Origin of the sequence: Corynebacterium sp. KPL3927 (assembly GCF_040225835.1) — a bacterium.
Classification (GTDB): Bacteria; Actinomycetota; Actinomycetes; order Mycobacteriales; family Mycobacteriaceae; genus Corynebacterium.
In genome coordinates, this window is the sequence record NZ_JBEHGD010000004.1 from 57451 (window position 1) to 114656 (window position 57206).

At 62.2% G+C, this 57206-nt stretch carries 50 protein-coding genes, 1 tRNA gene and 2 pseudogenes (2 of these 53 only partly in view); 26 read left to right on the forward strand and 27 right to left on the reverse strand.

The features are described 5' to 3' along the window. The 5 genes in view from ABRP86_RS03365 to ABRP86_RS03385 are tightly spaced (at most 5 nt apart) and all read left to right on the forward strand, a layout consistent with a single transcriptional unit that may run on beyond the window. Positions 1–363, forward strand: partial view of a DUF3180 domain-containing protein gene (locus ABRP86_RS03365; protein WP_023023950.1) — the 3' portion only. Its footprint begins 111 nt before the window's first position; 363 of the gene's 474 nt are visible here — the last part of the coding sequence; its start codon lies beyond the left edge, outside the window; it ends in the stop codon at positions 361–363. 5 nt (positions 364–368) lie between these two features. Next, positions 369–1469: a DUF6779 domain-containing protein gene (locus ABRP86_RS03370; protein WP_349862478.1), complete on the forward strand. Its 1101-nt coding sequence runs from the start codon at positions 369–371 to the stop codon at positions 1467–1469. Next, on the forward strand, positions 1470–2144 hold the full coding sequence (locus ABRP86_RS03375; RefSeq protein ID WP_349862480.1) for a Rossmann-fold NAD(P)-binding domain-containing protein: 675 nt from the start codon (positions 1470–1472) through the stop codon (positions 2142–2144). After that, the gene (locus ABRP86_RS03380) at positions 2141–3028 is read left to right on the forward strand and encodes a pantoate--beta-alanine ligase (RefSeq protein WP_349862483.1); all 888 of its coding nucleotides are present in this window, start codon (positions 2141–2143) and stop codon (positions 3026–3028) included. The genes ABRP86_RS03375 and ABRP86_RS03380 overlap by 4 nt, the downstream gene beginning before the upstream one ends. Beyond that, positions 3028–3639 carry a GNAT family N-acetyltransferase gene (locus ABRP86_RS03385; RefSeq protein WP_349862485.1) on the forward strand — a complete coding sequence of 204 codons (612 nt, stop codon included), beginning with the start codon at positions 3028–3030 and terminating at the stop codon, positions 3637–3639. The genes ABRP86_RS03380 and ABRP86_RS03385 overlap by 1 nt, the downstream gene beginning before the upstream one ends. 126 nt (positions 3640–3765) lie before the next feature. Here the strand turns inward: ABRP86_RS03385 and ABRP86_RS03390 are convergent, their stop codons facing one another. From ABRP86_RS03390 to ABRP86_RS11610, 8 genes and pseudogenes are all read right to left on the reverse strand, one after another. Further along, a complete protein-coding gene (locus tag ABRP86_RS03390) occupies positions 3766–5067 on the reverse strand; it encodes a C1 family peptidase (protein WP_349862487.1) in 1302 nt (433 codons plus the stop codon). 13 nt (positions 5068–5080) lie between these two features. After that, positions 5081–6400 carry a C1 family peptidase gene (locus tag ABRP86_RS03395; protein ID WP_349862489.1) on the reverse strand — a complete coding sequence of 440 codons (1320 nt, stop codon included), beginning with the start codon at positions 6398–6400 and terminating at the stop codon, positions 5081–5083. Positions 6401–6477: 77 nt separating this feature from the next. Next, positions 6478–7419, reverse strand: a complete 942-nt coding sequence (locus tag ABRP86_RS03400; RefSeq protein ID WP_349853259.1) for an ArsA family ATPase — start codon at positions 7417–7419, stop codon at positions 6478–6480. After that, on the reverse strand, positions 7410–7667 hold the full coding sequence (locus ABRP86_RS03405; RefSeq protein WP_023029243.1) for a cory-CC-star protein: 258 nt from the start codon (positions 7665–7667) through the stop codon (positions 7410–7412). The genes ABRP86_RS03400 and ABRP86_RS03405 overlap by 10 nt, the downstream gene beginning before the upstream one ends. After that, entirely contained in the window at positions 7651–9363 is a 1713-nt protein-coding gene (locus ABRP86_RS03410; protein WP_349853257.1) for a carbon starvation CstA family protein, read from the reverse strand. The genes ABRP86_RS03405 and ABRP86_RS03410 overlap by 17 nt, the downstream gene beginning before the upstream one ends. A gap of 433 nt (positions 9364–9796) precedes the next feature. Beyond that, positions 9797–10507, reverse strand: a complete 711-nt coding sequence (locus ABRP86_RS03415; protein ID WP_349837739.1) for an ASCH domain-containing protein — start codon at positions 10505–10507, stop codon at positions 9797–9799. 1242 nt (positions 10508–11749) lie between these two features. Further along, positions 11750–11885, reverse strand: a pseudogene (locus tag ABRP86_RS11605) (IS1249 family transposase); the annotation flags it as partial. 37 nt (positions 11886–11922) lie between these two features. Beyond that, a pseudogene (locus ABRP86_RS11610) lies at positions 11923–12044 on the reverse strand (transposase-like zinc-binding domain-containing protein); the annotation flags it as partial. A gap of 304 nt (positions 12045–12348) precedes the next feature. Here ABRP86_RS11610 and lysS point away from each other — a divergent pair. Both lysS and ABRP86_RS03425 read left to right on the forward strand, forming a co-directional pair. Then, positions 12349–13926, forward strand: a complete 1578-nt coding sequence (gene lysS / locus ABRP86_RS03420; protein ID WP_284869449.1) for a lysine--tRNA ligase — start codon at positions 12349–12351, stop codon at positions 13924–13926. Positions 13927–14371: 445 nt separating this feature from the next. Then, positions 14372–15295, forward strand: a complete 924-nt coding sequence (locus tag ABRP86_RS03425) for a hypothetical protein (protein ID WP_349862491.1) — start codon at positions 14372–14374, stop codon at positions 15293–15295. A 6-nt stretch (positions 15296–15301) separates the two neighbouring features. Here ABRP86_RS03425 and crtI read toward each other — a convergent pair whose 3' ends face one another. Genes crtI through ABRP86_RS03440 form a run of 3 tightly spaced genes read right to left on the reverse strand, consistent with a single transcriptional unit; the run spans position 15302 to position 19260 of the window. Next, a complete protein-coding gene (gene crtI / locus ABRP86_RS03430) occupies positions 15302–16876 on the reverse strand; it encodes a phytoene desaturase family protein (RefSeq protein WP_349862493.1) in 1575 nt (524 codons plus the stop codon). Between the two features lie 55 nt (positions 16877–16931). Continuing rightward, the gene (locus tag ABRP86_RS03435; RefSeq protein WP_349862495.1) at positions 16932–17792 is read right to left on the reverse strand and encodes a phytoene/squalene synthase family protein; all 861 of its coding nucleotides are present in this window, start codon (positions 17790–17792) and stop codon (positions 16932–16934) included. 31 nt (positions 17793–17823) lie between these two features. Beyond that, on the reverse strand, positions 17824–19260 hold the full coding sequence (locus ABRP86_RS03440; protein ID WP_284631597.1) for a GuaB1 family IMP dehydrogenase-related protein: 1437 nt from the start codon (positions 19258–19260) through the stop codon (positions 17824–17826). A gap of 97 nt (positions 19261–19357) precedes the next feature. Between ABRP86_RS03440 and ABRP86_RS03445 the strand changes: the two genes are divergently transcribed. Then, positions 19358–20779 carry an MDR family MFS transporter gene (locus tag ABRP86_RS03445; RefSeq protein ID WP_349862497.1) on the forward strand — a complete coding sequence of 474 codons (1422 nt, stop codon included), beginning with the start codon at positions 19358–19360 and terminating at the stop codon, positions 20777–20779. Between the two features lie 82 nt (positions 20780–20861). Here the strand turns inward: ABRP86_RS03445 and ABRP86_RS03450 are convergent, their stop codons facing one another. Continuing rightward, the gene (locus ABRP86_RS03450) at positions 20862–22187 is read right to left on the reverse strand and encodes a serine/threonine protein kinase (protein WP_349862499.1); all 1326 of its coding nucleotides are present in this window, start codon (positions 22185–22187) and stop codon (positions 20862–20864) included. A gap of 216 nt (positions 22188–22403) precedes the next feature. On the opposite strand from ABRP86_RS03450, the gene ABRP86_RS03455 reads away from it, so the two are divergent. Together ABRP86_RS03455 and ABRP86_RS03460 are read left to right on the forward strand one after the other, a co-directional pair. Next, positions 22404–25283 carry an ATP-dependent Clp protease ATP-binding subunit gene (locus tag ABRP86_RS03455; protein ID WP_239268416.1) on the forward strand — a complete coding sequence of 960 codons (2880 nt, stop codon included), beginning with the start codon at positions 22404–22406 and terminating at the stop codon, positions 25281–25283. A gap of 213 nt (positions 25284–25496) precedes the next feature. Then, positions 25497–25667: a DUF4236 domain-containing protein gene (locus tag ABRP86_RS03460; protein WP_081443674.1), complete on the forward strand. Its 171-nt coding sequence runs from the start codon at positions 25497–25499 to the stop codon at positions 25665–25667. 40 nt (positions 25668–25707) lie between these two features. Here ABRP86_RS03460 and ABRP86_RS03465 read toward each other — a convergent pair whose 3' ends face one another. After that, positions 25708–26562, reverse strand: coding sequence for an HhH-GPD family protein (locus tag ABRP86_RS03465; protein ID WP_349862501.1), 855 nt, complete (start codon positions 26560–26562; stop codon positions 25708–25710). A 35-nt stretch (positions 26563–26597) separates the two neighbouring features. On the opposite strand from ABRP86_RS03465, the gene ABRP86_RS03470 reads away from it, so the two are divergent. Continuing rightward, on the forward strand, positions 26598–27257 hold the full coding sequence (locus tag ABRP86_RS03470; protein ID WP_349862502.1) for a carbonic anhydrase: 660 nt from the start codon (positions 26598–26600) through the stop codon (positions 27255–27257). 10 nt (positions 27258–27267) lie between these two features. Continuing rightward, complete coding sequence (locus ABRP86_RS03475; RefSeq protein WP_349862504.1) at positions 27268–27978, forward strand: hypothetical protein; 711 nt, start codon at positions 27268–27270, stop codon at positions 27976–27978. Between the two features lie 249 nt (positions 27979–28227). On the opposite strand, the gene radA is transcribed toward ABRP86_RS03475, so the two are convergent. After that, on the reverse strand, positions 28228–29592 hold the full coding sequence (gene radA, locus ABRP86_RS03480; protein WP_349862506.1) for a DNA repair protein RadA: 1365 nt from the start codon (positions 29590–29592) through the stop codon (positions 28228–28230). 80 nt (positions 29593–29672) lie between these two features. Beyond that, positions 29673–30272, reverse strand: coding sequence for a hypothetical protein (locus ABRP86_RS03485; RefSeq protein WP_349862508.1), 600 nt, complete (start codon positions 30270–30272; stop codon positions 29673–29675). A 192-nt stretch (positions 30273–30464) separates the two neighbouring features. On the opposite strand from ABRP86_RS03485, the gene ABRP86_RS03490 reads away from it, so the two are divergent. The 5 genes from ABRP86_RS03490 to rlmB are packed head-to-tail and all read left to right on the forward strand — an operon-like array spanning position 30465 to position 34676. Further along, a complete protein-coding gene (locus ABRP86_RS03490) occupies positions 30465–31049 on the forward strand; it encodes a CarD family transcriptional regulator (protein ID WP_005279544.1) in 585 nt (194 codons plus the stop codon). Then, positions 31021–31746 carry a 2-C-methyl-D-erythritol 4-phosphate cytidylyltransferase gene (gene ispD / locus ABRP86_RS03495; RefSeq protein WP_349862510.1) on the forward strand — a complete coding sequence of 242 codons (726 nt, stop codon included), beginning with the start codon at positions 31021–31023 and terminating at the stop codon, positions 31744–31746. Before ABRP86_RS03490 ends, ispD begins: the two co-directional genes overlap by 29 nt. Next, complete coding sequence (gene ispF, locus ABRP86_RS03500; RefSeq protein WP_005284757.1) at positions 31739–32227, forward strand: 2-C-methyl-D-erythritol 2,4-cyclodiphosphate synthase; 489 nt, start codon at positions 31739–31741, stop codon at positions 32225–32227. The genes ispD and ispF overlap by 8 nt, the downstream gene beginning before the upstream one ends. A gap of 31 nt (positions 32228–32258) precedes the next feature. Beyond that, positions 32259–33665 (forward strand): cysteine--tRNA ligase, encoded by a 1407-nt coding sequence (gene cysS, locus ABRP86_RS03505; RefSeq protein WP_005279550.1) that lies wholly within the window; start codon positions 32259–32261, stop codon positions 33663–33665. Between the two features lie 60 nt (positions 33666–33725). Further along, complete coding sequence (rlmB, locus tag ABRP86_RS03510; protein WP_237792359.1) at positions 33726–34676, forward strand: 23S rRNA (guanosine(2251)-2'-O)-methyltransferase RlmB; 951 nt, start codon at positions 33726–33728, stop codon at positions 34674–34676. A gap of 187 nt (positions 34677–34863) precedes the next feature. Here the strand turns inward: rlmB and ABRP86_RS03515 are convergent, their stop codons facing one another. From ABRP86_RS03515 to ABRP86_RS03535, 5 genes are all read right to left on the reverse strand, one after another. Next, positions 34864–35946 carry an HNH endonuclease signature motif containing protein gene (locus tag ABRP86_RS03515; RefSeq protein WP_349862513.1) on the reverse strand — a complete coding sequence of 361 codons (1083 nt, stop codon included), beginning with the start codon at positions 35944–35946 and terminating at the stop codon, positions 34864–34866. Positions 35947–36009: 63 nt separating this feature from the next. Continuing rightward, a complete protein-coding gene (locus ABRP86_RS03520) occupies positions 36010–36846 on the reverse strand; it encodes a CE1 family esterase (protein ID WP_349862515.1) in 837 nt (278 codons plus the stop codon). Between the two features lie 11 nt (positions 36847–36857). Further along, the gene (locus ABRP86_RS03525) at positions 36858–37757 is read right to left on the reverse strand and encodes a metal ABC transporter permease (RefSeq protein ID WP_349862517.1); all 900 of its coding nucleotides are present in this window, start codon (positions 37755–37757) and stop codon (positions 36858–36860) included. Then, on the reverse strand, positions 37750–38451 hold the full coding sequence (locus tag ABRP86_RS03530; RefSeq protein WP_349862519.1) for a metal ABC transporter ATP-binding protein: 702 nt from the start codon (positions 38449–38451) through the stop codon (positions 37750–37752). Before ABRP86_RS03530 ends, ABRP86_RS03525 begins: the two co-directional genes overlap by 8 nt. Next, positions 38451–39473, reverse strand: a complete 1023-nt coding sequence (locus ABRP86_RS03535) for a metal ABC transporter solute-binding protein, Zn/Mn family (protein WP_349862521.1) — start codon at positions 39471–39473, stop codon at positions 38451–38453. Before ABRP86_RS03535 ends, ABRP86_RS03530 begins: the two co-directional genes overlap by 1 nt. Before the next feature lie 39 nt (positions 39474–39512). On the opposite strand from ABRP86_RS03535, the gene ABRP86_RS03540 reads away from it, so the two are divergent. Next, positions 39513–40658: a LacI family DNA-binding transcriptional regulator gene (locus ABRP86_RS03540; protein ID WP_349862523.1), complete on the forward strand. Its 1146-nt coding sequence runs from the start codon at positions 39513–39515 to the stop codon at positions 40656–40658. On the opposite strand, the gene otsB is transcribed toward ABRP86_RS03540, so the two are convergent. From otsB to thrE, 5 genes are all read right to left on the reverse strand, one after another. Beyond that, positions 40630–41388, reverse strand: coding sequence for a trehalose-phosphatase (gene otsB, locus ABRP86_RS03545; RefSeq protein WP_349862525.1), 759 nt, complete (start codon positions 41386–41388; stop codon positions 40630–40632). The two genes, ABRP86_RS03540 and otsB, sit on opposite strands and share 29 nt — an antisense overlap. An 11-nt stretch (positions 41389–41399) precedes the next feature. Beyond that, the gene (locus tag ABRP86_RS03550; protein WP_349862526.1) at positions 41400–41918 is read right to left on the reverse strand and encodes an META domain-containing protein; all 519 of its coding nucleotides are present in this window, start codon (positions 41916–41918) and stop codon (positions 41400–41402) included. After that, positions 41918–43387, reverse strand: coding sequence for an alpha,alpha-trehalose-phosphate synthase (UDP-forming) (locus ABRP86_RS03555; RefSeq protein ID WP_349862528.1), 1470 nt, complete (start codon positions 43385–43387; stop codon positions 41918–41920). Before ABRP86_RS03555 ends, ABRP86_RS03550 begins: the two co-directional genes overlap by 1 nt. 14 nt (positions 43388–43401) lie before the next feature. Then, a complete protein-coding gene (locus ABRP86_RS03560; RefSeq protein WP_023017948.1) occupies positions 43402–43758 on the reverse strand; it encodes a hypothetical protein in 357 nt (118 codons plus the stop codon). A gap of 62 nt (positions 43759–43820) precedes the next feature. Continuing rightward, positions 43821–45551, reverse strand: coding sequence for a threonine/serine exporter ThrE (thrE, locus tag ABRP86_RS03565; RefSeq protein ID WP_349862530.1), 1731 nt, complete (start codon positions 45549–45551; stop codon positions 43821–43823). Positions 45552–45703: 152 nt separating this feature from the next. On the opposite strand from thrE, the gene ABRP86_RS03570 reads away from it, so the two are divergent. Further along, positions 45704–45776, forward strand: a tRNA-Thr gene (locus ABRP86_RS03570). Between the two features lie 68 nt (positions 45777–45844). Here ABRP86_RS03570 and ABRP86_RS03575 read toward each other — a convergent pair. After that, positions 45845–47371 carry an MFS transporter gene (locus tag ABRP86_RS03575; RefSeq protein WP_349862532.1) on the reverse strand — a complete coding sequence of 509 codons (1527 nt, stop codon included), beginning with the start codon at positions 47369–47371 and terminating at the stop codon, positions 45845–45847. Between the two features lie 159 nt (positions 47372–47530). On the opposite strand from ABRP86_RS03575, the gene ABRP86_RS03580 reads away from it, so the two are divergent. From ABRP86_RS03580 to ABRP86_RS03590, 3 genes are all read left to right on the forward strand, one after another. Then, the gene (locus ABRP86_RS03580; RefSeq protein ID WP_005284727.1) at positions 47531–49276 is read left to right on the forward strand and encodes a pyruvate dehydrogenase; all 1746 of its coding nucleotides are present in this window, start codon (positions 47531–47533) and stop codon (positions 49274–49276) included. Between the two features lie 214 nt (positions 49277–49490). Next, complete coding sequence (locus ABRP86_RS03585) at positions 49491–50195, forward strand: response regulator transcription factor (RefSeq protein ID WP_005279568.1); 705 nt, start codon at positions 49491–49493, stop codon at positions 50193–50195. A 14-nt stretch (positions 50196–50209) separates the two neighbouring features. Next, complete coding sequence (locus ABRP86_RS03590) at positions 50210–51736, forward strand: sensor histidine kinase (RefSeq protein WP_349862533.1); 1527 nt, start codon at positions 50210–50212, stop codon at positions 51734–51736. Here the strand turns inward: ABRP86_RS03590 and ABRP86_RS03595 are convergent. Then, positions 51733–52161, reverse strand: coding sequence for an HIT family protein (locus tag ABRP86_RS03595; RefSeq protein WP_349862535.1), 429 nt, complete (start codon positions 52159–52161; stop codon positions 51733–51735). The two genes, ABRP86_RS03590 and ABRP86_RS03595, sit on opposite strands and share 4 nt — an antisense overlap. 34 nt (positions 52162–52195) lie before the next feature. Here ABRP86_RS03595 and purD point away from each other — a divergent pair, with 34 nt between their 5' ends. The 4 genes from purD to ABRP86_RS03615 form a co-directional block, all read left to right on the forward strand. After that, the gene (purD, locus tag ABRP86_RS03600; RefSeq protein ID WP_349862537.1) at positions 52196–53470 is read left to right on the forward strand and encodes a phosphoribosylamine--glycine ligase; all 1275 of its coding nucleotides are present in this window, start codon (positions 52196–52198) and stop codon (positions 53468–53470) included. 33 nt (positions 53471–53503) lie between these two features. After that, complete coding sequence (gene purB, locus ABRP86_RS03605; protein WP_349862539.1) at positions 53504–54943, forward strand: adenylosuccinate lyase; 1440 nt, start codon at positions 53504–53506, stop codon at positions 54941–54943. A 53-nt stretch (positions 54944–54996) separates the two neighbouring features. Continuing rightward, positions 54997–55890, forward strand: coding sequence for a phosphoribosylaminoimidazolesuccinocarboxamide synthase (locus tag ABRP86_RS03610; protein ID WP_284850204.1), 894 nt, complete (start codon positions 54997–54999; stop codon positions 55888–55890). Between the two features lie 119 nt (positions 55891–56009). Further along, a protein-coding gene (locus ABRP86_RS03615; protein WP_349862540.1) for a S9 family peptidase crosses the window boundary here: on the forward strand, positions 56010–57206 show its 5' portion. The gene runs 927 nt beyond the window's last position; only the first 1197 of its 2124 coding nucleotides appear in the window; its start codon is at positions 56010–56012; its stop codon lies beyond the right edge, outside the window.

Sequence of the window (57206 nt, forward strand, 5' to 3'; positions counted from 1 at the left end):
GTATCTGCCACGCTATGGCTCATGGTGGTGGTGTGCTTGGGGCTTACCTGGAAGGTGGATAAGGCCACCGATGAGGACCACGGCATCGGGCTAGATAATTCGCAGCTTAATCCCATGACCATCGCGCAGTTCATGCTGGTGGGTAAGGCTTCGGCGTGGACGGGCGCGATCGTCGGTGGGCTCTATGCAGGGGTGGCGGTGTATGTCATCCCGAATGCGGGCACCCTTGTCGCGGCTTCCGATGATCTGGTGGGAGTGCTTGCATCCGCGATTGGCGGCATCGCCATGTCTGCGGCTGGCCTGCGATTGGAGCGACACTGTGAGACCCCGCCGCCACCGGACGGGCTTCAAGCGGTACATTAGGGAACATGACTCAGCCGCGCTCTTCTTCCAAAAACTCGTCGTCCTCGCCGGATTGGGGACAAATTGGGATTATCGCCCTCGTCATCTTGGCCGTTATCGCCAGCATCGTCATGCTCATTTCCGGCTCCGCAGCGGCGCTCAAGATTGCGCTGATTGCCGCCCTGTGGGCCGCAGTGGTGGGCTTTTTCTTGGTGATGCGCTACCGCCGCCAGGCCGAGGAATCCGTGACCAAGCTGGAGCTGCAGGAGCGCGCCCACCGCGCGGAGCTCAAGCAGGCCCGCGCAGCCGAAGGCAAGGAGCTGCCGGATCAGCAAATCCTCGATGAGATCCGCACCGAGCTGGCCTCTATCCGGAAGCAGATCGAGGATTTGTCCGGCCACGATTTCACCTACGAGCCAGCCGCCTTGCACGCGGAGGCGCGCCGCATCATGGAGCTGGAGGCGCAGACCGCCGCGGCGTCCCACCACAGGGAAGAAAACGTCGACTTTGAGCAAACGTCTACCGGCGCGCCGTCTGCCGATGCCATCGCTGGCCGCCTGGGCAATCAACCCTCCGGCGCGCACGCGGACTCTAACCCGCTCAATGACATCATCAGCGAAAACACCCGCGCGCAGCGCAGCTCTTCCCGGACCGATAATGCCGCTAAGCCCGCCCACTCCGAGCAGCTTGCCGATGCCCCCAAGCCCGCCACGTCCAGCGAGGCCGCGGGGGCGAAGGAACCGAAGGACGTTTCCTTCGATACCGGCAGCTTCCAGGCCGTGCGCTGGGATTCGGGTGGGGACTCCAATATCAAGCGCCAAGGCTCTCGGCAGTCGGGCTCTGGCAACGCAGCTCACTCTGGCGCACGAGGTAGCCACCGCAAGCCAGAGGCTGATACCGCAGCCGAGCCCGCTTCCGATGCGGTGACCCAGAACATCCCGCAGCAAACCACAGGCAAGGATGCGCGCGAGGAATACAAGGGCTCGGGACACCACGTGGCCGCCGAGCAGAAGCAATCGGCCTCGCGCCGCCAGCAGCAGACCCGCGGCCGCCGCCGCAGCGATGAACAGCGCGATGGTTCCGTGTCCGTTTCGGAGCTATTGGCACAGATGAAGAAGGATAAATAAATGCGTCCACCGCGCATGCGCGTTGCTCTTTTTGGGCGCAGCCTCGCCGGGATCTCCCTGGCCACTGCCATGGAGCGCGCCGGCCATACCGTGGAGATGCTTGATGATCCGGCCGAGCTTGGCTCCTTCCAGGCGCTGATTCTCGCCGTGGGCGAGGCACGGTTGGATGCTGCAGTCGAGCTTGTCGAGGACCACGTGCACAAGGGTCTGATCGCTTTCCACACCTGCCTGTCGCGAGGCGTGCAATGCCTCGATCCGCTGGAGACTCATGGTTGCATCGTGGCGGCAATCGCACCCATGGCAGGCGGGCGTTGGGCAGTATCTTCGCTGGATGAGCTGGGCGAGAACATTGCTGACTTCGTATTGAGCGAATTCCGGGCGCACGCAGTGCCGCTTTCCGATGCCGAGCGTCCCGCCTTCGCCGCCCGCTCCTACTACATAGAAATGCTCAGCCGCCTGCACCTAGCAGCTGCCGTAGAAGCCAATTTCTTTGCCGAGTTTGATGAAATCCCACCGTCCGAATTCGACATCGATTCCGAGGACATCATCGCGGCCTATCGCGGCGCCACGGATCCGGGAATGCGCCGCCATTACCTCGAAACCGCTCGGCGCTTAGGCGAAGTAGAAGATCGCACCGAATTAGAAATGTGGGCCTTGCAGGAGGAATCGCGATGAGCTTGCAGATGGGACAAGCCACCGTTGTCAGCGAGGTCGACCGCATCCGCATGGTGGGAAGCGCCCTGCGCAAGACCGGTCGACCCGTGGCCTTTGTACCGCTGACTACCGGCGTGCATGCCGGGCACATTGCGCTGGTACGCGCAGCCCGCCGTATTCGTGGCGCGGTGACCGTCGTGGCTCTCCAAGAACCTCGCGCCAAAGATGTAGACCTCCTGCGCGCCGAGGGCGTGGATGTCATCTGGGATTACACCCCCGAGAAGCTCTGGCCGCATGGCCGCCGGATTACAATCTCGCCTCGCGACGCCGCAGACTTCCCAGCAGGCTTAGAACCAGACCTATCCGGCGAACTCACCCTTTATCTCACGCTGATGATGGCGCTCTCGCCCACCGATGTGCTTATCGGTGAGAAAGACTACGAGCTGCTCTTGGCCATTCACCACGCGGTGCAGGACTGGCACCTCGGGGTTCGCGTGCAGGGCGTTCCCGCCGTGCGCATGCCCGATGGTGTGGTGATGAGCCTGCGCAATACGCGCGTGCCCGAAGATAAGCGCGAAGACGTAGCCGCCCTGTCCGCCGCACTCACCGCTGGTGCACACGCCGCAGAGGCAGGCGCGGAAAAGGTCCGCGAAGTTGCCGCAGGTGTCCTAGAAGCCGCCGGAGTAGAACCGGAATACCTAGAAGTGCGCGGCCGCGATCTGGGAGAACCGCCTGCCGAGGGCGATGCCCGCCTGCTGGTCGCTGCCACCATTGGCGGGGTCAGAGTAATTGACAACGTTGGCCTGCCGTTGGGGATTGGTTTCACTAATATTGAAGAGCACGAGGCTAAGGCCGAGCTCGAGCGCGAAAAGCAGCGCGAACAAGACCAATCCCCGGAGGACTAATGACCGAAATCCACATCCGCGACCTCGACCCGCGCGATGAGCCCAAGGCGATTGAGTTTGCCATCGAAGGCATGCACCTGCACTGGTTTGTAAAGAACCCGCGCTTCGAGCATGCCTACGGCCGCTACTTTTGGGATTTAGAGCGCGCCCAGGCCACCGATATTTTGGCAGCCTATGCCGATGATGGGCGTTTCCTCGGCGTGATTCTGGCATCGATTAAAGGCGAACCAGCGCTGCCGTATCCGTGGTGGCGCAAGGCCTATGTCAAGGCCGTGGATCTCTTCAACAGCCTGCGCCCTGGCGGCCACCGTGAGGACTACGATGCCGCGAACGAGGACATGTTGTTAAGCTACCTGGCTGAGAACACCGTGGACGGTGAAATCGGCTTCCTCGTCGCGGACCCAAACTCGGGTGTGAAGGGCGTGGGCACGGCGCTCATTGAGGCCTTTGAGGAGCGCCACCCCGGCAAGGATATTTACCTCTACACCGACGATGGCTGCACCTATCAGTTCTACGATTCCCGCGGTTTTGAGCGGGTGGGGGAGAAGGAAATCTCCATCGATAAGGACCGCGACCTTACCTGCATGCTGTACGTCCGCCACGTAGCGTGAGGCTACCGCGTCACGCCACGCAAACGAGCGCAGCTTCACGCTACGCAAACGAACGCCGCGTCACGCCGCGCAAATGAGCACGGCTTCACGTGGCGCGGGTCTCCCCGCGCCACCCGCACCGCCGCGCTAGTTCGCCAGCGCGCCCATCGGATCCCACGCCGGCAGGGTGGTGATTTCGGTGGACTTCAGCGCCTCTTGGTACTGCTCAGGCAGGCGGGATGGGTGGACGGCGATTTCGAAGACGTACTCGTCAAACCAGTCATCGGCCATGGTCCAAAAGCCCTTATCGCCCTTCTCGGTGCCCCAGGAGTTCTCCACGCGCCAGCGGGTGACTTCTCCGCCCTCGGCAATGTCAGCGCCGGTAAAGACCATCGCGTGCGTCATCAGGGACTCGTGCAGGCGGAGGCGGTCCGGCTTTTCGATGCCCATTTCCACCCCATACAGCCCCTCATAATCGTGCAATTGCTTGGCCCAGACGCCGCTATCGGCATCGGATTGCTGGCTGGTATCACAGCCGAACCAGACGGGCTGGCCATCCTCGATGGCAGAGCGGGTGGCATCGCGCAATACCTCAACCGGGGCGTTGAGATAGGTGACCTTTTCACCGGCAACGTTGCCTAGGTAGTCCACGGTGTAGAGCTCACCGTAGGAATTGCGCGGGTCATTGACCACGCAGACGTACTCGCCCAAGTCCTTCGGGAGGTATTCGCGGGCGAAGTCCTGCGGGGTATAGGTGCCCTCGCGGTGGAAGTTATCGTCCTTATCGCGGTACTGCCACTGGAACTCTGTGGGCGGGAGGCCGAGGTTGGCGGTGAGGATGCGGTAGACATCGGCAAGCGCCTGCTCCTGTGCCCCAGACTTGCCCGCGCGGATCTGGTGGGCGGCGCGGCGCAGGACGGTCTCCAGGTTCCGGTTGAGCATGGCGCTGGCCTCGGAGGACGCGGTCTCCGGCATGGCGTACTTGGGCACCACGCCGTACTTTTCCACCAGGGAGACGAACATGGACCACTGGCCGCCATCGCCGATGGGGTCATCCATGAGCTTGGTCAAGGTGCGGTCCGTAATATCGCGGTCCTTGAGCTCATCTACCGCGGTGAGGAACCAATTGGCCTTTTCCAGCTTGTCGTAGAAGTACAGGTAGGTCTGCGAAAGCTCGAAATCCTTGATGTTGGTGCGGTCCATGATGCCACCGCGCAGAGAATTCAGGCCCGCAAAAATCCAGCAGCGGCCAGAGGCCTTCTGGTTGGCCGCGCCCCACTTATCGAGCTTGTGGCTGGTCGCCGTGGTGAGCTCGCGCACGAGGTCGCGGTCGACGCTCAGCTTATCGATGCCCTCCTGCGCCACCGCATTCCGCGCCGCCTTGATGGCCGGCTCGCTGGCAAGCGTGGCGTTGGTGGTGTGAACTTCCTGTGGATTGATCTCATTCATTTTTCGATGCTCCTTAGTTCATCCGGTCCCAGAAGGGAAGCTCGATGGGCTCGGTCTCTAGCGCTTGCTGCTGCTGGGGAGTGAGGAATTCCTTGCGCACGGCGATGTGGAAGACGTTTTCGCCGAACCATTTATCCGACATCGTGGCAAAGCCCTTGCCGGGTACCTCGTCGGCGTCGTCCTTGCGCGGCGGCTTGGTGCCCCAGGAGTTCTCCACGCGCCATGCCCGCGGCGCACCATCAACTCCGGTCAGCGCCATCGCGTGGGTGGGCGCAGATTCGCCGGAGGTAAAGCGCTCCTCCTTGCTCATGGTGGAATCGATGCCGTAGAGGCCATCGGTATCGACGAGGCCGTCGTCCCACACGGCGTTCTGGAAGGAGAACTGGCGGGAGACATCGCAGCTAAACCACACCGGTTCGCCGGCCTCGATGCTGGCGCGCGCGGCGGAGCGCAGCTCGTCCACATCCACGTTGAGGTAGCCGGCGGGCGCGCCGCCAGCGACGTTGTTCACGCCGGCGCTGGTGTAGAGGCGGTGCTTGTCGTTGGTGGTACGGGGGTCATCGGCAAGCACGACGTATTCGTCCAATTTCGGCAGGTACTTATCCGCAAACTCGCGCGGGGTGGAGTGCACACGGAAGAATTGATCGTCCTTGGTGCGGTAGCTCCACGTAAATTCCTCGGGCGGGGTGCCCAGGTGAATGGCGAGCACGCGTTGGATATCGGTGCGGGCTTGCTTGACGATGTCCCCTCGATCCCCCTCGCCTTCCACCGCACGGTGCGCAGCACGGCGGATGATCGTGGCGATATCGCGGTTCATCTGCGCGGTGTGGCCGGACGAGTGCACCTCCGGCATGACCTCGGCCGGGACAACGCCATACTTGTCCACGAGGTTGGTGAAAAATGACCACCAGCCGCCGTCGTCGCCTGTGAGCTCGAGGGAAGTAGCCACGTCGCGGTCATCCCAGTCGGTGCCGTCTTCGGTGAGATCCAGCAGCTGGTTGAGTGCGAAGTTGGCGCGCTCGAGTTTGTCGAAGTACTGCAGGTAGGTAAAGGAAAACTCAAAGTCATCGATGTTGAGCTCCTTGGCCGCGCGGTGGCGGAACACGTTGAGCGCGGCAAACATCCAGCAGCGCCCGGAGCGCATCTGGTCGGTGACCCCGAGGCTGTCGAGCTTTACCTCGGTGATGGGGTAGAGCGCGGTAATGCGGTCGCGGTCAAGGGCCGCCTTGGCCACCCCTACGCTGGTAATGGCATTGCGCGCGACGCGCAGCTGGGAGTCCGCCGCGGCCTCCTCGCGCAATTGGGACAGGAAGTCATTGGTGAGCAAAGTCATACTCACCGTTTTAGCAGACGGCGATCTCACGCGAGGCCGCTGGGGCTGGATGGGCCGTTAGAGATCGCTACAGATCGCTATAGATGCCGCGCGAGCCGCGCCACGGCTTCGGGGCTTCCCACTTCTTCTGGGAGCCAGGGGATTTCGTGGACCGGGGTATCGGGAAGCTTATCGTGCAAGAGCGCCAGAGCCTCGTCCTCGGCGGCGCGCCGAGAGGCCAAGAACTCGCCTTGGTCCGCCGGGGTGCGGCGGTTGACCAGCATGGAGCCCACCCGCACGCCATTGCCGGTGAGATCCGCGTGGAACTCGGAGGACTCTAGGACGGGCAGGCGCTCGGCGGTAAGCACGATATGAAACACGGTGCGCTGAGAGGTCAGCGCAGCGCGCAGGTGCTCGAAGCGCTCGCGGCGCTGGAAGAGCGTGGCGCGGATTTCCTGATTGCGCCGGTCCACCGGGTCATTATCGGCGCCGGACTCCGCGGACATCCCGCGCACCAGCGAGCCGAATTTATCGGACTTTTCGCGCCGGGCAAGCAGCCCATCGGTATAGGCCGCCATGATTTCCGGCAGGGCCATCAGCCGGGAGGTGTGGCCGGACGGCGCGGTATCGAAGATGAGGTAGTCATACTCGTCCGCGGCGGCGACCAGGGCGGCCATGCGTTCTAAGAGCGCCGCCTCCTGCGTGCCGGGGGATTGGCGGGCCAAATCCAGGTGCTTTTTTACCTCGCCGTGCAGGTGCTCCGGCATGAAACGGCGCATCGAGGCGCCTACGGTCGCAAGGTGTTCCTCGGTGGCTTGGGCCGGATCGAGCTCGATGGCGGAGAGGGAGGGGGTGAGGTGAGTGGGGGCATCGGAAAGCGTGGCATCAAAGATATGCCCCAGGTTGTGCGCCGGATCCGTGGAGACCAACAGCACGTTGTGGTCCTGAGAAAGAGACAGGGCCGTGGCGGTGGCGAGGGTGGTCTTGCCTACGCCGCCCTTGCCGCCAAAGAACATGATGGGCGCGGTTTCTAGCAGCATTGAATATTCTCCAGGGGTGATTTATCCATGCCCATGCGCGTGTGCCAGGCGTGGAAATCTTCGTAGACCAGCGGCAATAGCTCCAGCGTGTAGTAGCTGGCGGGGTTGGGGATGCCGAGCGCCTCCGAGGCCACCAGCATCATAAATAGGTCATCTTCTTGCTGCTGGGCCTTGGCAAATACGGCGCGGTACGGGGCTTGGTAGAACTCATTGAGCCCCGCGCCGAAGGCCTTAAGCTTGTCGAGCATGCTGGGGAAGGGGAGCGTCGGTATCGTCATCGGTCCACTCCAGCGGCGGTTCCTTGCGCGCGTTGGAGATGGCGCCGATCGACTCCACGATGACCCAGATGGAGGCGATGACGATGACGACGTCCATGCCGAAGAGCAGCCAGTTCTGATCTGTAAACAGGGATTTCAGCTGTAGCAGCGCTGCCCACAGCGACATGATGGTGACAAAGATGAGCGGGATGATAACCGGCAGGGTGGGCCGACGCAGGTGGGTGAGGATGACCACGACGATGGCCAAGGACAGGCTGGCCATGAGCTGGTTGGTGGTACCGAAGAGCGGCCAGATGGTCATGCCGCCGGACCCGTCCGCGCCCGCCGAGAAGGTCAGCCCGAAGGCCAGGCCCACCGCGATGATGGTGGAAACCAGCGCCGTGATGCGGATGCCCATGATCTCGCCGATTTCCTGGACCACGATGCGCTGCAGGCGCACGCCGGAGTCCATCGTGGTGGCGGCGAAGAGCACGGCCATGGTTGCCAGGATGGTGGCAGACAGCGAGGTGGGAATGCCCAGGCCCTCGTTCATCAGCGCACCGCCGCCCTGCACGAAGGCGTCGACGCCGCCGGCGTTCCACTCGGCGTAGATTTCCTCCCAATTCGCCAGAGTCTTAAAGCCGGCGGTCGTGGCGATGATGGTGCCGAGCGCCAGCAGGCCCTCGCCCACAGCGCCGAAGTAACCCACGAAGCGAACGTCGGTTTCCTTATCAATCTGCTTGGACGAGGTACCCGAGGCCACGATGCCGTGGAAACCAGAGATGGCGCCGCAGGCGATGGTGACAAAAAGCAGCGGGAAAATCCCGGGGGTGCCCTCAGGAACATTCTCGCGCACGGCAGGGGCGGCGAGTTCCGGACGGGTGATGAGGAAGGAGCCGTACAAGATGATAAGACCTACGAAAAGCTGCAGGCCATTGATGTAATCGCGCGGCTGGAGCAGCACCCACACCGGCAGCAGCGAAGCAATGAAGGCGTAGATAAATAGCAGGATGATCCACACGCCGTTGGCGGGAATGCCCAGGACCGTCTCTGGCAGCACGACCGGGAAGCGGTCACCCAGAACCATCAGCGAATACAGCGCCACCACGCCCACCAGGGACACCAGCGGCAGGTTCCAGTTCAGGCGGTAGATGGCCTGGCCAATCAGCAGCGCGACGGCGATTGCACCCCACGTGGGAATGACCGCCGAGGGCGTGGAAATAAGCAGGTTCGAAATCACCACTGCGAACGCAGCATTGACCATGAGCAGCAGCAAGAAGATCACGATGAGGAAGAGGTTGCGCCCGCGCTTGCCGATGTAGCGCCCCGACAACGTACCAATCGACTGACCCTTGTGCCGCTGCGAGGCCCACAGCGCACCGAGGTCGTGCATGCCGGCGATGAAAACAGTGCCGAACGTGACCCACAAGAATGCCGGGAGCCAGCCCCAAATGACGGCTACTGCCGGGCCGATAATCGGTGCCGCACCCGCCACGGAGGTGAAGTGGTGGCCCCACAGCACGTATTTATTGGTGGGAACGTAATCCACGCCGTCTTTGAGGCGGTGCGCCGGGGTGGTGTAGTTCTCTGATAGCCGGAAGATGCTCTTGCCCAGGAATTTGGAATAGAGCAGGTAGCCGGCCAGCATCATCGCCACGCCGATGATGACAAGGATGAGAGAGTTCATGGCTGTGTCTCCTTGCGCGTCGAAGGTGAGGTGTTGTGTATCACAGGTCTGAACAGTATGTCACGGTTCACACAAATTCTTGCAGTGCGGGTAAATTAAGGGGGTGGTGTTCCACTATGTGGACGCGCGGGAGTGGATCACAGGGGCTTATGCGTGCTCGACGCCGCTTGGGAGACATGGCTGGGTCAAATCGCGGGTAGCGGCCGGGATTAAAGGACTCTGCTGGCGCGGCATGGAGCCAGTCGTGCCGAAGTACCGTGGTTAACGGCGAAAGCTCAATCGACTGGACTTATGGAGGAGTCGTTAGCTCGCTTCCTACAGTTGGGAGCCCTTTGGTGGCGGCACTTGTAAATCTTGACGAAATATCTCAAAAATTTCCGAACAGCAGCTTTTTGGTTAGGTAGCGAATGATCCGATTTTCGGTCTGGATAGTCTACTGGAGCTCGAATTCTACAACGTCAACTTCGTCTGTATCCGCTAATCCGGGGTAGTGGGTATCTAAAGCTTCGTGAAGCTCGGATAGAGAATTGAACCCGTCATTTTTAGCTTGCTTTTCCGACAGTAGCCCGCGCTGGGTAGATACAACGGCTGTGACCTGTGCGGGTAGCGTGACAACTTCTCCGGTTTCCTTCTCAAAGACTATTTGGGCTTTTCCTTCATAGAAGGGATCATCTACTCGGATTGTTTGTTGCTTTTCTCCGCTCCGAATGGAATCCTCGTAGCCTTCCCACATGTAGATACGCTGCTCTTTTTCCATATCTCGCCAGTTAAACGCGAATGGAAGAAGCTCTTCCACGGTGAGCGCTTCAAGGCCGTTGCTTCCGCGCACAATACACTGGATGGATGGATCGACATCAAAAAGTACCTGGCGGCATTTACCACAGGGTGAAATTACTTGTCCGGTAGGTCCATATACGGCGACCATTGCTTGGATGGGATCCTCTGGGTAACTAGCGGCATGGTTTGCTAAAGCAGAGACTTCACCGCAGGGGCCACCAAGGAAATGGTGTGCGTTTAAACCGAGAACCTGTTTTCCTGATTTGGTCAGGAGGGCTGCGGCGACGGTGTGGTCGCCTCCGTCTTGGAAACGCTGCGCATGGGCGGTTGCTTTGGCTGTTAATTCCCGAAGTTCGTTAGTAATCACGCTTCAATGGTAGTAACTACTAGCAGCATCGATCTATTTAAAGACAGGGGCCAATCAAATCTGGATTTCCTGGGTTTGCTTGATCGCAGGAAACCTTAGCTCCGAGGCGGCACTTGGTTTATTCTTCTTTGGCTGAGCAGAGTGCAATTAAAGTGGCCCGATATAAGTACCTCGAAACCGATGCTCAAAGGCTGGGTCGCAGAAAATGCTAGGCAAGCCCAGGGCATTCAGGCATGTCACTCGCCCTTGGATTTATTGGCTTCTTCATAGAGTATGGGGCTTGGCCTTAATAACGGTCGGAAGAGTAGCTTGGCCTGCAATGATCTGTGCAAAATCAGTATCCATAGACCTAAGTAAGCGTATCGCGTAGCGATGCGTAGACCAGAGACGATTAATATCAAGCATTGGCCGTAGATGAGCAGCTCGGTTTCTCATCCACCGTAGTTCATGGGCATAGCGATATACCGCTTCATGTCGAACGCCGTGAAATCCTGATGACAGTGCTGAGTTCCATATTTCGACTCGTTTGTTTCGAGGACCAGCATTCGGGGAAGGAAGAATGCTAGTCCATGAACCGAAGTTCAAACTCGCCACCAAATCATCGTGAGTTGGTGGAACGGACCTCACAGAACGGCTACCGGGATGGGGCTTAGCATAATTATCCAGTGCCTTCTTCTCCCACCACCTTGGATATAGGTCTGAATCATTTCGGGGCTGCCATGAAGCGGGGACATTGGGACGAACTAGATGTTGCAAAATCGTTGGAGCCGGATTCACAATCCAATCTTCATGACCTCCGAGAGTAGCATTCCATTGACGGAGACGCATATCGATTGTGTCACGAAGCAAGACTTCAACTATCCCCGTCAGCTCGGTAACCGCGCTGGAGGCTTGTATATTCCATAGATAAAGCTGAGCTGCCTCAACAAGCCTTACCGTGGCTTGCTTATATGTCTGGAAGCGCGCAGGAGGGATAGCCCGTTCTATTTGCCTAGCCGCACGATATGTCAGTTTAGGCATCACACACTTGTCTTTCTTTTAGAATAGGTATAATATCTTAGCTATAAAGCGGGACAGTACCCGCAGCTACAGAATACCGGCGCTGAGAAACTATCTCAGGGCCGGATTCTTTTTATAGGTGGGGAAGCGCAGGCTTAAACGATATTTTGGGTTAAACGACAAAATGTGTTGTTTTCTGGCGTGTCGGGGTAAACGACATTTTGTGTTGGTGGACTGCGTGGTTTAGGGCATGTGGCCTTTGCGTATTCCCATAGAGTGGTTGTAGGCAACTGTCGAAAGTTGCTGGTCGGCCGTATTCACGGCCGATGGTGGCTTGTGTTTCTTGGTTGGCTAGGGTGTGTGCTTTGGCTCGTGGGTCTGCGCCCTGATTCGCCCACTTTCCTGGGTCGGCCTCTAGCGCGAGTGACAGTGGCTTTACAGGCGTTCCATCGCCATCGCTGGTGCATAGGTGCTTGTAGTCCCGTATTTTGGTGCACACCTCGCTACAGACGGGGCATCGAGGATGATTCTTACTCATCCATTCATCGTGAACCTCAGCGCTTAGCACATCAGCACGCCCCCGGCGGTATTTCAGGTCCGAGGCTGCGTTATGTCTCCGGATAAGTGAAATAATCCTAATACCAGCAGGCCAGACGGGCTAAACATATAACTTCACCAACACATCCTGTCGTTTAGGCCGATATTTTGTAGGAATCGTTAGTGTTCTCAGTCGATACAACGTCATGGTGTGTGCTTGCGGTCTGTGCGCCCTTTCGCTGCTTTGGTAGACATAGCTGGGCCAAATCGCGGGTAGCAGCTGGGATCGACTACCCTAGGCTAACGTGAGCGAGCAGAAGAATACTGAAGTAAATGATGTCCCTGAGCAGCTGCGCATCCGCCGTGAAAAGCGCGACCGCCTGCTCGAATCCGGCGTAGAGGCCTACCCGGTATCCGTCGAGCGCACCATCGCGCTTAAGGAATTGCGCCATGACTTCCGCGTAGTGGCCGAGGGCGAAGAGCCGGGCAATGAAGAGGACGTGACCTACTTGGAGCCCGGCGAGGAAACCGAGGTTTCCCACGCCATTGCTGGCCGCCTTATCTTCATGCGCAATACCGGCAAGCTGTGCTTTGCCACCTTGCAGGACGGCGATGGCACCCAAATGCAGGCCATGCTTTCGCAGGCCAAGGTGGGCAAGGAGCGCCTCGATGCCTGGAAGTCCGATGTGGACTTGGGCGACTTCATCTCCGTTAGCGGCCACGTGGTTGCGTCCCGCCGTGGCGAGCTGTCCATCATGGCTGAGGAATGGACCATGGCGGCTAAGTCCCTGCGCCCGCTGCCGGTGTCCTTCGCGGAAATGGCTGAAGATACCCGCGTGCGCCAGCGCTATAACGACCTCATTATCCGCGAAGAGGCCCGCAAGAACGCCATGGTGCGCGTGAAGGTCATGCGCGCGCTGCGCAATTACCTGGAAGGCCAGGACTTTGTAGAGATCGAAACCCCGATGCTGCAGACCCTGCACGGTGGTGCGGCCGCTCGCCCGTTTATCACCCACTCCAATGCGCTCGATATTGACCTCTACCTGCGCATTGCCCCGGAGCTGTACTTGAAGCGCGCCGTCGTCGGTGGCATCGACCGCGTCTTTGAAATCAACCGCAACTTCCGCAACGAGGGCGTGGACCGCTCCCACTCGCCGGAGTTCGCCATGCTAGAGACCTACGCCGCCTGGGGCGATTACAACGATTGCGCCCGCATGACCCGCGAATCCATCCAGTCCGTGGCCCGCGAGGTCTTTGGTTCCACTACCGTCACGCTTGCCGACGGCACCGATTTCGACTTCGGCGGCGAGCAATGGCCCGAAATCGAGATGTATCCTTCCCTGAACGAGGCCTTGCAGCGCAAGTTCCCCGGCCAGCCGGAGGTCACCATCGATACCGACGTGGAGACCTTGAAGGGCATTGCCAAGGTCATCGGCCTCGACGTGCCGCAGGGCGAGGGCTGGGGCCACGGCAAGCTGGTGGAGGAAATCTGGGAGGTCCTGTGCGAGGACCAACTGGAAGGCCCCATTTTTGTGAAGAACTTCCCGGTGGAGACCTCCCCGCTAACCCGCCAGCACCGTTCCGAACCCGGCGTGACCGAAAAGTGGGACCTCTACGTGCGCGGCTTCGAGCTGGCCACCGGCTACTCGGAGCTTGTCGATCCCGTTGTCCAGCGCGAGCGCTTCGAGGATCAGGCCCGCCTTGCCGCCGGCGGCGATGAGGAAGCCATGGTCTTGGACGAGGACTTCCTCGCCGCGATGGAACAGGGCATGCCGCCCACGGCCGGTACCGGTATGGGCATGGACCGCCTGCTCATGGCCCTGACCGGCCTCGGTATCCGCGAGACCGTGCTCTTCCCACTGGTAAAGCCGGAACAGAAGTAGTCCATACCCGGCGCTCCCACTCGGTGCCCACCCGCGCGGGCACCGTTAGCGCAACGACACCGGCTGCAGCCTTCCTTTGGCTGCAGCCTTTTTGTTTGCCCATTGCACCCGCCGCGTGTGCCTCGCAGCCCGAGTCGCACGCCTACTTCTGCCTACTTCTATCGACTTCACAAAAGTGCAACCTCCTCGGTGATATCTGAGCGGAAAATGCTACATTTCAGGGCCGAGTTTGTTCAGTTATCACCGAGGACCTATTGCATCAGACGTTGTGCATCGGAGGTCGCACTTTGCTGGAGGAACAGAAGTATCCCGCAACGCTGCTGCAATCACCGAATCCGCCGACTTCGCTGGGGTCGGCGGAGTTTGTTTTTGCAATCGCGGGCAGCAGCGCCGGTAGGGCTTGCAAACTCATGTGATGGTGCACATACTGTGCGAAACTGAATATATGAAAAGAATCGTATCTCTCCTATCCGTCCCCTTATTAGCAGTCGGTCTCGCGTCGTGCTCTTCGCCCGACGATGACGCGGAGAACCAGGCCTTTAGTTCGCCCACAACGCAGGCATCCTCGGAAGAAACCTCCGCTCCTGAGTCAACGGAAGAGACAACCACAACGACTAAGCAGACGGAGGAGGAGAAAGATTCTCACGGTCTTAAACAGCGCGATGCCAAAGACTTTCTCGCGACCGGTCCCGCATACGAGCAGATGAACTCTTGGGGAGTAAAAAGCCCCGATGGGAAGGTTCAGTGCTCCTTCAATGAGCAATCTGAAGGCCCGTGGTGCTCCGTAGAATTCTCCGACCCACCAATTCTGCCGGATCCGGAAATCCCGCAATGGGAGGCCAATATGGTTAGCTACAAGAAAGGCGCAGGGTTCTTTCCTGCGGCTGTAGTCGAGCCGGGCGATCTTGTTCCAGCACAACCACTCAATGCCGGCGAAGAGGTAGAAATCAGTGGCGTGACCTTTTCGGCCCCACATGAAGATGAATTTATGGTCACCGTCAACGGCCATCACTTCACTCTTAAAGATAACGGTCAGTTCTCCGCCGATACCTATCCATTAGAACCGGATTCCAATGGCTATGCGGAGCAAGGCACCATCTGTGGACAGATGGAGACTAAATGGGGCCTTAAAAATGTTTATGTGCAGGTAGATGGCACCAACTGCTCCAAGGCAATGGAAGTGGTGGATTACTATGTGCACTATGAGTTCAAGCCTAAAGAGGTCAATACGCGTGGCATCCTGAATATCGGCGAGTGGGAATGCAGCTTTGCTGCACCGAAATTCCTCGATGACACTGAGCCAAGCAACAGATTGCCCAATTGTCAGGACCGGAGCGGGATTAGCCGCGTCGTGCTGCTCGACGCGTAACCTCGATTAGCCTGCCAGGGGCCCAGCGGAGGTATCGCCGCGCAGGCGCTTGATGATGTTTTCTGCAGAAATCAGGCACATAGGCACGCCGACGCCCGGCACGGTGGTCGCACCAGCGTAGTAGAGGCCGGCCACCTTGCGCGAGGCATTGCGCCCGCGGAAGAATGCAGATTGAAATAGCGTATGCGCTGGCCCCAAAGCTCCACCTGACCAGGAGTGATAGCGCTCGGCAAAATCGGCTGGTCCGAGACTGCGTGTGATGGTGAGTCGCTCGCGGAGGTCAGGAATATCGGCGGTGCGGGAAAGCTGGTCGAGGGCGGCATCGGCAATAGCAGCAACGCGCGGGGAAGCCTCGGAGTGGTAGGCATCGCCGTGCCCGTAGGCTTCTGCAGCGGGTACGGGGATGAGGAAGAACAGGTTTTCGTGGTCTTCCGGTGCGACATTCGCGTCGGTGGCAGAAACCTTCGAAACGTAGATGGACTCAGAGGCGCCGAGGGGACGTTCTGGGTCCGGTGCGGAAAAGACCGCGCGGAAATCGGGGTCCCAGTCCTGGCTGAACAAAAAGGTATGGTGAGCTAGCTGCGGGAGCTTGCCCTGCACACCGGCAAGTACCACCACGGTGCCCAGCCCCGGATTGCGGCGGGCCCAGTAGCGCTCCGGATAGGTGCGCAGTTTCCGGGGAAGCAGCTGATTTTCGGTATGGTGCAAATCCGCGGCGGAGACCACAATATCGGCATCGATATGCCCGGTTGTCGTGCAGACGCCGGTGGCACGTGTGGAAGACCCGCTGGCGGTGGTGATGGCGGTGACCTCTTCGCCCAAGCGGAATGTGGCGCCGAATTTTTCTGCTTGGCGGTAAATGGCCTGCACCACTGCGTGGAATCCGCCGAGGGGGTAGCGCACGCCTTCCACCAGGTCGGTATGGCTTAAAAGGGAATACAGTGCTGGGGCCGCGGCGGGCTCGGAAGAGAGAAAAACCGCTGGGTAGCTCAGAATCTGGCGCAGGCGCGTATCCGAAAATTGCCCGTTGACGTGCTTTTGCAAGCTGGTAGTCAGCAGCGCTGCAATCCGCGCTAGCCGATGCCGAATATCTGCATGCACCAGGTTCAACGGCGCCGAAAATGTGGTGTACAAATAGTGATCGAGCGCTACGTGGTAGGCGTCGCTGGCATCTGCTAAATAAGTGCGCACCTGGCTGCCGGCACCTGGTTCAATCGATTCGAAGAGGTGGGCAACGTTATCGGTCCCGGAATGTACATCCACGGGGGTGGGGCGCGCGGCGGTGCCAGGAGCGGACTCGCCGGGGCCGCCGGTATAGACGCGGTAATCCGGCGAGAGTCCCACCAGATCCAGTTCCTTTTCTGTCGAGGTACCGCAGAGGGAAAAGAAGTGGTCGAAGGCATCCGGCATGAGGTACCAGGACGGTCCGGTATCCCAGCGGAACCCCGCCTCCGTATAGCTGCCCGCGCGTCCGCCTACCTCGTCTAGGGAATCTACGACGGTAACCTCGTAGCCCTCTTTTCCCAGGAGGGCAGCGGTGGCAAGGCCGGCGATGCCGGCCCCGATGACGACAGCGTGCATGATGTTCTCCTTAGTATTCAGTCTTCGGCGGGGTCCTTTACCTACGCGCGGTGCGCTATCGCACCGCGCGCACCGCACGCACCGCACGCACCGCGCGGGCGGCCAGCCATGCCTTGGTGCGATTCGGCACGGATATGCGGGTGGTTTTTAACTCCGCGGCGGGGGTAGCGGCGAGCTGGTTGGTGAGCTCGGCAAAGATATCGGCGGCCGCGCGCACGCCAACGCGGGCGGATAACGGCAAGAGGTGTATGGCTTTTTCGGCGGCGGCGAGCTCGCGGCGGATTTCGGCGATGAGGGCGGACTTGGCGGCCTCGGAAAGCTCGCCACCAGCGGCCTGCGGGAAATAGGCCCGGCCCAGGACCGAGGAGTCCTCGCCCAGATCCCGCAGGAAGTTAATCTTTTGAAACGCGGAACCCAAGTAGCGCGCACCGCGGTCCATCGTGGCGCGATCGGCGGCGGAGACGGTCTCTTCCGCCAAGAAGACCTGCACGCACAATAAGCCGATGACCTCGGCGGAGCCGTAGATATACTCGGCGAGCTCGGAAGCGGAATACTCCCGATGGGTGAGATCTGCGCGCATGGAATCGAAAAAAGCCACGAGATGATCGCGCTGGAAGCCGCAGCGCCTGGCGGTAATGGCATAAGAGTGCACGACGGGATCGGTGTGCAGCCTTTTCTCCGGTGCCGCCAAGATAGCGGCCTCGTAGGCATCGAGCGCGGCGGCGGCATCGATGCTGGCTTGGTCAGCGGTGCCATCGACAAGCTCGTCGGCGATGCGCACCACGGCATAAAGGTGGCGGATGTCTTCGCGCACCCGCCCGCGCAAAAGGCGCGTGGCCAGGGAAAAACTGGTGGAATACTGCCCCATAACCTGCGCGGCCGCGCGCGAGGCCGCCTGGTCATAGCGAGTCAACATACTTGCAAAAGTAGCACGCGCCTGAATCACCCTAGCGGTTGGTGGCCCGCGGCTGGCCCTCGGCAAAGCCGGCGGCTGATTGCACGCCCACGGTGGCGCGCTCGTGGAAGCTAGCCAGCGAATCGGCCCCGGCGTAGGTGCAGGATGAGCGCACGCCGGAGATAATGCGGTCTACCAAGTACTCCACGCCGCCGTGCTCAGGATCGAGGTAGATGCGGGAGGTGGAAATGCCTTCCTCGAACATTTCCCGGCGGGCGCGCTCGAAGGCCTCGGTGGCGGAATTGCGGCCGCGCACAGCCCGGCGCGAGGCCATGCCGAACGATTCCTTGTAGAACGAGCCATCGGCGTCTTTGTGCAGGTCACCGGGTGATTCAAAGGTGCCGGCGAACCAGGAGCCAATCATCACATTGGACGCGCCCGCAGCCAGCGCCAGGGCCACGTCCCGGGGATCGCGCACGCCGCCATCGGCCCACACGTGCGCGCCGACTTCGCGGGCCGCGGCGGCGCACTCCAGCACGGCGGAAAATTGCGGCCGTCCCACGCCGGTTTGCATGCGGGTGGTGCACATCGCGCCGGGGCCCACTCCGACCTTAATAATATCCGCGCCCGCCGCGGCCAGCTCGCGCACGCCGGCGGCCGTGACCACATTGCCAGCGGCAATCGGCAGGCCCAAATCCAGGGCCTTAACCTTGCGCAGCGCCTCCAGCATGCTGTCTTGATGGCCGTGGGCGGTATCGATGACGAGGACGTCAGCGCCGGCATCGGCAAGCGCCCGCGCCCTGCCCTCAACGTCGCCATTAATGCCCACCGCGGCACCGATGTGCAGGCGCCCCTGCTTGTCGATGCCCGGCTTATACATCGTCGCCCGCAGCGCACCCTTGCGCGTCAAAATGCCCGCCAGCGTGCCATCCGGATTGACCACTGGGGCGAGCTTGCGCGAGGTTGTGCGCAGGCGGGTAAAGGCCTCCTGTGGGTCGATGCCTACCGGCAGGGTCACCAAATCCGTGGTCATGAGCTCGCCCACGGCGGTGAAATTATCCTGCCCGCGCAGATCCTTTGGCGTAATGATGCCCACGGGCAGCGCACCGTCGACCACGATGGCCGCGCCGTGGGCGCGCTTGTGCAAAAGGTTGCTGGCATAGCCCACCGTGTGGTGCGGCTTGATGGTGATAGGGGTGTCATAGACCAGGTCGGCGGCCTTCACCGAGGCGATCGTTTCCGCCGCGGCCTCCAGGCTGAGGTCTTGGGGCAGGATGGCCATGCCGCCGCGCCGGGCGATGGTCTCTGCCATGCGGCGGCCAGCCACCGCGGTCATATTCGCCACGATGAGCGGGATGGTATTGCCCGTGCCATCGGCTGCGGTGAGGTCGACCGCCTGCCGCGAGCCAACATCCGAGTGATTCGGCACCATAAATACATCCGAGTAGGTCAGCTCGTAGGGTGGGCGGGAATCATTGAGGAAATGCACTGTGGGATTGCCTAACGTGAATCGAGGGTGCAGGAAAAGACATCTAAATCATACGCCCCAAGTTTTGCAGGTTTAGCCAAGTCAGTATCCTGATTTGGTGTCTCAGAATCCCGCTCCGAAAATCTCCGCAGAGGTCATAGTCAACCTCACCATCTTGGTGCTCTCCGCGATGGTGATGATTTTGAACGAAACCGCGCTTTCGGTGGCGCTGCCCACCATCATGGCGGATTTCTCCATCCCGGCGACCTCCGCGCAGTGGCTGCTGACCGGCTTCTTGCTCACCATGGGCGTGGTCATCCCCACCACCGGGTTCCTGATGGATAAATTCACCACCCGGCAGATTTTTGGCGCCTCCACCGGCGTCTTCCTCACGGGTACGGTGCTGGCGGCCCTCGCCCCGGCCTTCGGGCTGCTGCTGGCCGGCCGCGTGCTGCAGGCCGCCGGTACCGCGCTGATGATTCCTACGCTTATGACCGTGGCCATGACGCTCGTTCCACCGCAGCGCCGCGGCACCGTCATGGGCATTATCACCGTGGTCATCTCCGTGGCGCCGGCCCTGGGCCCCACCGTCGGCGGGTTCATTTTGAGCATGGCGACCTGGCACGTCATCTTCTGGACCATGGTCCCGCTCATCGCCGCCATCAGCATCGCCGGTTTCTTCCGCCTGGTCAACGTGGGCGAGCGCAGGGATACCCCGCTCGATATCCCATCGGTATTCTTATCCGCCCTGGCCTTCGGCGGGCTCATTTATGGCCTATCGTCCATCGAAAAGATGGTGGAGGGCGGCTCGCTTGCCGATGCCCTCCTGCTCCTCCTCGGCGTCCTCACCCTCATTACCTTTACCGTGCGCCAACTCCGGCTGGCTAAGGTAAACCGCGCGCTTTTGGACCTACGCCCGTTTAAGGTCCGTAATTTCACCCTCGCGGTCATCGCCATGCTGCTCATGTTCGCCCTGCTGCTGGGTACGGTGAATATCTTGCCCATTTATCTGCAGACCTCGCTGGCGGTATCCTCGCTGGTCACCGGCCTCGTGGTGATGCCCGGCGGCCTCCTGCAGGGCGGGATTTCCCCGATTGTGGGGCGGATTTATGACGCCCTTGGACCCCGGCCCCTGTTGATTCCCGGCGCGATCATGTTTTCTACCGGCATTTGGCTGATGACCCTGCTGACAGAAAACAGCGAGGTATGGATGGTCATCGGCATGCATATCCTGTTTGCCGTGGGCATCGCGCTCATGATGACCCCGCTGATGACGGTCTCGCTGTCCTCGCTTCCCGATGACCTCTACTCCCACGGCTCCGCCATTCTAAATACGCTGCAGCAGCTGGCCGGCGCGGCCGGTACCGCCTTCCTCGTGGCCTTTTTGACCAGCGGCACCAAGTCCGGCCAGGCCGAGGGCATGAGCGAGGCCGCCGCGACCGCCCAAGGCGCTCACTGGGCCTTCCTTTTCGCCGGCGTGCTCTCGCTTTTCGTGCTCGTGCTAGCGCCGCTGCTCAAGCGCGTGCCCGCCGCGGAATAGCGCCGCGCGGACTAGCGCCGCGCGGAGTAACCCCTGCCGGGAGAGCGCGGACCGGTCAGCCTCACCAGCTCTCCTCCGGCGCCTACTGTGCACACAGCGGCAGCTTGAGCCGCGCGGATTCGGCATCGTCGCCCCACACCATGAAGATGGACTGGGTACCTTCCACGGCCATGACGTAGGTCATCGGATCCTTTGAGGCCTCGTAGCTTTGGATGGTGCACCTATCGTTAGATAGCTCTACCGGATCGGCATCCGGGAGGACCGCATCGCGTTCTTTCACGCTGGGGTAGTAGGCGGCAGTGTAGCTGAAACCATCTCCCGAGCAGGTGATCTTCGCTTCTTGCCCGTCCTCTGGGGTGCGGGAGGAACACTCCGCGCCGAGCGCGCCGTCTTGGCCGCTGCGCGAGCCAATCAGGCTCGGATAAGCATCCGCTAGGTTCTTTTCCTTGGCATCCCAGCTGGGGTAGGACAGGAAGAACCACAGTGCGCCCGCGGCGGCCACCGCGATGACGGCCAGAACGGAAATGAGCGCGATGAGCCCGCCCTTGCCCTTCTTCTTTGGCGGGGCCGCATTCATCGGTGGCATCGGCTGCTGTTGGTATTGCTGTTGATATTGCGGCTGATACTGGGGAGCCGCCTGGTTCTGCGGCGGGAACTGCTGCTGCGGTTGCGGCGGGAAGTGTTGCTGCGGCTGGGACTCGGGTTCTTCGGCCTGCACCTGCGGGAATTGCGAGGTATCGAGGTCGCGCTCGGGGCGCAGCGCCGCCACGACCTCTTTGGCACTCGAATAATCCTTGTCCGGGGTAAAAGAAGGGCACGTGGCGGCGACGAGTTTTTGGAAGGCGCGGACCGCATCGACGCCCGTCGCGCTCTCGGCCTTTTCTGAAGTTTTCTCGGTGGTTTCCTCCGACGATTTCTCCCCATCGTTCTCGGCGGAGCTTGCACCGCCTGGACCCGCGGCGGCGAGGACGGCGACCTCTTTATCCTCATCCACGAACACGCGCTCAGCCTTGAGCCCATGGACGGCGAAATCCGCGTGGTTGCGGCTAATCAGGAAATCCACCGCGCCGGCCACGGGGGTGAGGATTTCTTGGGCGCGGGGTTTGGTGGGGGCATCAGCAAGCGCGGGCAAGGCTGTGCCCTTACAGCCCTTGCGGACCAAGAATTCCTGGCCATCTGCGGTGGTGCCAGAGCCCTCCAAGGCGGCGAGCGCGGGGTGGTGCAGGCCGTGCAGGGCGGTAGAGGCCTTGACGATGCCCTCTACCCCCGCCGCGAAGATCTCCACCGTGAGTTCCTCATGGGTGGAGCCGTCCTCCACGGCAAAAAGGGTGGAATTGGGCCCCTCATCCAGCACTGCCTTTTCGTGCAGGTTGTGCTGGGAAGCAAAGAATTCGGGAAGGTGCGGCACGGCTGTTTTATTCCTTCGTATCTACGAGACGGCAGGGAGAATGTAGAAGATTCTAGGCTAAATAGAGCCTGTTCGCTACCGGCGTACACCCATGTGAGCTGCGAGTATGGGCGGTTTGGGGCGTTTATAGGGCAATGGGGGCCAAAAAGAGGAAATCCTTTGGGTCGTGCGGCGTTACAGTGGGTACCACATTAGAAGCGAAAGTTTAGGGGAGTCATGTTCGAGAGGTTTACAGACCGTGCTCGTCGCGTCATCGTTTTGGCGCAAGAAGAAGCACGCATGCTTAACCACAACTACATCGGAACCGAGCACATCCTGCTCGGCCTTATCCACGAGGGAGAAGGTGTAGCTGCCAAGGCTCTAGAGTCCATGGGCATTTCTTTGGAGGACGTGCGCCGTGAGGTAGAGGAGATCATTGGCCAGGGCAGCCAGCCGCACACCGGCCACATTCCTTTTACCCCGCGCGCTAAGAAGGTCCTCGAGCTGTCCTTGCGCGAGGGCCTGCAGATGGGGCACAAGTACATCGGCACGGAGTTCCTCCTGCTCGGACTTATCCGTGAGGGCGACGGCGTTGCCGCACAGGTGCTGACGAAGCTCGGCGCTGATCTGCCGCGCGTGCGCCAGCAGGTTATCCAGCTGCTGTCCGGCTACGAGGGCGGCCAGCAAGAAGGCGGCGGCGACTCGAACCAGGCCCCAGGCCCCATCGGCGCGGGCGCAGGTCCCGGTGCCGGTGCCGGTGGGCGCGGTGGTTCCGGCGGCTCGGGCGAGCGCTCCAACTCGCTCGTGCTAGACCAGTTTGGCCGCAACCTCACCCAGGCAGCCAAGGACGGCAAGCTAGACCCCGTCGTGGGCCGCGAGTCCGAGGTTGAGCGCATCATGCAGGTGCTCTCGCGCCGCACCAAGAACAACCCAGTGCTCATCGGTGAGCCTGGCGTTGGTAAGACCGCAGTGGTTGAGGGCTTGGCGCTGGACATTGTTAACGGCAAGGTCCCAGAAACTCTCAAGGACAAGCAGCTGTACTCGCTTGACCTGGGTTCTTTGGTTGCCGGTTCCCGCTACCGCGGTGACTTTGAGGAACGCCTGAAGAAGGTTCTTAAGGAAATTAACCAGCGCGGCGACATCATCTTGTTCATCGATGAGATCCACACCCTCGTCGGTGCCGGTGCTGCCGAAGGTGCCATCGACGCCGCTTCGCTGCTAAAACCCAAGCTGGCCCGCGGCGAGCTGCAGACCATCGGTGCTACCACCCTGGATGAGTACCGCAAGCACATCGAAAAGGATGCCGCGCTGGAGCGTCGTTTCCAGCCGGTGCAGGTCGATGAACCTTCGCTGGATGACACCTTCCTCATCCTGAAGGGCCTGCGCGATAAGTACGAGGCGCACCACCGCGTGTCCTACACCGATGAGGCGCTGCACGCCGCCGCGCAGCTGGCGGACCGCTACATCAATGACCGCTTCTTGCCGGACAAGGCCGTCGACCTCCTCGATGAGGCCGGTGCCCGCATGCGCATTAAGCGCATGACCGCCCCGAAGGGCCTGCGCGAGGTCGATGACCGCATTGCCGAGGTTCGCCGGGAAAAGGAAGCGGCTATCGATGCCCAGGACTTCGAAAAGGCCGCCGGCCTGCGCGATGACGAGCGCAAGCTGGGCGAGGAGCGCTCCGAGAAGGAAAAGCAGTGGCGCTCCGGTGACCTGGAGGAAATCGCCGAGGTGGGCGAGGACCAAATCGCTGAGGTCCTGGCGCACTGGACCGGCATCCCCGTGCTGAAGCTGACGGAGAAGGAATCTTCCCGCCTGCTCAACATGGAAGAGGAGCTGCACAAGCGCATCATTGGCCAGGACGAGGCGGTCAAGTCCGTCTCCCGCGCCATCCGCCGCACCCGTGCAGGCCTGAAGGATCCACGCCGTCCTTCCGGTTCCTTCATCTTCGCCGGCCCGTCCGGTGTGGGTAAGACTGAGCTGTCGAAGTCGCTGGCTAACTTCCTCTTCGGTTCGGATGATGACCTCATCCAGATCGATATGGGTGAGTTCCACGACCGCTTCACCGCTTCCCGCCTCTTCGGTGCTCCTCCGGGATACGTTGGCTACGAAGAGGGCGGCCAGCTGACCGAGAAGGTTCGCCGCAAGCCGTTCTCCGTGGTGCTTTTTGATGAGATCGAAAAGGCCCACAAGGAGATCTACAACACCTTGCTGCAGGTGCTGGAAGACGGCCGGCTTACCGATGGCCAGGGTCGCGTCGTCGACTTCAAGAACACCGTCCTCATCTTCACCTCGAACCTGGGTACCCAGGACATCTCGAAGCCGGTGGGCTTGGGCTTTACCGGCGCTAGCGAGAACGATTCGGACGCCCAGTACGAGCGCATGAAGGCGAAGGTTAACGACGAGCTGAAGAAGCACTTCCGCCCCGAGTTCCTGAACCGTATCGATGACGTCGTGGTCTTCCACCAGCTCACCCGCGAGCAGATCGTGCAGATGGTTAACCTGCTCATTGACCGCGTGGGTACCCAGCTGGAAGAGCGCGATATGGGCATCGAGCTCACCGATAAGGCCCAGAACCTCCTGGCCCAGCGCGGCTTCGACCCGGTTCTTGGTGCCCGCCCGTTGCGTCGCACCATTCAGCGCGATATCGAGGACCAGCTCTCAGAGAAGATTCTCTTCGGCGAGATTGGCGCCGGCGAGATCATCTCGGTCGACGTTGAAGGCTGGGACGGCGAGTCCAAGGACGACTCCGGCGCTACCTTCACCTTCACCCCGCGCCCGAAGCCGCTGCCGGATGACATCGATGAGCCCTCGCTTGCCGATGCCTCCGTGCGCGACAACAACCCCTCCGACGAGGCCGCCGACGGTTCCGCTTCGGATAATTCCGACTCCGATTCCGATGGCGACAACGGCGACGGTAACGGCGGCCCAGAGGGCGACGATCCGAAGGATGGTGGCCCGAAGGACGGCGGTTCCGGTTCCAGCAATGATGGCATCGACACCAACGGCGAGCCAGATGTCATTTCCCCGGACGTGCCTTCGGAAAAGCCGGGGCTCGGCAACTCCGACGACGATGGCAAGAACCCGCCACCGGCAGGCGCTGGCCAGCCGATGTAACTAATCGGCTAAGCCCCGCCCCCGTGCGGGCCTGCATAAACCACCCACGGTTCCACCGCGAACCCTGGGTGGTTTTCGTATGCGCCCACCCATGGTCAGCTTGCTCACCAGCCGGGGCGGGCGAATGCCTCTGTCCAGCGGTATGGCGGTACAGCGGCCCGCTGGTTCTGTGGCGCAGCGTCGTGCACGGGGGTATTGCTAGAATGACCGGTTATGGGACTTCAGTATCGTTCGCGCAAAAAGACCGGCAAGAATAGCTGGATAAACATTTCCGGATCCGGTGCCTCTATGTCCACGAAGATTGGGCCGGTGACCTTTAATTCCCGCGGCGGCATGTGGGTCAACCTCCCGGGCGGACTCAACTTCCGCGGCCGCTGGCGTTAGCGAGTCGCTGCGCCTAAACGCTGGCAGGCCCGGCGGCCAGTTAGTCCGGCAGATGGAAGAGGCCGGCGGGGTTTTGCTCGGCGAGGCCATCGTCAAGCAGCGAAGCCAGCGCGCGGGAACGCTGCGCGGCATCGGGCCAGACTACGTCGATCGCGGACTGCGGCACTGGGTGATCGGCGGCGCGCAGCACGTCTAGGATTTTGCCGCGCACCTGCCTATCGGTCCCGGCAAATTTCTGCACGCGCTTTTTGGCGCGCGTTTGTTCCGCGGCGGAAGGTTCGGGGCATCCGGCGAGCTGCCAGGCGCAGGTCGCGCGCAGGGGGCAGCGCTTACAATCGGGATTTTTCGCAGTACACACCAGCGCGCCGAGCTCCATGAGCGCGGCGGAAAAACGCGGCCCATTGCGCTCGGGCAACAGCGCGGCCACAGCGGCGAGCTCGCGCTTGGAGGGCGGCGGGGCGAGGAAATTCCCGTCCTCGGCGCGGGCATAGACGCGGCGCACGTTGGTATCGACCACCGGCACATTCTGGCCAAAGTGAAAGCACGCCACGGCGCGGGCGGTGTAGTCGCCAATTCCAGGCAGCGCCAGCAGCTCATCTACGTCCGCCGGAACTTCGTCCATTACCCCCGCGCACTCCCAGAGCCGCAGCGCGCGCCGCGGGTAGCCGAGCTTGCCCCAAGCGCGCAACACCTCGGCGCGGGAGGCTTTGGCGAAGTCCGCGGGGGTGGGCCAGCGCCGCATCCACTCCTCCCATACGGGGGCGACGCGCGCGACGGGGGTTTGCTGGCTCATGACCTCGGAAATCAGCACTCCCCAGGCGGAGGTGCCGGGGCGTCGCCAGGGCAAATCGCGTTCATTGGCGTCAAACCAGGAAAGAAGTGCGTGCGTATCCATCTCGCAGGACAGTCTAGGGCATTAAAATATACTTCATGCCATTAAGTAACGTTGCCCACGAGCCGCAGGCCGTCTGGGAGGCCCTCCAGGCCGGAAACCAGCGCGTCATCGACGGCACCATCATGGATCTCAACAAGATTTATGAGCGCGAGGGGCTCACCAAGGGCCAGGATCCCCGCGTGGTGGTCCTGGCTTGCTCGGATTCCCGCGCGCCCATCGAGCACATCTTCAATATCGGCTTTGGCGATGCCTTCGTCATCCGCACCGCCGGCCACATCCTGGACGCCTCTGTCCTGGCTTCCTTGGATTATGCGCTCGACCACCTGCACCCCAACCTGTTGGTGGTCTTGGGCCACCAGTCCTGCGGTGCGGTGGCGGCCGCGGTGGATTTTGTCCGCGGCGGCGAGCTGCCCATCGGCCTGCAGCGGCCCATTATCGAAAAGGTCGCGACGTCCGCTTGGACTGCGGGGCCTGACGCCACGCTTGCCGATGTCGAACGCCAACACACCCTCCAAACCGTCACCCAGGTCGTAGCCAGCATCCCTAATGTGCGCAAGCAGCTTGACGATGGCTCCTTCGGCATCGTCGGCGCCCGCTACCTCCTCGAGGACTCGCGCGTGGAGCCATTGCACTCCTACGGCGTCGAGTTGACACGCGGAGGCGGCTTAGCGGATCCAGGGGCGTCTACCACTTAAAATTGAGTGCGTGAACCAGAATAAGCCCCTTCCAGAAGAGATCTATAAGCGCCGCCGGGTCGCCGCGCTTATCATCGTGATCGTCCTGGCCGTGGTGCTGATCTGGGCGGCGGTGGCCGCCTTCGGCGGCGAAAGCGACGATTCCGTTGCCGCGTCCTCAGAGTCTTCGGCGGCAACCACGTCCGCAGAAATCACCAGCGAATCCTCCGCCACGTCCGCGGACTCGACGAGCGAATCCGAGTCCGAATCCGAACCTGCCTCGGAGTCGGAAGCCAAGGATGGGGCATCGGAAAGCAAGGAGCCCGAGGAATCCGTGCACGCCGCGAAGGATACCTGCTCGCTTGAGGACTTGGAGGTGCGCACCTCCATGCTCAACTACTCCGTGCCGGACGGCGAACTGCCGAAGTTCTTCATGACCGTCACCAACCCCACCGCCGCGGATTGCAAGATCGACTTGGACGAGAACTCGCTGCGCTTCGAGGTCTACAAGATGGCCGATAACCAGCGCGTGTGGTCCGATACCGATTGCTACGCCTCCGTGCAGACCGGCGAGCAGACCTTCCCCGCGGGCAAGGACCTGAAATTCGAGGCCGAATGGTCCCGCCAGGCGTCCGAGCCGGGCAAGTGCACCGACCGTCCGGCCGCCGAGCCAGGCGCCTACTTCGCCCACACGGTCATCGGCGATAATTCCTCCCCGCCGCAGGACTTCACCCTCCGCTAAGCGCGCGGCCTCCTTACAGTCGGCCGCGCGGAAGCAGCTCGGGCAGAACCAGCTCGGGCAGAACCAGCTCGGGCGGAAATAGCCCGTGCGGGAGCAGGTCGCGTGGAAGCAGTCCGCGCAGAGCCAGCCCGGGCGGAAGCAGGTCGCGCGGGAGCAGACCGCACGGAAGTTCGCGCCGCTGGAGCACCCGGCTCCTCGTCACCAGCCGGGCTAGAAACGGCCACCGGTTACAGTTGGACTGCGGTTGGGCTACGGCTGAACCGCGGCGAGGGCCTCGCCGAGCGTCGCGACTTGGCGCACCTGCATCCCGTCCACGGGGTTGATTTCCCCGCGCGGAATAATCGCCCGCTTATAGCCCAGCCGCGCCGCCTCCTGCAGGCGCCGCTCTATATTGGGCACGGGCCGCAGCTCGCCGGCTAGGCCCACCTCGCCGATGACCACGGTCTTCGCCGGCAGCGGCTGCTCGTGCAGCGAGGACCACGTGGCCAGCGCCACCGCGAGGTCGGTGGCGGTTTCGGTAATCCGCATCCCGCCCACCGTGGCCACATACGCATCCTTGTCGTTCGTGCGCTGACCGGCGCGCGCCTGCAATACGGCCAGCACCATGGGCACGCGGTTGGCATCGAGCCCCGTGACCACGCGCCGCGGGTTCTTCGCCACGGGGTCGACGGTCAGCGCTTGGACCTCGGCAAGGATGGGCCGCACGCCGTCCATGGCGACGGTCACCGCGGAGCCATCCGGCGTCGTGCCGCGGTGCGAAAGGAAGAGCCCCGACGGGTCCGCGACCTCCCGAATACCCCCGGCGGTTTGCTCGAAACAGCCCACCTCATCGGTCGCGCCGAAGCGATTTTTCATCCCGCGCAGCATGCGCAGGCTGGACTGGCGGTCACCCTCGAAGTTTAAGACGACATCGACAAGATGCTCCAAAACCCGCGGTCCCGCCACGTTTCCGTCCTTGGTCACGTGCCCCACCAGCAGCACGGGGATGCCGGTGGATTTCGCCAGCGACGTCAGCGCCGCGGTCACGGCGCGCGATTGCGCGACGCCGCCGGGCACGCCTTCTACCCCCACTGCGTGCATGGTCTGCACGGAGTCCACGATGATGAGCCCGGGCTTGATGGCATCGACGTGCCCAAAGACGGCATCCAGGTTGGACTCCGCCGCGAGGTACAGCGATTCTTGCAGCGCCCCGGTGCGCTCAGCGCGGGCGCGGACCTGGCCGGCGGATTCCTCGGCGGTGGCGTAGAGGACGGTACGGCCGAGCTGAGCCCAGCGGGAGGCGACCTCGAGAAGCAGCGTGGATTTGCCCACGCCGGGCTCGCCGGCCATGAGCACCACCGAGCCCGGCACGATGCCGGAGCCCAGCACGCGGTCGAGCTCGCCGATGCCCGTGCGCACCGTCTTCGTCGCCTGCGCGCCCACCTGCGTGATGGGCTGCACCGGGCTCGCAGGCGCCACGCTCGCATGCCCCCCGCTTGCCGATGCCCCCGCCACCACCGGCGCCTTTTCCTCCATCGTCCCCCACGAACCGCAATCCGGGCAGCGCCCGAGCCACTTGGGGGAGACATATCCGCATTCGGAGCAGGTGTGGATGGGGCGAGATTTTTTGGCCATAGTGTAGAGCCTAGAACGTGGCGGCAAAAACGACGAACGCGCCCGTACTCCGCAGAGTAGGGCGCGCGTGCGGTGAGCTATTAGTGGTGCGAGTGACCGGTGTTCGCGTCGGTGGTGTAGCCCTCTGGGGATTCCACGTCGCGGTCGTACTTACCGGACTCCATCTGGGAGGCGGCGACGGTGGCGTCGATCTCGATGGTGCCGTTGGAGAACTCGAAGGTCACCGGGCGGTGGCCGGCGTAGCCAAAGTCATCGTTATCCAGGTGGGTGGCCACGTACTGTACGGTCTCGGAATCGTGATCCGGGGTTGCGTCCAGGTTCTCCTGGGAGTCCGCCACGATGGAGTGATCGCGCTTGAGCGGCTGGGTCTGCTTCATCTCGACGGTCTGGCCGTCCACCTTCACGGACTTCAAGGTGATGACATCGGTTTCATAGCCCTGGTTGACGGCGTTGAACTTCAAAGCGGCGCCACCGTCTGGCTCGGCCAGGATGGTGACATCGCGGACGGCAATCTTATCGTCATCGGTGCTGGCAGAAGCGCCATCAACCGCAGCTACCTTCTCTGCCGTCTGGGCGACGTGGCCTGCCGAGCACGAAGCCAGCGCCAAAGCGGAGACGGCGGTAACGGAAATAATGGCACCGCGGCGGGCGGCGGACTTCAGGGACTGCACGTTGAGCATCCTCCATCAATTGCGATCTCAGGGCTTATCAAATCTTTAGCCTAGTCCCTTTCGATATAAAGTACACAGTTTCTCGCTAAGCTAGCGGGTAGTCCGTGGGGGTAATCGGGGGCATCCGGTGGTAGGCATGCCGCGCGTGATAAAATGGCGGCCTTAGTTATCGGCATATTCACGGGATTATAAGGAGTGGCAATGGAATATAAGGTCGGCGAGGTCGTCGTCTACCCGCACCACGGCGCGGCGGTCATCGAGGATATCGAAACCCGCGAAATGGGCGGCGAAGAGCTGGAATACCTCGTGCTGCACATTAACCAATCCGATCTCGTCGTCCGCGTGCCCAAGAAGAATGCGGATAACGTCGGCGTGCGCGATGTTGTGGGCAAGGAGGGCCTGGAAAAGGTCTTCTCCGTGCTGCGCGATGAGGACGTGGAAGAAGCCGGCAACTGGTCCCGCCGCTACAAGGCCAACCAGGAGCGCCTAGCCTCCGGCGATATCAACAAGGTCGCAGAAGTAGTGCGCGATCTGTGGCGCCGCGATCAGGACCGCGGCCTGTCCGCCGGCGAGAAGCGCATGCTGGGCAAGGCCCGTACCATCCTGGTGGGTGAGCTGGCGCTGGCGCAGCCGGTCGATGATAAAAAGGCCGATACCATGATGGAAGAAATCGACGCCACCATCGAGCGCCACCGCGCCGCAGGTCTAGTCGATGACCAGTCCATTACCACCGATATCGACAACGACATCGATCTCGATGACCTCTCCTTCGACGACGAAGACTAAACCCCGCGTTATCGCCTTAATCGCCGCGGCCGGGCAAGGCACCCGCCTCGGCGCGGAGGTGCCCAAGGCCTACGTCGAACTTCGCGGCCGCACCCTCCTGGAGCGATCCGTGCGCACCATGGCCAATTCCGAACTCGTGGACGAGGTCATTGCGGTGGTGAGCCCGGCTATGGAGGGGGAAGCTGGGGGCATCGTCAAGCGCGTGGGCGCAGATATCCCGGTGCGCCTCGTGCATGGCCGTGGCGAGCGCGCCGATTCCATTTGGGCCGGGCTGCAGGCCATTCCGGACGAGGATGCCGTGGTGCTCATCCACGATGCCGCCCGTGCGCTTACGCCCACCGCGATGGTCGAGCGCGTGGCGCGGCGCGTTCTTGCCGGTGCGCCCGCCGTCATTCCGGTGCTTCCCGTGACCGATACCATCAAGGAAGTTACCGGTAACGCCGTGGTTGGCACCCCCGATCGCGCCCGCCTGCGCGCCGTGCAGACCCCGCAGGGTTTCCGCCTCGCCGCGCTGCGCCAGGCCAACCTGGATTATTGGCGTGACCAGCCGGATTTCACCGCCACGGACGATGCCAGCCTCATGGAATGGCACGGCCAGCGCGTGGAGACCGTGCCGGGCGATATCCTCGCCTTCAAAATCACCACCCCCACGGACCTGACCCTGGCCCACGCCCTTGCAGAGGAGCAGCATGACTGAGCCCATCATCCCCCGCGTCGGCATCGCGACCGACGCCCACCAGATTGAAGCCGGCAAGCCCTGCTGGGTTGCCGGGCTGCTTTTCGATGACGCCCCCGGCTGCGAAGGCCACTCCGACGGCGACGTCGTAGCCCACGCGCTTGTCGATGCCCTCCTCTCCGCCTCCCACCTCGGCGATCTCGGCTCCTTCGTGGGGGTGGGCCGACCCGAATACGATGGGGTCTCCGGCGCCCAGCTCCTGCGCGAGTGCCGCGAGCTGCTGGAAGCGGAAGGTTTTATCATCGGCAATGCCGCCGCCCAGCTCATTGGCCAGACGCCGAAGATGGGTCCGCGCCGCGAGGAGGCCGAGGCCGTGCTTTCGGAAATCCTCGGCGCGGATGTTTCTATTTCTGCCACCACGACCGACCATTTGGGCTTTACCGGCCGCAAAGAGGGCCGCGCGGCGGTGGCAACGGCCGTTGTCTGGCGGCGCCAACACTAACCCCGCGCACGGGTGATTTAGACTGGGTGGCGTGAGTACTTTGCGCATTTTTGACACAGCCACCCGCAGCCAACGCGACTTCGAGCCGATTCGCCCCGGCCACGCCTCCATCTACTTGTGTGGTGCCACCCCGCAGGCGCAGCCGCACATCGGCCATCTGCGGTCCGGCGTGGCTTTCGACATCCTGCGCCGCTGGCTGCTCGCGCAAGGCTATGACGTCGCGCTCGTGCGCAATGTCACCGATATCGATGACAAGATTCTCACCAAGGCCGCCGAGAATAATCGCCCCTGGTGGGAGTGGGTGTCCACCTACGAGCGCGAGTTCACCAAGGCCTATAACCTGCTCGGCGTGCTTCCGCCGTCCGTGGAACCGCGCGCGACGGGGTTTGTCACCCAGATGGTCGAGTACATGCAGCGGCTTATCGATGCCGGCTTTGCCTACCCCGTTCCCGCCCCCGATGGCGCGGCCGGATCCGTGTACTTTGACGTCGAGGCCTGGACCAAGGCGGAAGGATCCGACTACGGCGCGCTGTCTGGCAACCGCGTCGAGGAGATGGAACAGGGCGAGTCAGACAACGCGGGCAAGCGTAGCCCGCTCGACTTCGCCCTGTGGAAGGCCGCCAAGCCGGGCGAGCCGAGCTGGCCTACCCCGTGGGGTCGCGGACGCCCGGGCTGGCACCTGGAGTGCTCTGCCATGTCGACGTACTACTTGGGCTCCAATTTCGATATCCACTGCGGCGGCTTGGACCTGCAATTCCCGCACCACGAAAACGAGATCGCGCAATCGCACGCGGCCGGCGATAAGTTTGCCAATTACTGGATGCACAACCACTGGGTGACCATGGCTGGCGAGAAGATGTCGAAATCGCTCGGCAACGTGCTTTCCATCTCCAACATGCTGGAGCTCGTGCGCCCGGTGGAGCTGCGCTACTACCTGGGTTCTGCGCATTACCGCTCCGTACTGGAATACTCCGAATCCGCCCTGACGGAGGCGGCGGCGGGCTACCGGCGTATTGAGGGCTTCGTCAAGCGCTTTGCAGGCGTCGAACGCGGCGACTGGACACCGGACTTCGAGGACGCCATGAATGACGATATCGCCGTGCCCAAGGCGCTGGCCGCCATCCACACCACCGTGCGCGCGGGTAATAAGGACCTGGCCGCCGGGGACGAGGACGCCGCCCGCGCGAAGGCCGCCCAGGTGCGCGGGATGGCGCACGTACTTGGATTTGACCCGCTGGAGTGGGAAGATGGAGGCGAAGCTAGCGGGGCAGACGCGGCGCTCGATGCGCTGGTCCAGGCAGAACTGGAACGGCGCACGCAGGCCCGCGCGGAAAAAGACTTCGCTACTGCCGATGCCGTGCGTGACCGCCTTACTGCCGCCGGCATCACCATTACCGATACCCCAGACGGCCCCACGTGGTCGTTGACCCAGCGCTAGACAGCTTTCCGCTGTTATTTTCGCTGGTTATTGAACGGTTTCCTCGAAAGGACTGAAACGATGGCACGAACCCATGGCCGCGGTGGCGCGGGCATCCGCAAGACGAATAAGAAGGGCGCTACCAAAGGCTCCGGCGGGCAGCGTCGCAAGGGCCTAGAAGGCAAGGGACCCACCCCGAAGGCCGAGGACCGCGTCTACCACGCCAAGCACAAGGCGAAGCTGGAGCGCGAGCGCCGCAACTCTGGGCGCCACCAGAAAGAAACCGCAGAGATGGTGGTGGGCCGCAACCCGGTCATCGAGTGTTTGCACGCCAAGGTGCCGGCCACCACGCTCTACATCGCTGCCGGAACGCGCAACGATAAGCGGCTTTCTGAGGCCGTGTCCATGTGCAATACCCGCAATATCCCCATCATCGAGGTCCAGCGCCACGAGATGGACCGCATGACGGGAAATGGCATGCACCAGGGCATCGGCTTGCAGATACCGCCATATAAGTACGCAGCGGTGGAGGATTTGATTGCCAACGCCGCCGAGAACCCGCGCCCCGGCATGTTCGTCATCCTGGATAACATCACCGACCCGCGCAACCTGGGCGCCGTCATCCGTTCCGTGGCCGCTTTCGGCGGCGATGGCGTGATCATTCCAGAGCGCCGTTCGGCTTCTGTCACCGCGGTGGCGTGGCGCACCTCGGCTGGCACCGCTGCCCGTTTGCCGGTCGCCCGCGCAACGAATATCACCCGCACCGTGAAGGAATTCCAGAAAAACGGCTACCAGGTCGTCGGCCTCGATGCCGGTGGCGATCACACGCTGGATACCTATGAAGGCGGCACGGATCCCGTCGTCATCGTCATCGGCTCCGAGGGCAAGGGCATTTCGCGTTTGGTCAGCGAGACCTGCGACGTCCTCATGTCCATCCCCATGACCGGGTGGGTTGAGTCCCTCAACGCCTCCGTCGCTGCGGGTTCGGTGCTATCCGAGTTCGCACGCCAACGCCGCGCCGCCGAAAAATAACCCATTTCCGCTGCGCCAGCTCGCCGCGACGGATAAGCGCCATCCACGTTCGGTGCTGGCAAAGTCGAGCGCACAGAATCGCCTCCTCAGCCGCCGGTGCGGTTGTCGGCGCAGCTAGTGTCAAAGGCGCGCTGGGTCTTTGCGAGGCACAACCTTCTCAGTGCGAATCGTTGTGGCACACAACAATTTAACCATTATCTGCCCAGGGTGGCAGCCACCGGATGGTTCCGTCGACCCGGGCTAAGTGCCCGCGCAGGGGCGGGGCATTGGGATCATCGTCGTTCACGCCATTGTGGTACGGACAGGCGATGGTCAAGTTTCCCGGGTTAGTTTCGCCGCCATTTTTCCAGGCATTGAGGTGGTGAACCTGGCATTCATCGGCGGGGTAGCGGCACTCCGGCCACGGGCAGACCGGGTTTTCGGCCGCTGCCATCAGGCGTTGCTTTGCAGAAGCAAAGCGCGAGGTGCGGTAGAGGTTGACCGGACCTTCCACTGGGTGGATGAGCGTGACGTAGCCGTGCTCAGTAAATACCCGTCGCACCAGCTCGGCGCCGGTCATCGTGGCGCCATTGGTCAGCTGGACCACGATATCGCCCTGGGAGTCGGCGCTATGGGCAGAGCCAGGACCAGAGTCAGCGCTGACGTTGGAGTTTGAACCAGCAGTGGAGCCGGAGCCGAAATCGACGATGCGATCGAGCTCGTCGAGGCGAAGCACGACATTGGTCGTCACGCTGGGGCGGGCGGCGGCCTCGCCGTGGAAGATATTCTGCACAGAAGCAAGCGGGGCATCTTTATTAATCGCGGCGTGCATATCGGCGATATCGGCGGACGGGCCGGTAATGGACATGGTCCAGGGGCCGTCGGCGCGGCGATAAATCTTCACGCCGGGCTGGCGCTTGACGGGCCCCTTGAGCTCCTTGACGCGGGCGCGGCCCCGCTTATCAATATCCGAGACCTTCCCCTTCATCCCACACAATTCGCGCCGCAGCGCCCAGGCATCGCGCTTCTTCTTCAGCTTGGCGGCGTGGCGCTCGATGGTGAGCAGGGCCGTCAGGCTGTGCCCGTTGGCTCGGCTCGCGGCGATGGATTCGCGCTGCTGGCGGCGGAAGGCGGTGGTGCCGAAGTAGGTATCGGCAAGCGAGAGCAGGCGGGTGGCGGTGGTATCGGGGCACCCGGCCGCAATCAGCGCGCGCACAGACATGCCGTGGCAGTCGGCGATGATATCCATGCCGGGTGCCAGGCCCTTGAGAAATGTATGCAGCGCGTTCATGCCCCAGAGATTAAAGAGCCCCGCAAGCCCGCGCTAGCCGATGCCCCACCTCCCTGTGGACAACTACGCCTCCACGTCACCTAAGCCGAAAAATTCGCGGACTTTATCCACAGCATTGAAGGAATCCGTATTTGGCCCTATGCTCGCCGGCATTTCTTTGCTAGAGGGAATCACGTGCCCGAGGCCCTCCATGGTCCACAATTCCACGGGAAAGTCGCTGTCGTAGTAGGTGGACGTTATCCCGGGAATGGGCTGGCTTTCGCGGGGCGGGCGGCAGCCATTGGCGAGTGCGAAGTGTTCCGCGGTGGCGGGGGCAGAAAGCACACACCCGCGGGTTTGCTGCCCATCGATGGCGGCAAGCCCGCCATAATAGGGCGCAATCGGATCTTCGGTGCCGTGGATAAACAGCAGCGGGGTAGGCCGGTAGCCATCGGGGTGGGTGGGCGCGTGATTGGAACCCTCGCCCAAAGTGGAGGCGAAGACGCAGGCGCCGTTGAGGGTGAAGGGGGCATCGTAAAGCAGGCGCAGCACCATCTGCCCGCCATTTGAATAGCCGGCGGCGAAGGTGCGCGCAGTGGCGTACTCGCGCTGCATGGTCTCGATGAGGAAGGTGCTAAAGGCAACGTCATCCACCCCGAGCTCGCGGGCGCGGACCGGCAGGTTGGCGCGGGTGTCGTTGAAGTGGTGGTCGATGCCGTCGGGGTAGACGATGAGGGTATTGGTGGCATCGGCAAGCGCGTCGACCGTGCCGTTGGTAAAACGGCGGATAACGTTGGCGGATTGGTGGGAGCCGTGGAAAAACAGCAGCAAGTCCGGCTGGGGCCCGAGGTTCTCGGGCTCGATGACGATGAAGCGGCGGGTGTGGCCAGCCATATCCGCAGTGCGACGATGAATATGCATGCCCGCCGAGTTTAGTCGGCGTGGTGGGCCTCTGCGGCGGTGCGGTTATCGGCGTGGAAATGCTTGGCCGCGACCTCATCGCGGATGGCGCGCTTGCCCTGCCGCCAGCCGATGAACCGGCACACCAGGTAGATCACAAAGGAAATGGTGGTCACGAAGACGGAGACCGGCAGGCCTGGGGCGAGGGAAAGGATGAAACCGCCCACGGCGGAGACCTCGGCGAAGATGGTGGACCACAGCACCGCGCGCAGGGGCGAGGAGGTGATTTGTACCGCCGCCGCGCCGGGGGTGATAAGCAGCGCCATGACGAGCAGCGAGCCGACGATTTGCACCGACTGCGCTGCGGCGAGGCCGACGAGGACGGCGAAGGCGACGGAGATGGCGCGGGTGGGCACGCCGGCGGCGCGGGCCATATCAGGATCGGCGGAGGCAAAGAGCATGGGCCGCCAGAGGAAGCCGACGGCGGCGACGATGATGACCGTGGTGGCGGCCAAAAGCCACACCGAGGCGGAGGACACGCCGACGATTTGGCCGGTTAAAAGCGTCATCGCCGTATTGGAATTGCCGGGGTACAGGTGCAAAAACAGTACCGAAAGGCCCAGGCCAAAGCTCATGACCACGCCGATGGCGCTGTCTTGCTGGCCCTTAAAGCCCAGCATGGCCAGGATGATAGCGGCGACTATGGCGCCGGCGACAGCACCGAAGCCCAGGTTGAGGCCGAAGAGCAACGCCGCGGAGGCGCCCATGAGCGCCAGCTCAGAGGTGGCGTGGACGGAAAAAGACATCTGGCGCAGCACGATGAGCGAGGTCATCACGCCAGACAGGATGCCCAGCAGCGCGGAGGCGATGAGCGAGGACTGCACGAAGTCCACGCTGAGCAAGTATTGGGTATCTTCCCAGAAGCTAGACAACGATGAGCCTCCCGTCGACGTTTAAGACATTGACCTTGGAACCGTAGAGCTCCGAAAGGACCTCGGAGCGCATGACCTCATCGACCGCGCCGAAGGTGTGGCCATTGGGCGCAATGTAGAGGACCTTATCCGTCACCCCGAGCACGGGGTTGATGCCGTGGGTGACAAAGATAATGGAGGTCCCGCGCTCGCGGCGCAGCGAGTCCAGCTTGTCAACCGTGGCGTTTTGCCGGGCGGGGTCGAGGGAGAGGAGGGGCTCATCGGCAAGAATGAGGTCCGGGTCATTGGCCAAGGCTTGGGCCTGGCGGATGAGCTGTTGCTGGCCGCCGGATAGCTGGCCGACGCGCCGGTCCCGCAGCCCCGTGGCACCTACCTCTTCCAACAGCTCGTCCACCCGTCCACGGGGTGGGTGCCGGTGCCGGAGCACCCCGTGCGCCACGGAGAGCGAAACGAGGTCGCGGGCGCGAAGGGGAAGGTCAGCGGGGAACATGCGCTGCTGGGGGATGAACCCGACCCGGCAGTTGACGTCGACGCGACCGCTGGTCAGCGTGCGGGTGCCGAGGATGGTGCCCAGCAGGGTGGACTTGCCCACGCCATTGGGTCCTAAAACGGCGATAAACTCGCCGCGGTCCACGGCGAGTTTAAGCTCCGACCACAGCGGGTCTACTGCGGCCTCATGGAATTCAACGAGCACTAGTGCTTCCCCAGCTTGCTCGTGACTTCGTCGTAGTATTCCCAGAACTTCTTGCCGTCTGGCGGGGTTTCGCCGATTTCTACGATATCGACGTCGTTGTCCTCTGCGGCGGATTTGATGCGGCTAGCGGTATCGGTTTCGGTCTGGGGGTTGAAGATGAGGAGGTCGACCTCGCCATCGTCAATGGCCTTGATGAAGGCGGCGACATCGGCAGTAGCGGGCTCGCCCTCGGAGATGGTGGCCTTGCGGAAGCCCTCGGGGGTGACGTCCTTGGTGTCGGTGTACTTCATGAGGTAATCGGCGATGGGCTCGGTCTGGGCGTAATTGAGGCCATCAGGAAGCTGGTTGAGCTTATCGCGCAGCTGGTCCACGTGGGAGTCGATCTTCTCGGTGGTGGCGCCGGCATCGGAGTACTTCTCGTTGATCTGGTCCGCGATGGACCCTGCGACCTCCTCCAGGGCGGCGGGGTCGTACCAGATGTGCTCGTTGCCCTCGATATTGGTGACCTTGTCTGGGTCATCCTTGGCGGTGGCCTTCGCGGCATCGATGGTCATGACATCGGGATCCTCGTCCAGCTTGCCGTGGTCCGTCAGCGGCAGGGCGGAGATGATGTTGTCCTGATCGGAAACGGCCTGGTAAATCCAGGCGTCGTAGCCGCCGCCGTTGACCACGAGCATGTCGGCGTCATTGGCCTTGGCTATATCGGCCGCGGTGGGCTCGAAGTGGTGGGGGTCGGTGTCGTTGCCTTCCACGATGGGGTCGACCTCGATGTCGATGCCGGAGGCGGTATCGGCCACGGCCTGGGCAACATCGGCCCAGATGGAGGTGGAGGCGACGATGGAAAGCTTCTTTTCGCCGGAGTCGGAGCCGGAATCAGAGTCGGAGCCGGAACCGGAATCGGAGGAGCACGCGGCGGTGAAAAGGAGGCCACTTGCTGCGAGTAGGGCTGTTGTTGCGCGTAGTGACGTGTGCATACCCTCCAGTGTGCGTTTGCTGGCAATCGTTGTCAATTGAACATGCATTGAAAATCGGGTGGTGGGGCGCAGGGTAAGGTAACAGGCATGGTTAAACGCAGCCCCACCCGGAAGACACTGGCCTCCCTCGCCGCGGAGTTGGGCGTTTCGCGCACCACCGTATCCAATGCCTATAGCCGCCCTGACCAGCTCTCCCCGGCAACGCGCGAGCGCATTTTGGCCGCGGCCAAGGCTCGCGGGTACCCGGGGCCCGATCCTACGGCCCGCAGCCTGCGCACCCGCCGCGCCGGGTCGGTGGGCGTGCTGCTGACAGAGCACCTGTCCTATGCCTTCGAGGACATGGCGTCGGTGGATTTCTTGGCGGGCATGGCGGAGGCATCGGCAGGCGCGCAGACCACGCTGACGCTGATTCCCGCCGGCCCGGAAGGTGAGGCGGAGGCGACCAGCCTGGTGGGGTCTGCCGCTGTGGATGGCTTCGTGGTCTATTCGGTTGCCGCGGGCGATGCCTACCTCGCGGCCGCGCGGGGCCGGGGACTGCCGCTGGTGGTCTGCGATCAGCCCACGGACGCGGGGCTGCCGTTTGTGGGCATTGATGATCGCGCGGCGATTGCCCCGGCGGCGCGTGCGCTTGTCGATGCCGGGCACCGCCACATCGGCATCCTCGCCATCCGCCTGCGCCTGCAGCGCCACGACGGCCCGATTTCCTGGCAGGAAGTCCAGGATGCGGAGATGCACGTGCAGCGCTCGCGGGTGATGGGCGCGCTCGACGTCTTCGCCGAGGCGGGCATCGCGCCCGAGTCCGTGCCCGTAGTCACGCAGCACATTAACGATGCCCATACCACTCGCGCCGCCGCCGAGCTCCTGCTCGAGGCGCACCCGGAGCTTACGGCCGTGCTGTGCACGACCGACTCCATGGCGCTCGGCGTGCTGGCCTATGCCCGCGAGCGCGGGCTGAGCGTGCCAGAAGATTTATCAGTGACCGGCTTTGACGGCATCGATGCGGCGCAGCGCCTCGACCTAGCCACCGTCATCCAGCCCAATAAGGCCAAGGGGGCTGCGGCCGGGCACATGCTGGAAAAGCTCATCGCGAGCGCGACGGATACCGCAGGCGCGGCCCGCGCGAAAGCGGGAGCCCAAGGTGCTGACGAGGCGCAGGCGGTGCCGCGGCGGGTGTTGCAGACGCGGTTCGCGCCGGGGAAGTCGGTTACTGCACCGCGGCCGCGCGGGCGGTAGCGAGCTCGGTGAGGAAGTGGGCGACGGCGTCGACATCGGCAAGCTGCACGGCGGCGATGGAATCGCCCTCGCCCACCTTGACGCCCACGTCCGGCGGCTGGTGGAGGGCGCGGAAGCCGTCCTCATCGGTGATGTCATCGCCCAGGAAAACCATGGCGGTGGCACCGGTGCGCTCGCGGAGGGCCTCAAGCCACGTGCCCTTGGTGGCGGTGGTGGCAGAAAACTCGATGACGGATTTGCCGGCGGTGCGAGGGAAACCGGCGGTATCGAGCGCCAGGCCTGCCTCGTAGGCGGCCGCGCCCTGTTCTGGGTTCTCCAGCTCCAGCGAGCGCAGGTGCAGCACGCGCTGGAAGGGCTTGACCTCAAGCTCCGCGCCGGGGAAGCGGTCTATGATGCCGCGGATTTCTTCCTCCTTGCGCGCAAGGTGATCGCGCATGGCGGGGGTGAGCTCGGTCTGCTGCCAGGAGGACTCGGCGCCGTGGGAGCCGCCGAAGAGGACTGGGTGGCGCAGGGGGCACACGCGCTGGAGGCCCTCGAGGTGGCGCCCGGACAGCACCGCGGCCGTGGTGCGCGGCAGGTGGGCCAATTGGTCGAGGGCGCGGGCGGCATCGGCATTGATTTCCACGTCATAAATGGCGGTGGCAAACGGGGATAGCGTGCCGTCAAAATCAGAGACCACGGCGAGCTCTTCTGCCGCGGCCAGGGCCTTAATGGTGGTAGAAAGCGTCATGGCATCACATGCTACCCGCGGGAGACCAGCTTGATGGAGGGCGAATCTACCTCATCGGTATCCAGCTCCAGGATGAGCTGGTTATTGCTGTTAACGGTGTAGATAAAATCATTATCCGAGCTAATGAGGTTGCGCAGCAGGTTATCGGCCCATACGGAACCGCCCTCGCAGTCCTCATCGGTGTCGTCGTACTTGACCTCATCGAAGTGCAGCTTGTTGCCGTCGCGGATATTTTCGCGCTCATCATCGGCGGTGTAGCTCAGCCGGGCCGCAAGGCGGGTGCAGCCGGTGGTGCCCACCATGGTGGATTCGCCGAAGCTAAATTCCGGCGCGTGGGGAATCGACTCCGGGATGGTAGAGGCCGCGTTGGGCGCGATATTGATGGAGACGACCTGCCACTGCTTGTCTACAATCCGGTCATCGCCCGCAGGCTGCGGGGCATCGTCCTCGGATCCGCAGGCGGTAAGCAGCGTAACGGCGCCCAGCGCGGCCGCTGCAGCGGCGCGTGCGCGGGGGTGGGAAGGAAGCATTAGGAGTCCTTTCCGTGCGGGTCGGTAGCTTGCGAAGCGGTTTCGGTCCGGGTAGTACGCAGGCAGCCCAGGAAGGACTGCGACCACAGCCGCACATCGTGGCTCATGACCTGTTCGTGCATGGTGAGCATGCGCTGGGTCATGGTAAAGGGGGCATCGGAAAGCGCGCGCACGGCGTTGAGCAGGGCGCGTTTGACGGACTCGATGTCGAAGGGATTGCACAGGTAGGCCTCATCGAGCTCCGCGGCGGCGCCGGCGAATTCCGAGAGCACCAGGGCACCAGAACCGTCATCGTGGCAGGCCACGAACTCCTTGGCCACGAGGTTCATGCCGTCCTTAAAGGGCGTGACCAACATGATATCGGCCATGCGGTAGTAGCAGCGCAGCACGTCCTTGGGTACGCCGCGGTGCTGGTAGTGCACCACGGGGTGGCCCATGCGGGAAAAGCGGCCGTTGATGCGGCCGACGGCCTCCTCGACCTGGGATCGGGTGGCCTTGTAGTGGTCGAGACGCTCGCGCGAGGGCGTGGCCAGCTGCACCAAGGTGACTTCTTCCGGGTCCAGGGCGCCGGTTTCCAAAAGCTCCTCGAAGGCGGTGAGGCGCTGCAGGATGCCCTTGGTGTAATCGAGGCGATCCACGCCCAAAATGATGCGCTTGGGGCTGCCCAAATCCTTGCGCAATTGGGCTACGCGGCGTTTATCCTCGTCGCTAAACTGGCCGAAATCCTGCGCGGCGATGGAAATGGGGAATGCGCCCACGCCCACGGTGCGGCCCCCGGGGAGGCGGATATGGGCGGTGACATCGCGGGTGGTGGCTTCCCCGCGCACCTCGAGGCCCTGGCGGCGGGCCAATTCCAAAAAATTGCGGGCATTGGCCTCCAGGTGGAAGCCGATGAGATCGGCGCCCAAGATGCCGCGCACCGTTTCCTCCCGCCAGGGCAGCTGTCGGAAGAGATCGGGGGAGGGGAAGGGGATGTGCAGGAAGAACCCGATGGTGAGATCGGGGCGCATTTGCCGCAGGATGCCCGGCAATAATTGCAGCTGATAGTCCTGCACCCAGACCGTGGCTCCCTCTGCGGCCACGTGGGCTACCTCGTCCGCGAAGCGGAGGTTGACCTCGCGGTAGGCATCCCACCAGTCGCGGTCATAGGTCGGGGTGACGATGAGATCGTGATAAAGCGGCCACAGCGTGGCATTGGAAAAGCCCTCGTAGAAGGCCTCAAAGTCGGCCTCGGTCAGCCTGACCGGGTGCAATAGCACCCCGGCCTCGGTGCGGAAGGGCTCGGGCGCGGCATCGGCAACGCCGGGCCACCCCACCCAGCAGCCCTGGTGCGCTTCCAGCACCGGCGAGAGCGCGGTGACCAAGCCGCCGGGCGAGGGCGTCCACGCCTGGCTGCCATCGGCCGCGGTAGTTAAATCTACCGGCAGGCGGTTTGCCACTACTATGAAGTCATTGCCGCGCTCACTCATAGTCCAAGACTAGCTTAAGACTTCTTGGTCGACTTCTTCGTTGCTTTCTTCGTCGACTTCTTGGTGGACTTTTTGGCCGCCTTGGTGGTCTTCTTGGTCGACTTTTTAGTGGACTTCTTCGAAGCCTTGGAGGTCGATTTCTTGGTGGCCTTCTTCGTGGACTTCTTTGGTGCGGCATCGGCTTGTTCAGCCAATACCTTCTTGTGCACTAGGCCCTTGGGCTCGACACCCAGCATGGACATCAAGGTCACGCCGTCCAAGAAGTCTTGGGAGTAGGTGGCCACCACGCGGCGGGCGGCGCGGGCGGTTTCCTCTGCCAGGGCAATATCTTGTTCTGCCTGTGGGTGCGTGTCTTGGACCTTGGGTGGCACGGCGAGTCCTCCTGAATGTTGGGAAAGCTATCAGGCTAAATATTGTACGCTACCGGCGGCGTTTAGGGCTCCTCGGGTTCCTCCCCGCCGGGCTTGGTGTGATCGGATTCCTCCGGCGCGGGCGATTTCTGGCCGGGCACCGTATAGGTGGTGCGCTCGGTATCCTGCGGCTGGGCCGGCCACTGGGAGCCCGCCGGCCACAACTCCTCCGCCGGAGTGGTTCCTGGCGCGTGCTGCTGGGACTGTGCCTGTTGCGGTGGTTTCGGCCCCAGCGTGGGCGGCAATTCGGGGCGGTTGACGCGCGGGGCGAAGGGGGACATCGGCACGCGCGGGATGCGTGGGGCCTTGCGCGCCAGGTTGGTTGCCTTGTGGAAGGAGAACCGGCCGATGCGCTTGAACGCGGAGTACGGGCGGAAGTACTTCGGGCGGCGCAGACGGCGCGCGACGCGCTCGCCAAAGACCACGCCTGCTGCCAGCGCGCCGGAGATGGCCAGCGCGGTGGCCAGGTTGGTAAAGCCGGTAATCATCTGCTCATTGATGGAGGCATACATGCCGCGGTACAGCATGAGGCCCGGCAGCATGGGCGTATAGCCCACGATCATTGTAATGAGCGGCGGGATGCCCCACCGGCGCGACATCAAACCGCCGGCCAGGCCCACCACGATGGCGGATATGCCGGAGGCAATCACCGGGCCGACGCCGAAGGGCACGACGACGAAGTAGTAGAAGACCATACCGGCGGCCGCCGTGAGGCCTGAGAGGGTAATTTCTATCCAATTAGCCCCGCAAGCCAGCGCGAAGGCGGCCGAACCCGTGCCGCCGAGCAGCACCAGAAGCGGAATCTTGTGATAGACCGGCGGCGCCAACGTGCCCATCGGCGGCAGGTCAAAGCCCATGGCGGAGGCCAGCTGGATGCCCACACCCACTCCGGCGATGATCGCGCCCGTTGATAACAGTGCGGAGAAAAAACGCGCGGAAGAGGTCACGGGGGAGCGAGTGATGCCATCGACAAGCGATTGCACCAGCGTTAGCCCCGCCACCAGCACGATGATTCCGGACGCAATAATCTGCGCCGGCGACATATTAATGCCAAAGGCGGCGGCAACGTTATACAAAATCGCGGCCGGAAAGACTGCCAAGAAGCCGCCGACGACGTTTTGATAAAAGGGCGGCAGGCGGTAATTGGCCAACCAATCATTAAGCCCCATAATCAACGCGGAAACCACGAAGGCAATGAGGCCCACGAGGAGATCGCCGCCAAGCATCATGGAAATCAGTCCACCCATGCCGCCCCAGCCGAGCATCACCGTGGACGGCTTATACGGCGCTGGCATGCGGTCGATGTCATCCAAGCGGTTTTCCGCCATTGCGGGTGGCACCCTACCGGAGTGGATATCGCGGATGAGGCGGTCTACTTCCGAAAGTTTGGAAAAGTTCACGCCCACATCCGGCACCACGCGAAAGACGTGGAGGTTCTGGCGCTTATCGCCCGTGCCGATCGCGGTGTGGATGGTGATGGTATTCATCAAAATATCCACGTGGCAGTAGTGCAGGCCGTATGACGACGCCGCCAGGTGCACCTGCGCGCGGGCATCCGAGTTGGCGGAACCGGCGCTAATGAGCAGCTCGCCGATGCGCGCTGCAATCTCCATCACACCCGTGACCTGGGCGGCATCGGTCAGATCGACCGGGGCGAGTGGCGATGGTGGGGGTGCGGCTTTGGCTGCGTCAATGATGGCGACTTGGCCTGCGGATACGCGCAGGCGCTCCCGCATAGCGGACAGTAGTGACACGAAAATAACCCTCGAAAAAGCGGTGGGACACTAGTAATAATTTCAGCCTGAACTTTAACCCTTGTGGGGCGCAAATGCATACAAGGGGGACCGGCTTTCCACTTGGGCGAGGTCCTCGGGTACCATGCAACGAGCGGAAGAATTTCCGCGGTGCTGGAGTGGCGCAATTGGTAGCGCAACGCACTTGTAATGCGTAGGTTGCGAGTTCAAGTCTCGTCTCCAGCTCAAAAAACTACCCCCTAGCTGCACAAACAGTTAGGGGGTAAAAGTTTACAAGGTAGCTAGGTGGCTATTTATCGGCTACTTTGCTCAGCCAGTGCCCCAGACTTCGGGTTATCGCGGAAGCACCAGGCGGTAAGCACCGCGAAGATGAAGGTGGTGCAGGCAAGCCCGCCGACGGTGAGGAAATACGCGGAATCGTATGCGGCTGCGGCGGTGTCGTGCGTGGCGGGCGATAGGAGGGCATCGGTGCCTTGCGGGGCGAGGGCATCGGGAAGCTTGTGCGTCATCAGTAACGGCAGGAGGGAGCCGGTAATGGCGATGGAAAGCAGCGTACCGAACTCGTAGGAGACGGCTTCCACGCCAGAGGCCATGCCCGCCCGGTGGGAGGGGGCGGCATTAATGATGGCGGTAGAAGATACGGACATCGAGGAGCCAGCGCCTAAGCCGGTGAGGATGAGGCCGGTAATAAATACCGCGAGGTTATCGGCGCGGTCGGCCCAGATGATGCCCAGCATGCCGATGCCCATGCTCAAGAAACCGCCGCTGATGATGGGCAAAAAGCCCACGCGGTGCAAGACGCTGCCGCCCACAATGGCGGTGGGGATGGCCGCAACCGCCATGGCGGAGATGAAAAGGCCGGCGTCGAGGGGCGAGAGGGCATCGACAAGCTGCAGCTTTTGGGTGGTTAAAAGCTCAAGGCCCGTAAGGCCAAACATGGCGCCACCGGCAGTGAGCACGCCGCCGGTAAAGGTGGGCGAGTAGAAGATGTCAAAGGTTAAAAGCGGATCATTTAGCCGGGTTTGCCGGTGGGCAAAGGCTGCGGCGCCGAGCAAGAAAGTGGCAATGGAACAGACCAGCAGCGCGACATTGATCTGGGTGGCCGCCGCCGTCTTAATGGCCAGGACCAGGCTGGACAGGGTGATAAGCGCGTAGAACGAGGACGGAAAATCCCAGTGCTTGTGCGGGTTCGGTAGGTTGGGCGGGCCAAGGAGGAAGGTAAGAATAATGGCGAGGGCCACGATGGGCACGTTGATCAAAAACACCGAGCCCCACCAGAAATGCTCTAAGAGGAATCCGCCCACGGTGGGCCCTGCGGCAGCGCCCACGACGGCGACGGAACTCCAGATACCGATGGCTTTATTGCGCTCGACCTCGTTGGGAAAGGTCAGGCGGATAAGCGCCAGGGTAGAAGGCAGCATGATGGCAGCGCCCAGACCCAATAAGGCGCGGCCGGAAATGAGCAACCAGGCATTCGGCGAATAAGCCGCCACAAGGGAGGCGGTGCCAAAGGTGGCCAGGCCAATGAGGAACATCAGGCGGTGGCCAATGCGATCGCCCAAGGTGCCGGTGCCAAGAAGCAAACCCGATAGAACCAGCGTATAGGCATTGATGATCCACAATTGCTGCATGTCTGTGGCGTGCAGCTGCTGTGTTAGCTGCGGCAGTGCCGTATAAAGGATGGAATTATCCAAGCCCACCATGAGCAGACCCAGGGACACCACGGCAAAGAAGGACCACCGCTGCGCTGGGGTGGAAGAGGTTGCCGCGGCCGCGTGGTGCGGGGGCTGTGTCGCTGTATCAGGTGACTCGATGTTCATCGCTAGAAACCGTAGTGAATTAGCCTGTGATATTTCAGGTTAGTATTGCCTTCCTCACAGATGGGCCGGTGGTGTGAGTATGCAGGAATTGCTGGACTTTCCTGCACGTTTAGTAGCACAGTGGTATTAGAACAGTTAAAGAGTTAAGGATGATGTTGAATGGCACGTAATTACGCAGAACAACTCGTTGAGACGCTAGAAAAGCAGGGCGTTGAGCACATTTATGGCCTCGTGGGAGACTCCCTCAACCCGATCGTGGACGCGGTGCGCCGCTCCTCCATCGAGTGGATCCACGTGCGCAATGAGGAAGCAGCGGCCTTTGCCGCAGAGGCGGACTCGCTAACCACCGGCAAGCTCGCCGTGTGTGCTGCCTCCTGTGGCCCGGGCAATACCCACCTCATCCAGGGCCTTTATGATGCCAACCGCAATGGCGCCAAGGTGCTGGCTTTGGCGTCGCACATTCCTTCCCGCCAGATTGGTTCCCACTTCTTCCAGGAAACCCACCCGGAGCAGATCTTCCAGGAGTGCTCCGGCTACTGCGAAATGGTCATGTCCGGTGACCAGGGCGGGGTAGTACTCCACCACGCCATCCAGTCCACCATGGCGGGCAACGGCGTATCCGTGCTGGTTATCCCCGGCGACGTTTCTACCGAAGAAGTAGACGATGACACCTTCGTAGAATCCAAGATCTCCACCGGCCGCCCGGTGGTCTACCCGGACCCGGCCGAGGCCGCAGCGCTGACCCAGGCCATCAATGAGGCCGAATCCGTCGCCTTCTTCGTGGGCGCCGGTGTGAAGGATGCCCGCGAGCAGGTGCTGCAGCTGGCGGAAAAGGTCAAGGCTCCCATTGGCCACGCGTTGGGCGGCAAGATGTATATCCAGTACGATAACCCGTTTGACGTGGGCATGTCCGGCCTGCTTGGCTACGGCGCCGCACACGAGGCCACCCACGAGGCGGACCTGCTGATCCTCTTGGGCACGGACTTCCCGTATAACGACTTCCTGCCTAAGGGCAATGTGGCACAGGTGGATATCAACGGCTCCCACATTGGCCGCCGCACCAAGATCTCCTACCCCGTGACCGGTGACGTTGCCGCCACCATCGACAACATCCTGCCGCACGTGGAGGAGAAGAAGGACCGCTCCTTTTTGGATAAGATGCTGAAGAAGCACTACGACAAGCTGGAGCACGTCGTGGAGGCCTATACCTCCAATGTGGAAAAGCACACCCCGATCCACCCCGAGTACATTGCGGATCTCATTGACCAAGAGGCCGACGATGACGCCATCTTCACCGTCGATACCGGCATGTGCAATGTCTGGGGCGCGCGCTACATCACCCCGAATGGCAAGCGCGAGCAGATCGGCTCCTTCCGTCACGGCACGATGGCAAACGCCCTGCCGCAGGCCATCGGCGCGCAGCAGGCTAACCCGGGCCGCCAGGTCATTACCTTCTCTGGCGACGGCGGATTGTCCATGCTCATGGGCGAGCTGCTGACGGTCAAGCTGCACCAGCTGCCGGTCAAGATGTTCGTGTTCAATAACTCCTCGCTGGGCATGGTCAAGCTGGAGATGCTGGTGGGCGGCATTCCGGAGCACGAGACCGACCACGAGTCCGTGGACTTTTCCAAGATCGCAGAAGCCGCCGGCATCAAGACCTTCCGCATCGAGGATCCGAAGCAGGCTCCGAAGCAGATCAAGAAGGCATTGGCGTATAACGGCCCTGCGCTTATCGATGTCGTCACCGACCCCAACGCCCTGTCCCTGCCACCGACGCTGACTTTCGACCAGCTCCTGGGCTTCTCCAAGGCCGCTACCCGCACCGTCTTCGGCGGCGGCGTGGGCTCCATGCTGTCCATGGCCAAGTCCAACCTGCGCAATATCCCGCGCCCGCAGGACTTCTAAGCCGTAACTGCCAAATAGCGCGCTAGCCACGCTTCCTTTTTTCACCGCGGATTTCTTTCCACGGTTGGAAAGGGGTTGCGTGGCTTTTTGCTTTCACAGGTTTCAATCAGAAACTTATCAGTAGGCTAGAAACTGGGTTTGCCATGATGGCTTAGTGAAGCTTGCACGCACGCAGGTGTGCAGATAACAGGAAGTAATAGGAGCTACAGGACGCATGGAAGATAATAAACTCGCCAAAGTCCTCGTCGTTGATGACGAGCCGAATATCGTGGAGCTTTTGACGGTATCGTTGAAGTTCCAAAATTTTGAGGTCTACAGCGCGAACTCGGGCAATGAGGCGCTGCGCGTGGCGCGCGAGGTCAACCCGGATGCCTATATTTTGGACGTCATGATGCCGGGCATGGACGGTTTTGAGCTCTTGGGCAAGCTGCGCCAGGAGGGCCTGGATGGCCCGGTGCTGTACCTAACCGCCAAGGACGGCGTGGATCAGCGCATCCACGGCCTGACCATCGGCGCGGACGATTACGTCACCAAGCCCTTTAGCCTTGAAGAGGTCATTACCCGCCTGCGCGTAATCATGCGCCGCGGCGGTGCCGCCGAGGAGTCTTCTAACGACGCCACCATGAGCTATGCCGATCTGACCTTGAATGATGATACCCACGAGGTCACCAAGGGCGGCGAGCTCATTGAGCTGTCACCCACGGAGTTCAACCTTCTGCGCTACCTCATGCAAAACAAGGAAGTGGTGCTCTCCAAGTCCAAGATCCTGGACAACGTCTGGCACTACGACTTCGGCGGCGATGGCAACGTCGTGGAATCCTATATTTCTTACCTGCGCCGCAAGATCGATACCGGCGATACGCAGCTTATCCACACCGTGCGCGGCGTTGGCTATGTGCTGCGCACCCCGCGGTCCTAAACTGACGTTTCGTAATGGCAGATTCACAGGAGAACCCCGCTGCGGGAAGGCCCGCGCAGGCAAAGCCCCAGCAAACCCAGCAGCCGCCCAAGAAGTGGCATGAGCAGCTGGACCAGCTGCCGCAGCAGGGGCAGGGAAAAAAGAAGCGCTCCAAGCGCGACTACATCAAGCAGATTCCGCAGGCGATGCCCCTGCGCACCTGGCTTGTGGTTCTCCTCGTGGTTATCTCCGGCCTCGGGTTGACGGGCTCGTCCTTTGCCGTGAATTCGATCATGCGCAACGTGCTCTATAACAACGTCGATAGCGAATTGCGTTCGGCGTCGTCTTCGTGGGCACGCGATGTGGGCAATGACTTCTTTTTAGGTGATCACACCAAGCGCCCGCCTACCGAATACGTGGTGCTCAATTATCTTCCGGATGGCACGATTCGCTATTCCGGGCCCACGTCCACCACCCCAGACGTGGAGGGCGTTCCCTTGGGCGGGTACCCCACGACGGTGGGATCGATTGAAAATAACACCAAGTGGCGCGCGCTGGCCTTTGCGGATTCCAATGGCGTTATCACCGTCATTGCCAAGGACATGACCCATGAAAAGGAAATCCTGCACGGCCTTGCCATGGTGCAGGTATCCATTGCGGCGATTGCCTTGGCAGCCATGGCCGGCGTGGGCTTCTGGTTTATCCGCAGGGCGTTGCGGCCGCTGCGGGTGGTGGAATCGACGGCATCGGAAATCGCGGCCGGTGACCTGGATAAGCGCGTGCCCGAGTGGCCGCTGCATACGGAGGTCGGCCAATTGGCCGCCGCGCTCAATATCATGCTGGGCCACCTGCAGCGCTCGGTCGTGACGGCGCAGGAAAAAGAGGAACAGATGCGCCGCTTTGTCGGCGATGCCTCCCACGAGCTGCGCACCCCGCTGACCAGCCTGCGCGGTTACACGGAGCTCTACCGCTCTGGGGCGACAAACGATGTCGATCTGGTCTTTTCCAAGATCGATAAGGAATCCAAGCGCATGTCGCTGCTGGTAGAGGACCTGCTGGCGCTGACCCGCGCGGAAGGCACGCGTCTAGACCTGCGGCCGGTGGACCTTTTGGAGCTTTCCCTTTCGGTGGGCTCGTCCGCGCGCGCTGCCTTCCCCGAGCGCGAGGTCAAGGTGGTTAATAATGCGCAGTCCATCCCCGTGGTCAATGGCGATGCAGACCGCCTCCACCAGGTGCTGCTCAACCTGATTTCCAATGGCTTGCGCCACGGCGGCGAGGATGCCACAGTCACCCTGCAGTTGCGCCGCGACAACAATGACATCCTCGTGGATGTCATTGATGACGGCAAGGGAATGTCGTCCGAGGATGCCGCCCACATCTTTGAGCGCTTCTACCGCGCGGATTCCTCGCGCACGCGCGATACCGGCGGATCCGGCTTGGGCCTTGCCATCGTGCATTCCTTGGTGGAACAGCACGGCGGCAGCATCAGCGTGGACTCCAAGCTCGGCCACGGCACCACCTTTACGGTGCGCCTGCCCGCGCTGGAGGAACCGGAGGATTAGTCCTCGCGGTAGCCCTCCTCGTTGGTGCCTAGGTGCTGGCGGATGCGCGCCGCCGCCTCATCCATGGCGGCATCATCGGTGTCCTCGGCGGCATAGGCCTTGGCAAAGTCGTACTCTTCCATCTTCTCGGTGGGGAAGAGGTGGATGTGGGTGTGCGGCACATCGAAGCCGGCGATGACGTAGCCGGTGCGCGGGGTATCGTACGCGTTCTTGATGGCCTCACCGATTTCTAGGGCCACCTCGTTCAGGTGCGTCCAGGTCTGTGGATCCAGGTCGGTCCACTTATCTACTTCCTCGATAGGCACGACCAGGGTGTGGCCGTAGCGCAGCGGCTCGATGGATAAAAATGCCACGCAGGTCTTATCGCGGTAGACAAAGCGAGCGGGTAGGTCACCAGTGATGATTTTGCTAAATACAGAAGCCATAGCTGCCAGGCTACCCCCAGCTATGATGGTGGGCATGCGCATTCTCGTAATTGGTTCGGGCGGCCGTGAACACGCCCTCGTAAAAGGACTGCACGCTGATCCACAGGCTGCGGAGATCCACGTCGCGCCCGGCAGCGCGGCCATGGAACCGCTGGCCACCCTGCACCCGGAATACTCCCAGGTAGATGATCCAGAACGCATGGTGGAACTGGCCCGTGAGGTCGCTGCCGAGCTCGTGGTCATCGGCCCCGAGGTGCCGCTGGTCGCCGGCGTGGCGGATGCGCTGCGCGCAGAAGGCATCGCCGTCTTTGGCCCGAATAAGGACGCCGCCCAGATTGAAGGTTCCAAGGCCTTTGCCAAGGAAGTCATGGAGGCCGCTGGGGTCAAGACGGCCCGCGCGCAGCAGGTGCGCCCAGGCGCTAGCGATGCCGATATTGAGGCCGCGCTGGATAATTTTGGCCCGCAGTTCGTGGTTAAGGATGATGGCCTGGCAGGCGGCAAGGGCGTGGTGGTCACGAGCGAGCGCGCCGCCGCCCGCGCCCACGTGGATGCGGTCTTAGGTGCCGGCAATCCGGTGCTCTTGGAATCGTTCCTGGATGGCCCCGAGGTATCGCTATTCTGCCTTGTCGATGGCGGAACCGTCGTGCCGCTGTTGCCCGCCCAGGACCACAAGCGCGCCTACGATAATGACGAGGGCCCCAATACCGGTGGCATGGGCGCGTACACCCCGCTGCCGTGGCTGGGCAAGGGCGACGTGCAGCGCATCGTCGACGAGGTCTGCACTCCCGTCGCCAAGGAAATGGTGCGCCGCGGCACCCCCTATTCAGGCCTGCTCTATGCCGGGCTGGCCTGGGGCGACGAGGGCCCGGCGGTGGTGGAATTTAACTGCCGCTTTGGTGACCCAGAAACCCAAGCGGTGCTCTCGCTCCTACAGTCCCCGCTGGCACAAGCGCTCAACGCCACCGCCACCGGCACCCTGGCAGAACTCGAGCCGCTGCAGTGGGAAGACGGCTTTGCCATCACCGTGGTCATGGCGGCAGAGGGATACCCCGCTTCTCCCCGCAAGGGCGATGCCATCACGGGCGAGGGCCTCGAGGATCCAGAACGCGTGCTGCACGCCGGCACGAAACACTCCAATGGGGTATTCCAGAGCAATGGTGGCCGCGTGCTCAACGTGCTGGGCAAGGGCGACACGCTAGATGCCGCGCGCGAGAATGCCTACGCCACCGTCCGGGGCATTGAGTTTGCGGGCGGGTTTGTCCGGAGGGATATCGGCAAGCGCGCGGCAGCCGGTGAAATTTCTATCTAGCAAGTAGCCACGGGGGAGGGCAGGCATGGAATAATGAGCCACGTGGCTGAGAAGAAGAATATCCCCAACGTCCTGTCCTCCCGTTATGCTTCTGCGGAGCTTGCCAATATCTGGAGCGCGGAGCATAAAATCATCCTCGAGCGCAAGCTATGGATCGCCGTGATGCACGCCCAGAAGAACCTGGGCGTGGACATCCCCGCCAAGGCCATTAGCGCGTATGAAGCCGTTATCGAGGACGTAAACCTCGAATCCATTGCTGAGCGCGAGCGCGTCACCCGCCACGATGTGAAGGCCCGCATCGAAGAATTCAATGCGCTGGCCGGCTACGAGCACATCCACAAGGGTATGACCAGCCGCGATCTCACCGAGAACGTGGAGCAGCTGCAAATCCACACCTCGCTGGAAATCATCCGCGATAAGGCCATCGCCGTGGTCTCGCGCATCGGCCGCCACGCAGCCGAGTACCAATCCCTGGTTATGGCTGGGCGCTCGCACAACGTGGCCGCGCAGGCCACCACGCTGGGCAAGCGCTTTGCCACCGCCGGCGATGAGATGCTGCTGGCCATCGAACGCGTGGAAGACCTGCTTTCGCACTACCCGCTGCGCGGCATCAAGGGCCCAATGGGCACCTCGCAGGATATGCTCGATCTCATGGGCGGTTCCGAAGATAAGCTCGCCTCCCTAGAGACCAATATTGCGGATTACCTGGGCTTTCGCCGCATCTTCAACTCCGTGGGCCAGGTGTACCCGCGCTCGCTGGATTTCGATGCCATCTCCTGCCTCGTCTCCCTGGGCACCGCCCCGGCATCGCTGGCCACCACCATCCGCCTGATGGCCGGCAACGAGACCGTCACCGAGGGCTTCAAGGAAGGCCAGGTCGGCTCGTCCGCCATGCCGCACAAGATGAACGCCCGCTCCTGCGAACGCGTGACCGGCCTGCAGGTCATCCTGCGCGGCTACCTCACCATGGCCGCAGACCTCGCCGGCAGCCAGTGGAACGAGGGCGATGTCTCCTGTTCGGTGGTGCGACGCGTTGCGCTTCCCGATGCCTTCTTTGCCATCGACGGCCAATTCGAAACCTTCCTCACCGTGCTCGATGAATTCGGTGCCTTCCCGGCCATGATCGACCGCGAGCTGGAGCGCTACCTGCCCTTCCTCGCCACCACCCGCATCCTTATGGCCGCGGTGCGCGCCGGGGTGGGCCGCGAGACCGCCCACGAGGTCATCAAGGAAAACGCCGTGGCCGTGGCGCTGAATATGCGCGAAAACGGTGGCAACCAAGACCTGGTCCAGCGCCTTGCCGCAGATGACCGCCTGCCCATGGACGAGACCGAGCTCGAAAGGGTCCTCGAGGATAAGCACGCCTTCATCGGCGCCGCTGAATCCCAGGTCTCTCAGGTCCTGCACCGCATCAAGGCCCTCGTAGGCGAGCACCCGAAGGCCGCTGCCTATACGCCGGGCGAGATTCTCTAAGCTCACGCGCGGGCTTACGTGCCCGCGCACACCCGCGCGTTATGATGAGGACCATGCGTCCTGAGCTTTCTTCTTATACCCATGTAGCCTCCGGCAAGGTCCGCGATATTTACGATGTGGATGACACCACCCTGCTGATGGTGGTCTCTGACCGCATCTCCGCCTACGACTTTGCCTTGGAACCGGCCATCCCGGACAAGGGCCGGGTTCTCACGGCCACCTCGAAGTTCTTCTTTGATGCCATCGATTTTCCCAACCACCTCGCCGGACCGCTCGATGATGAGCGCATTCCGGAAGAGTGCTTGGGTCGCGCCATGGTGGTCAAGAAGCTAGACATGCTGCCCTTCGAGTGCGTGGCGCGCGGCTTCCTTACCGGTTCCGGCTTGAAGGAATACCAAGCCGACGGCACCGTGTGCGGCATCGAGCTGCCCGCCGGCTTGGTGGAGGCCTCCCGCTTGCCCGAGCCCATTTTCACCCCAGCCACGAAGGCTGAGCAGGGCGATCACGATGAGAACGTCTCTTTCGAACACGTGGCAGATAAGCTCGGCCGCGAGCGCGCCGAGGAGCTGCGCGCGGCTACCTTGCGCATTTACGCCAAGGCCGCCCAGCTGGCGGAGGAGAAGGGCATTATCTTGGCCGATACCAAATTCGAATTCGGCCTCGATGCGGATGGCACGCTCGTGCTTGCCGATGAAGTCCTCACCCCCGATTCCTCCCGCTACTGGCCCGCTGATTCCTACGTGGAAGGCGAGGTCCAGCCCTCCTTTGATAAGCAGTATGTGCGCGATTGGCTAACTTCTGATGCCTCCGGCTGGGATAAGTCCTCTGAGACCACCCCGCCCGCGCTTCCCGATGACGTCGTTTCCGCCACCCGCCTGCGCTACATCGAGGCCTACGAAAAGCTATCGGGTGAGCGCTTCGCGGACTTCCTCGCGCCTCGTTCCTAGCCAGTCGGGCCCGTCTAGGGCGGACTGGGCAACCGCGCGGTAGCTGGTTGCCCACGGCTGTTTCCCGCCGCTGTTGCCTGCCGCTGGGGCATAACCGGTGACGCGTACAGTGGTAGGGCATGAGTGATGAAAAGACGACCGCACCGGTAGCCCCAGTCCACCCCGTAAAGCGTGAATTTCACGGCCGCGAATTCGTGGATAATTACGAGTGGCTGCGCGATAAGCAATCGCAGGAAACCCTGGATTACCTCAACGCCGAAAATGATTACACCGCGGCGCATACCGGGCACTTGGATGCGATGACGGAAAATATCTTCCAAGAGATTAAATCCCGCATTAAACAAACCGATATGTCCGTGCCCGCCCGCCGCGGTAAGTACTGGTACTACGGTCGCTCCGAAGAGGGCAAGAACTACGGCTATTCCTGCCGTATCCCAGTAGAAGAGGGCAGCGATCCCTGGACCGCACCAGTGATTCCGGAAGAAGGCAGCCCAGAGGGCGAAGAAATTATCCTGGACGCCAACGCCCTGGCAGAGGGCAAGGACTTCTTCGCCCTTGGTGCAGCCTCCATCTCAGATTCCGGCCGCTACCTGGCCTATTCCGTGGATTTTGCCGGCGATGAGCGGTTTGAGCTGTCCATTAAGGACCTCGAAACGGGAGAGCTCCTGGACGATCACCTCACCGGCATTTTCTACGGCGCTACATGGGCAGGCGATGGTTATATCTTCTACTCCACGGTGGATGATGCCTGGCGCCCAGATGCGGTGTGGCGCCATAAGGTAGGCACCGAGCAGTCCGCGGATGTGCGCGTCTTCCACGAGGAAGATGAGCACTTTAATGTGGGCATCGGCAGTGCCCGCTCCGATAAATACCTCTTCATTGGGGTGGGCTCGAAGATTACCTCGGAAGCCTGGGTACTGGGTACGGAAAACCCAGAAGGCGAATTCCGCCCGCTGTGGCAGCGCGAGACCGGCGTGGACTACGACGTAGACCATGCCGTAGTGGGCGGCGAAGACTACTGGATTGTCACCCACAACGCCACCGGGCCGAACTTTGCGGTGGGCTATGCCAAGGTCGATGCGGAACTTCCCGCCCTGCGCGAGCTGCCGGAGCTGCTGGCACACGATGACACCACCCGCATCGAGGGCGTGGATACCTACCGCGACCACATGGTGGTGGGCTATCGCCGCGGCGGCATCGGCAGGGCCGCCATTATGCGCGTGGGCGATGACTTCGGGGAATTCGAAGAGCTCAACTTCAACGAGGAGCTTTTTACCGTCGCCGTGGCCGGTAACCCGGAATGGGACGCGCCGGTA

Bases quoted from the DNA above. Each gene is read 5' to 3' on its own strand.
- ABRP86_RS03460 (WP_081443674.1), top strand. From the start codon at position 25,497: ATGGGACTTCAGTATCGTTCGCGCAAAAAGACCGGCAAGAATAGCTGG.
- ispF (WP_005284757.1), top strand. From the start codon at position 31,739: ATGACTGAGCCCATCATCCCCCGCGTCGGCATCGCGACCGACGCCCAC.
- ABRP86_RS03425 (WP_349862491.1), top strand. From the start codon at position 14,372: ATGAAAAGAATCGTATCTCTCCTATCCGTCCCCTTATTAGCAGTCGGT.
- ABRP86_RS03380 (WP_349862483.1), top strand. From the start codon at position 2,141: ATGAGCTTGCAGATGGGACAAGCCACCGTTGTCAGCGAGGTCGACCGC.
- radA (WP_349862506.1), bottom strand. From the start codon at position 29,592: ATGGCCAAAAAATCTCGCCCCATCCACACCTGCTCCGAATGCGGATAT.
- ABRP86_RS03465 (WP_349862501.1), bottom strand. From the start codon at position 26,562: ATGGATACGCACGCACTTCTTTCCTGGTTTGACGCCAATGAACGCGAT.
- ABRP86_RS03555 (WP_349862528.1), bottom strand. From the start codon at position 43,387: ATGAGTGAGCGCGGCAATGACTTCATAGTAGTGGCAAACCGCCTGCCG.
- ABRP86_RS03515 (WP_349862513.1), bottom strand. From the start codon at position 35,946: ATGAACGCGCTGCATACATTTCTCAAGGGCCTGGCACCCGGCATGGAT.
- ABRP86_RS03585 (WP_005279568.1), top strand. From the start codon at position 49,491: ATGGAAGATAATAAACTCGCCAAAGTCCTCGTCGTTGATGACGAGCCG.
- ABRP86_RS03540 (WP_349862523.1), top strand. From the start codon at position 39,513: ATGGTTAAACGCAGCCCCACCCGGAAGACACTGGCCTCCCTCGCCGCG.
- otsB (WP_349862525.1), bottom strand. From the start codon at position 41,388: ATGACGCTTTCTACCACCATTAAGGCCCTGGCCGCGGCAGAAGAGCTC.
- ABRP86_RS03470 (WP_349862502.1), top strand. From the start codon at position 26,598: ATGCCATTAAGTAACGTTGCCCACGAGCCGCAGGCCGTCTGGGAGGCC.
- ABRP86_RS03375 (WP_349862480.1), top strand. From the start codon at position 1,470: ATGCGTCCACCGCGCATGCGCGTTGCTCTTTTTGGGCGCAGCCTCGCC.
- crtI (WP_349862493.1), bottom strand. From the start codon at position 16,876: ATGCACGCTGTCGTCATCGGGGCCGGCATCGCCGGCCTTGCCACCGCT.
- ABRP86_RS03455 (WP_239268416.1), top strand. From the start codon at position 22,404: ATGTTCGAGAGGTTTACAGACCGTGCTCGTCGCGTCATCGTTTTGGCG.
- ABRP86_RS03400 (WP_349853259.1), bottom strand. From the start codon at position 7,419: ATGCTGCTAGAAACCGCGCCCATCATGTTCTTTGGCGGCAAGGGCGGC.
- ABRP86_RS03410 (WP_349853257.1), bottom strand. From the start codon at position 9,363: ATGAACTCTCTCATCCTTGTCATCATCGGCGTGGCGATGATGCTGGCC.
- purB (WP_349862539.1), top strand. From the start codon at position 53,504: ATGAGCCACGTGGCTGAGAAGAAGAATATCCCCAACGTCCTGTCCTCC.
- ABRP86_RS03490 (WP_005279544.1), top strand. From the start codon at position 30,465: ATGGAATATAAGGTCGGCGAGGTCGTCGTCTACCCGCACCACGGCGCG.
- ABRP86_RS03550 (WP_349862526.1), bottom strand. From the start codon at position 41,918: ATGCTTCCTTCCCACCCCCGCGCACGCGCCGCTGCAGCGGCCGCGCTG.
- ABRP86_RS03385 (WP_349862485.1), top strand. From the start codon at position 3,028: ATGACCGAAATCCACATCCGCGACCTCGACCCGCGCGATGAGCCCAAG.
- ABRP86_RS03595 (WP_349862535.1), bottom strand. From the start codon at position 52,161: ATGGCTTCTGTATTTAGCAAAATCATCACTGGTGACCTACCCGCTCGC.
- ABRP86_RS03610 (WP_284850204.1), top strand. From the start codon at position 54,997: ATGCGTCCTGAGCTTTCTTCTTATACCCATGTAGCCTCCGGCAAGGTC.
- ABRP86_RS03390 (WP_349862487.1), bottom strand. From the start codon at position 5,067: ATGAATGAGATCAATCCACAGGAAGTTCACACCACCAACGCCACGCTT.
- ABRP86_RS03485 (WP_349862508.1), bottom strand. From the start codon at position 30,272: ATGCTCAACGTGCAGTCCCTGAAGTCCGCCGCCCGCCGCGGTGCCATT.
- ABRP86_RS03590 (WP_349862533.1), top strand. From the start codon at position 50,210: ATGGCAGATTCACAGGAGAACCCCGCTGCGGGAAGGCCCGCGCAGGCA.
- ispD (WP_349862510.1), top strand. From the start codon at position 31,021: ATGACCTCTCCTTCGACGACGAAGACTAAACCCCGCGTTATCGCCTTA.
- ABRP86_RS03395 (WP_349862489.1), bottom strand. From the start codon at position 6,400: ATGACTTTGCTCACCAATGACTTCCTGTCCCAATTGCGCGAGGAGGCC.
- ABRP86_RS03435 (WP_349862495.1), bottom strand. From the start codon at position 17,792: ATGTTGACTCGCTATGACCAGGCGGCCTCGCGCGCGGCCGCGCAGGTT.
- rlmB (WP_237792359.1), top strand. From the start codon at position 33,726: ATGGCACGAACCCATGGCCGCGGTGGCGCGGGCATCCGCAAGACGAAT.
- purD (WP_349862537.1), top strand. From the start codon at position 52,196: ATGCGCATTCTCGTAATTGGTTCGGGCGGCCGTGAACACGCCCTCGTA.
- ABRP86_RS03535 (WP_349862521.1), bottom strand. From the start codon at position 39,473: ATGCATGTTCAATTGACAACGATTGCCAGCAAACGCACACTGGAGGGT.
- ABRP86_RS03520 (WP_349862515.1), bottom strand. From the start codon at position 36,846: ATGCATATTCATCGTCGCACTGCGGATATGGCTGGCCACACCCGCCGC.
- ABRP86_RS03575 (WP_349862532.1), bottom strand. From the start codon at position 47,371: ATGAACATCGAGTCACCTGATACAGCGACACAGCCCCCGCACCACGCG.
- ABRP86_RS03405 (WP_023029243.1), bottom strand. From the start codon at position 7,667: ATGCTCGACAAGCTTAAGGCCTTCGGCGCGGGGCTCAATGAGTTCTAC.
- ABRP86_RS03370 (WP_349862478.1), top strand. From the start codon at position 369: ATGACTCAGCCGCGCTCTTCTTCCAAAAACTCGTCGTCCTCGCCGGAT.
- ABRP86_RS03580 (WP_005284727.1), top strand. From the start codon at position 47,531: ATGGCACGTAATTACGCAGAACAACTCGTTGAGACGCTAGAAAAGCAG.